The sequence below is a fragment of the Burkholderia anthina genome, assembly GCF_902498995.1.
GTDB classification, from domain to species: Bacteria; Pseudomonadota; Gammaproteobacteria; order Burkholderiales; family Burkholderiaceae; genus Burkholderia; species Burkholderia anthina.
Genome location: NZ_CABVLY010000025.1, coordinates 57672 through 114882, shown reverse-complemented (window position 1 = coordinate 114882; position 57211 = coordinate 57672). Strand labels below are relative to the sequence as shown.

The 57211-nt window shown below is 65.9% G+C and carries 53 protein-coding genes, 1 tRNA gene and 1 pseudogene (2 of these 55 only partly in view); 16 read left to right on the top strand and 39 right to left on the bottom strand.

Going from position 1 to position 57211, the window contains the following annotated elements:
• Positions 1-38 carry the 5' end (the start) of a glutamate--tRNA ligase gene (gene gltX / locus BME24068_RS27510; protein ID WP_096507297.1) on the bottom strand. 1372 nt of this gene lie to the left of the window's left edge, so 38 of the gene's 1410 nt are visible here — the first part of the coding sequence; its start codon is at positions 36-38; its stop codon lies off the left edge, out of view.
• Between the two features lie 280 nt (positions 39-318).
• On the opposite strand from gltX, the gene BME24068_RS27505 reads away from it, so the two are divergent.
• Positions 319-1236 carry a patatin-like phospholipase family protein gene (locus tag BME24068_RS27505; RefSeq protein ID WP_174927955.1) on the top strand — a complete coding sequence of 306 codons (918 nt, stop codon included), beginning with the start codon at positions 319-321 and terminating at the stop codon, positions 1234-1236.
• Positions 1237-1402: 166 nt separating this feature from the next.
• On the opposite strand, the gene BME24068_RS27500 is transcribed toward BME24068_RS27505, so the two are convergent.
• The 14 genes from BME24068_RS27500 to BME24068_RS27435 all read right to left on the bottom strand — a co-directional run bounded on the left by BME24068_RS27500 (position 1403) and on the right by BME24068_RS27435 (position 17963).
• Positions 1403-2077, bottom strand: coding sequence for a C40 family peptidase (locus BME24068_RS27500; protein ID WP_096507295.1), 675 nt, complete (start codon positions 2075-2077; stop codon positions 1403-1405).
• Positions 2078-2205: 128 nt separating this feature from the next.
• Positions 2206-3828 carry an ABC transporter ATP-binding protein gene (locus tag BME24068_RS27495; RefSeq protein WP_174927954.1) on the bottom strand — a complete coding sequence of 541 codons (1623 nt, stop codon included), beginning with the start codon at positions 3826-3828 and terminating at the stop codon, positions 2206-2208.
• Complete coding sequence (locus BME24068_RS27490; protein WP_096507293.1) at positions 3825-4922, bottom strand: ABC transporter permease; 1098 nt, start codon at positions 4920-4922, stop codon at positions 3825-3827. Before BME24068_RS27490 ends, BME24068_RS27495 begins: the two co-directional genes overlap by 4 nt.
• Before the next feature lie 75 nt (positions 4923-4997).
• Positions 4998-6041, bottom strand: coding sequence for a microcin C ABC transporter permease YejB (locus BME24068_RS27485; RefSeq protein ID WP_096507292.1), 1044 nt, complete (start codon positions 6039-6041; stop codon positions 4998-5000).
• 52 nt (positions 6042-6093) lie between these two features.
• Positions 6094-7977: an extracellular solute-binding protein gene (locus BME24068_RS27480; RefSeq protein WP_174927953.1), complete on the bottom strand. Its 1884-nt coding sequence runs from the start codon at positions 7975-7977 to the stop codon at positions 6094-6096.
• Between the two features lie 205 nt (positions 7978-8182).
• Entirely contained in the window at positions 8183-8515 is a 333-nt protein-coding gene (locus BME24068_RS27475) for a hypothetical protein (protein ID WP_096507290.1), read from the bottom strand.
• 333 nt (positions 8516-8848) lie between these two features.
• A complete protein-coding gene (cyoD, locus tag BME24068_RS27470; RefSeq protein WP_096507289.1) occupies positions 8849-9181 on the bottom strand; it encodes a cytochrome o ubiquinol oxidase subunit IV in 333 nt (110 codons plus the stop codon).
• Positions 9182-9790, bottom strand: a complete 609-nt coding sequence (cyoC, locus tag BME24068_RS27465; protein ID WP_174927952.1) for a cytochrome o ubiquinol oxidase subunit III — start codon at positions 9788-9790, stop codon at positions 9182-9184.
• The gene (gene cyoB / locus BME24068_RS27460) at positions 9790-11796 is read right to left on the bottom strand and encodes a cytochrome o ubiquinol oxidase subunit I (RefSeq protein ID WP_096507287.1); all 2007 of its coding nucleotides are present in this window, start codon (positions 11794-11796) and stop codon (positions 9790-9792) included. Before cyoB ends, cyoC begins: the two co-directional genes overlap by 1 nt.
• Positions 11797-11799: 3 nt before the next feature.
• Positions 11800-12687: a ubiquinol oxidase subunit II gene (cyoA, locus tag BME24068_RS27455; RefSeq protein WP_096507336.1), complete on the bottom strand. Its 888-nt coding sequence runs from the start codon at positions 12685-12687 to the stop codon at positions 11800-11802.
• A 269-nt stretch (positions 12688-12956) separates the two neighbouring features.
• Positions 12957-14486, bottom strand: a complete 1530-nt coding sequence (locus BME24068_RS27450; RefSeq protein WP_174927951.1) for a complex I subunit 4 family protein — start codon at positions 14484-14486, stop codon at positions 12957-12959.
• A 460-nt stretch (positions 14487-14946) separates the two neighbouring features.
• Positions 14947-16320, bottom strand: coding sequence for a glycosyltransferase family protein (locus BME24068_RS27445; protein ID WP_174927950.1), 1374 nt, complete (start codon positions 16318-16320; stop codon positions 14947-14949).
• 185 nt (positions 16321-16505) lie between these two features.
• Positions 16506-16599, bottom strand: a tRNA-Ser gene (locus BME24068_RS27440).
• A 110-nt stretch (positions 16600-16709) separates the two neighbouring features.
• Complete coding sequence (locus tag BME24068_RS27435) at positions 16710-17963, bottom strand: aspartate kinase (RefSeq protein WP_059450411.1); 1254 nt, start codon at positions 17961-17963, stop codon at positions 16710-16712.
• Between BME24068_RS27435 and BME24068_RS35570 the strand changes: the two are divergent.
• Positions 17946-18183, top strand: a pseudogene (locus BME24068_RS35570) (hypothetical protein); the annotation flags it as partial. The gene BME24068_RS27435 and the pseudogene BME24068_RS35570 sit on opposite strands and share 18 nt — an antisense overlap.
• A gap of 122 nt (positions 18184-18305) precedes the next feature.
• Here the strand turns inward: BME24068_RS35570 and tilS are convergent.
• The 4 genes from tilS to cysS form a co-directional block, all read right to left on the bottom strand.
• Positions 18306-19712 carry a tRNA lysidine(34) synthetase TilS gene (tilS, locus tag BME24068_RS27430; RefSeq protein ID WP_174927949.1) on the bottom strand — a complete coding sequence of 469 codons (1407 nt, stop codon included), beginning with the start codon at positions 19710-19712 and terminating at the stop codon, positions 18306-18308.
• A 43-nt stretch (positions 19713-19755) separates the two neighbouring features.
• Positions 19756-20727 (bottom strand): acetyl-CoA carboxylase carboxyltransferase subunit alpha, encoded by a 972-nt coding sequence (locus BME24068_RS27425; RefSeq protein WP_006478433.1) that lies wholly within the window; start codon positions 20725-20727, stop codon positions 19756-19758.
• A gap of 103 nt (positions 20728-20830) precedes the next feature.
• Positions 20831-21697, bottom strand: a complete 867-nt coding sequence (locus BME24068_RS27420) for a DNA-3-methyladenine glycosylase family protein (protein WP_096507283.1) — start codon at positions 21695-21697, stop codon at positions 20831-20833.
• A gap of 43 nt (positions 21698-21740) precedes the next feature.
• Positions 21741-23138 carry a cysteine--tRNA ligase gene (gene cysS, locus BME24068_RS27415; protein WP_174927948.1) on the bottom strand — a complete coding sequence of 466 codons (1398 nt, stop codon included), beginning with the start codon at positions 23136-23138 and terminating at the stop codon, positions 21741-21743.
• 234 nt (positions 23139-23372) lie between these two features.
• On the opposite strand from cysS, the gene BME24068_RS27410 reads away from it, so the two are divergent.
• The 4 genes from BME24068_RS27410 (at position 23373) to BME24068_RS27395 (ending at position 26114) form a co-directional block, all read left to right on the top strand.
• Positions 23373-24095 (top strand): tetratricopeptide repeat protein, encoded by a 723-nt coding sequence (locus BME24068_RS27410; protein ID WP_162826242.1) that lies wholly within the window; start codon positions 23373-23375, stop codon positions 24093-24095.
• Between the two features lie 39 nt (positions 24096-24134).
• A complete protein-coding gene (locus BME24068_RS27405; RefSeq protein ID WP_096507280.1) occupies positions 24135-24710 on the top strand; it encodes a peptidylprolyl isomerase in 576 nt (191 codons plus the stop codon).
• A gap of 88 nt (positions 24711-24798) precedes the next feature.
• Positions 24799-25290, top strand: a complete 492-nt coding sequence (locus BME24068_RS27400; protein WP_174927947.1) for a peptidylprolyl isomerase — start codon at positions 24799-24801, stop codon at positions 25288-25290.
• A 23-nt stretch (positions 25291-25313) separates the two neighbouring features.
• A complete protein-coding gene (locus BME24068_RS27395) occupies positions 25314-26114 on the top strand; it encodes a UDP-2,3-diacylglucosamine diphosphatase (RefSeq protein ID WP_174927946.1) in 801 nt (266 codons plus the stop codon).
• Between the two features lie 35 nt (positions 26115-26149).
• On the opposite strand, the gene cysE is transcribed toward BME24068_RS27395, so the two are convergent.
• Both cysE and BME24068_RS27385 read right to left on the bottom strand, forming a co-directional pair.
• Positions 26150-26923, bottom strand: coding sequence for a serine O-acetyltransferase (cysE, locus tag BME24068_RS27390; RefSeq protein ID WP_174927945.1), 774 nt, complete (start codon positions 26921-26923; stop codon positions 26150-26152).
• A 299-nt stretch (positions 26924-27222) separates the two neighbouring features.
• Positions 27223-28047, bottom strand: a complete 825-nt coding sequence (locus BME24068_RS27385; RefSeq protein ID WP_096507277.1) for an RNA methyltransferase — start codon at positions 28045-28047, stop codon at positions 27223-27225.
• Between the two features lie 280 nt (positions 28048-28327).
• Here BME24068_RS27385 and BME24068_RS27380 point away from each other — a divergent pair, with 280 nt between their 5' ends.
• The 5 genes from BME24068_RS27380 to BME24068_RS27360 all read left to right on the top strand — a co-directional run bounded on the left by BME24068_RS27380 (position 28328) and on the right by BME24068_RS27360 (position 37052).
• Entirely contained in the window at positions 28328-29131 is an 804-nt protein-coding gene (locus BME24068_RS27380; RefSeq protein ID WP_096507276.1) for an inositol monophosphatase family protein, read from the top strand.
• Positions 29132-29433: 302 nt separating this feature from the next.
• The gene (locus BME24068_RS27375) at positions 29434-31056 is read left to right on the top strand and encodes an NAD(P)/FAD-dependent oxidoreductase (RefSeq protein ID WP_174927944.1); all 1623 of its coding nucleotides are present in this window, start codon (positions 29434-29436) and stop codon (positions 31054-31056) included.
• Positions 31057-31807: 751 nt separating this feature from the next.
• Positions 31808-32692, top strand: a complete 885-nt coding sequence (gene galU, locus BME24068_RS27370; RefSeq protein ID WP_174927943.1) for a UTP--glucose-1-phosphate uridylyltransferase GalU — start codon at positions 31808-31810, stop codon at positions 32690-32692.
• Positions 32693-33142: 450 nt separating this feature from the next.
• Positions 33143-35800, top strand: coding sequence for a DNA mismatch repair protein MutS (mutS, locus tag BME24068_RS27365; RefSeq protein WP_174927942.1), 2658 nt, complete (start codon positions 33143-33145; stop codon positions 35798-35800).
• Complete coding sequence (locus BME24068_RS27360; RefSeq protein ID WP_174927941.1) at positions 35781-37052, top strand: hypothetical protein; 1272 nt, start codon at positions 35781-35783, stop codon at positions 37050-37052. The genes mutS and BME24068_RS27360 overlap by 20 nt, the downstream gene beginning before the upstream one ends.
• Here BME24068_RS27360 and BME24068_RS27355 read toward each other — a convergent pair.
• Positions 37032-37574, bottom strand: a complete 543-nt coding sequence (locus BME24068_RS27355) for an FKBP-type peptidyl-prolyl cis-trans isomerase (RefSeq protein WP_096507271.1) — start codon at positions 37572-37574, stop codon at positions 37032-37034. The two genes, BME24068_RS27360 and BME24068_RS27355, sit on opposite strands and share 21 nt — an antisense overlap.
• A gap of 32 nt (positions 37575-37606) precedes the next feature.
• Here BME24068_RS27355 and BME24068_RS27350 point away from each other — a divergent pair, with 32 nt between their 5' ends.
• Together BME24068_RS27350 and BME24068_RS35565 are read left to right on the top strand one after the other, a co-directional pair.
• Positions 37607-38824, top strand: a complete 1218-nt coding sequence (locus BME24068_RS27350) for a cupin domain-containing protein (protein ID WP_174927940.1) — start codon at positions 37607-37609, stop codon at positions 38822-38824.
• 54 nt (positions 38825-38878) lie between these two features.
• Entirely contained in the window at positions 38879-39124 is a 246-nt protein-coding gene (locus BME24068_RS35565) for a hypothetical protein (protein ID WP_011657350.1), read from the top strand.
• Between the two features lie 20 nt (positions 39125-39144).
• Here BME24068_RS35565 and BME24068_RS27345 read toward each other — a convergent pair whose 3' ends face one another.
• The 11 genes from BME24068_RS27345 to BME24068_RS27295 form a co-directional block, all read right to left on the bottom strand.
• Entirely contained in the window at positions 39145-39309 is a 165-nt protein-coding gene (locus tag BME24068_RS27345; protein WP_172441931.1) for a hypothetical protein, read from the bottom strand.
• A 125-nt stretch (positions 39310-39434) separates the two neighbouring features.
• Positions 39435-40211: an MBL fold metallo-hydrolase gene (locus BME24068_RS27340; protein ID WP_096507268.1), complete on the bottom strand. Its 777-nt coding sequence runs from the start codon at positions 40209-40211 to the stop codon at positions 39435-39437.
• 3 nt (positions 40212-40214) lie between these two features.
• Entirely contained in the window at positions 40215-41360 is a 1146-nt protein-coding gene (gene bamC / locus BME24068_RS27335) for an outer membrane protein assembly factor BamC (RefSeq protein ID WP_096507267.1), read from the bottom strand.
• Between the two features lie 111 nt (positions 41361-41471).
• On the bottom strand, positions 41472-42377 hold the full coding sequence (gene dapA / locus BME24068_RS27330; RefSeq protein WP_096507266.1) for a 4-hydroxy-tetrahydrodipicolinate synthase: 906 nt from the start codon (positions 42375-42377) through the stop codon (positions 41472-41474).
• 47 nt (positions 42378-42424) lie between these two features.
• On the bottom strand, positions 42425-43027 hold the full coding sequence (locus BME24068_RS27325) for a class I SAM-dependent methyltransferase (RefSeq protein WP_174927939.1): 603 nt from the start codon (positions 43025-43027) through the stop codon (positions 42425-42427).
• Between the two features lie 9 nt (positions 43028-43036).
• Positions 43037-44239 (bottom strand): tryptophan--tRNA ligase, encoded by a 1203-nt coding sequence (locus BME24068_RS27320; protein ID WP_174927938.1) that lies wholly within the window; start codon positions 44237-44239, stop codon positions 43037-43039.
• A gap of 8 nt (positions 44240-44247) precedes the next feature.
• Entirely contained in the window at positions 44248-44910 is a 663-nt protein-coding gene (locus BME24068_RS27315; RefSeq protein ID WP_174927937.1) for a site-2 protease family protein, read from the bottom strand.
• Between the two features lie 48 nt (positions 44911-44958).
• A complete protein-coding gene (locus BME24068_RS27310) occupies positions 44959-45591 on the bottom strand; it encodes an L-threonylcarbamoyladenylate synthase (RefSeq protein ID WP_096507262.1) in 633 nt (210 codons plus the stop codon).
• Positions 45592-45663: 72 nt separating this feature from the next.
• On the bottom strand, positions 45664-46494 hold the full coding sequence (locus tag BME24068_RS27305) for a 3',5'-nucleoside bisphosphate phosphatase (protein WP_096507261.1): 831 nt from the start codon (positions 46492-46494) through the stop codon (positions 45664-45666).
• 82 nt (positions 46495-46576) lie between these two features.
• Positions 46577-47467, bottom strand: coding sequence for an alpha/beta fold hydrolase (locus BME24068_RS27300; RefSeq protein ID WP_096507260.1), 891 nt, complete (start codon positions 47465-47467; stop codon positions 46577-46579).
• Positions 47468-47628: 161 nt separating this feature from the next.
• Positions 47629-48495 carry a ferritin-like domain-containing protein gene (locus tag BME24068_RS27295; protein WP_174927936.1) on the bottom strand — a complete coding sequence of 289 codons (867 nt, stop codon included), beginning with the start codon at positions 48493-48495 and terminating at the stop codon, positions 47629-47631.
• Positions 48496-48639: 144 nt separating this feature from the next.
• On the opposite strand from BME24068_RS27295, the gene BME24068_RS27290 reads away from it, so the two are divergent.
• From BME24068_RS27290 to BME24068_RS27280, 3 genes are all read left to right on the top strand, one after another.
• Positions 48640-49164, top strand: a complete 525-nt coding sequence (locus BME24068_RS27290) for a gamma carbonic anhydrase family protein (protein ID WP_096507258.1) — start codon at positions 48640-48642, stop codon at positions 49162-49164.
• A gap of 25 nt (positions 49165-49189) precedes the next feature.
• Positions 49190-50140, top strand: a complete 951-nt coding sequence (hslO, locus tag BME24068_RS27285; protein ID WP_096507257.1) for an Hsp33 family molecular chaperone HslO — start codon at positions 49190-49192, stop codon at positions 50138-50140.
• Between the two features lie 134 nt (positions 50141-50274).
• Complete coding sequence (locus BME24068_RS27280) at positions 50275-50628, top strand: hypothetical protein (RefSeq protein ID WP_174927935.1); 354 nt, start codon at positions 50275-50277, stop codon at positions 50626-50628.
• Between the two features lie 85 nt (positions 50629-50713).
• On the opposite strand, the gene ftsB is transcribed toward BME24068_RS27280, so the two are convergent.
• From ftsB to BME24068_RS27250, 6 genes are all read right to left on the bottom strand, one after another.
• Positions 50714-51136: a cell division protein FtsB gene (gene ftsB / locus BME24068_RS27275; RefSeq protein WP_096507255.1), complete on the bottom strand. Its 423-nt coding sequence runs from the start codon at positions 51134-51136 to the stop codon at positions 50714-50716.
• Between the two features lie 82 nt (positions 51137-51218).
• The gene (gene eno / locus BME24068_RS27270; RefSeq protein ID WP_006478406.1) at positions 51219-52502 is read right to left on the bottom strand and encodes a phosphopyruvate hydratase; all 1284 of its coding nucleotides are present in this window, start codon (positions 52500-52502) and stop codon (positions 51219-51221) included.
• 105 nt (positions 52503-52607) lie between these two features.
• Complete coding sequence (gene kdsA, locus BME24068_RS27265; RefSeq protein WP_096507254.1) at positions 52608-53462, bottom strand: 3-deoxy-8-phosphooctulonate synthase; 855 nt, start codon at positions 53460-53462, stop codon at positions 52608-52610.
• Positions 53459-55117: a CTP synthase gene (locus BME24068_RS27260; RefSeq protein ID WP_096507253.1), complete on the bottom strand. Its 1659-nt coding sequence runs from the start codon at positions 55115-55117 to the stop codon at positions 53459-53461. Before BME24068_RS27260 ends, kdsA begins: the two co-directional genes overlap by 4 nt.
• Before the next feature lie 160 nt (positions 55118-55277).
• Positions 55278-56123 carry an alpha/beta fold hydrolase gene (locus BME24068_RS27255; RefSeq protein ID WP_174927934.1) on the bottom strand — a complete coding sequence of 282 codons (846 nt, stop codon included), beginning with the start codon at positions 56121-56123 and terminating at the stop codon, positions 55278-55280.
• A 170-nt stretch (positions 56124-56293) separates the two neighbouring features.
• Positions 56294-57211: the final stretch of a DNA internalization-related competence protein ComEC/Rec2 gene (locus tag BME24068_RS27250; RefSeq protein ID WP_174927933.1), read on the bottom strand. It continues 1590 nt past the right edge of the window; only the last 918 of its 2508 coding nucleotides appear in the window; its start codon lies off the right edge, out of view — the gene reads right to left on this strand; the stop codon is at positions 56294-56296.

Below are 57211 nucleotides of genomic sequence, written 5' to 3'. Positions count from 1 at the left end.
GGACTCGGCGCGAAGCGGGTACGGACAGGACGGGTCATAAACGGTAACTCGAACGCCTGGGGCGCATGAATGATTCGACGCGGGATCGACGGCGACAGCCCGGACAGCAATGGGGCCGGCCGCGCCCGGAACGGGAAAGAAGCCGGAATTATACTCGCGCCGGTCATCGCGCCAAGCGCACCGCTTGCTTTATGATGTGCGCGCCGCGGCCGCCAGCCGGCGCCGCGCCGGCCGCCCGGATCCCGCCGCACGGCCGCTCGGAACCTATCGCCGCCGCGGGCCGCACGGCCCGCCGCCAAGCCGCCGGAGAACCATTCGATGTCGTCCCCTCGCCTGTCGCGCCGCCACTTCACGATCGCGTGCGCGTCCGCCAGCCTCGCCGCCTGCACGTCGTTCGGCGACAAGTCCCGCCCCGACAACACCGCGCAATCGCACGAGAAACCCGTGAAGATCGGCATCGCGCTCGGCGGCGGCGCCGCCCGCGGCTTCTCGCACATCGGCGTGCTGAAGGCGCTCGAGGCCCGCGGCATCCCGATCGACATCGTCGCGGGCACGAGCGCGGGCTCGGTGGTCGGCGCGTTGTACGCATCCGGAATGAGCGGGCTGCAGATCAACAAGATCGCGCTCGACATGGATCAGGCGTCGATCAGCGACTGGGCACTGCCGTTCCGCTCGCGCGGGCTGCTGCAGGGCGTCGCGCTGCAGAACTTCCTGAACAAGACGCTCAACAACCGGCCGATCGAAAAGATGACCAGGCCGCTCGGCGTCGTCGCGACCGATCTGCAGAGCGGTCAGCCGATCCTGTTCCAGCAGGGCAACACGGGGCTCGCGGTGCGCGCGTCGTGCAGCGTGCCGTCGGTGTTCGAACCCGTGAAGATCGGCAACCGCGAGTACGTCGACGGCGGTCTCGTGAGCCCCGTGCCCGCGTCGTTCGCGCGCAAGATGGGCGCGAACTTCGTGATCGCCGTCGACATCTCGGCGCGCCCGGACGGCGCGGCGACCAACAACCCGATCGAGATGCTGCTGCAGACCTTCACGATCATGGGGCAGACGATCAAGACCTACGAGCTCGACAAATACGCGGACGTCGTGATCCGCCCGAACCTCGCGGCAATGGGCGGCAGCGACTTCAACCAGCGCAACGCGGCGATTCTCGCGGGCGAGGAAGCCGTCGCGCGCATCATGCCCGAGCTGCAGCGCAAGCTCGCGGCGGCCCGCGGCGCCGCGGCCGCGTAACACGACGACGCGTGCCCCCACGCACGGCGCGCGGCAGCCGACAGCGGCTCCAGCCACCCTCGGCTGCCGATCCGCTCACCGCGCACGCTTCGCGCGCACCCAAACAAAAAACCCTGCCGCCTTTCGGTGACAGGGTTTTTGTGATCCGGCGGTTTGCCGGCGAGCGTCAGTTGTTGCCGTTCGCCGTATCGTCGCCGATCGTCGCGCGCACGCGCTGACGCAGATCGTCGGCCTTCATCGGAAACTCCGATTCGATCCGGCGCGCGCCGGTGAACCGCTTTTCCCAGTAGCCGTTGTCGAGATCGTCGACGCGAACGGTGCTGCCGGTCGACGGCGAATGCACGAACTTGTTGTCGCCGATGTAGATGCCGACGTGCGAGAACGTGCGGCGCATCGTGTTGAAGAACACGAGGTCACCCGGCTTCAGGTTGCTCATGCTGACCTTCTCGCCAACGCGGCTCATCTCTTCCGCGCGACGCGGCAGCGACATGCCGAGCGTGTCCTGGAACACGTAGCGCACGAAGCCGCTGCAATCGAGGCCGGAATCCGGGGAGTTGCCGCCCCAGCGATAGCGCACGCCGATCATGTTGAGCGCGCTGACGACGACGTCGCCTGCCTTGCCCGCCATGCCGGACAGGAACGACTTCGCGCCGCCGCTCGACGGCTGTGCACTGGTCTGCTGGAGGGAGGAATTCGACCCGATTTGAGTCGAATTCGCGACATTTTGACTAAAACTGCTGACTTCGTCGGCGAACGCGCCGGGAGCTGCTGCGAACAGGGCGCCGATGAACAGCCCGGCGATGGTGCGCGCGCATGCCTGGGTCAGGGATCGATGCTGCATTGGTCGATGGAATGTGCTTAAAAATCAGCTGATTGGCGGAAAATTTCGGTCGATACTAGCCAGCGCGTAATCGTTTGTCAAAACAAATTAATAAATACAATCGAGATAGTCAGACCATTGGACGCGTATCACGCTTTCCAGACCGCTTTCAACAGCTTTTGTGTGTAAGGATGTGACGGCTTCGTGAAGATGTCGGCGACGTCGCCGGACTCCACGACCGCCCCGCCCTGCATCACCGCGACCCGATGCGCCATCGCGCCGATCACCTCCAGGTCGTGGCTGATGAATACATAGCCGAGGTTGTATTTCTGTTGCAAATTCGCGAGCAGCTTCAGCACCTGCTGCTGGATCGACACGTCGAGCGCGGAAGTCGGCTCGTCGAGGATCAGGATGCGCGGCTCCAGCACGAGCGCACGCGCGATCGCGATCCGCTGGCGCTGCCCGCCCGAGAATTCGTGCGGATAGCGATGCAGCACCGTGCGGTCGAGGCCGACTTCACGCAGCACTGCGAGCGACTTCGCGCGGCGCGCATCGGGCGTCAATTCCGGGCGATGCAGTTCGAGCCCCTCGCCGACGATCCGCTCGATCGTGTGGCGCGGCGACAGTGAACTGAAGGGATCCTGAAAGACGACCTGCATGTTCGAGCGCAACGCGGTCTGCTCGCGGCCGCGGTAGGACGACAGCGCACGGCCCTGGAACTCGATCTCGCCGTGCGCCGTCCGCTGCAGCCCGAGCAGCGCCATCGCGAGCGTCGATTTGCCGGAGCCGGATTCGCCGACGATGCCGAGCGTCTCGCCCTGCCGCACCGACACGGATACGTCCGAGACGGCCGTCACCGGCATCGTGCCGAACCAGCCGGCAAAACCCGGCCGCTTGCGCGCGAACTGAACACTGACGTGGCGCGCATCGAGCACGACCGGCGCGATCGGCATCACCGGCGCGACCGCACGCTGCGGCCGGCTGTTCAGCAAACGCCGCGTGTACGGATGCTCCGGCTCCGCGAAGATCCGCTCGACCGGCCCGCTTTCGACCAGCTTGCCGTGCTCCATCACCGCGACCCGCTCGGCGAAGTGCCGCACGAGATTCAGGTCGTGCGTGATCAGCAGGATCGCCATCCCGCGCTTTTCCGCCTCCTCGCGCTGCAGTTCGAGCAGCAGATCGACGATCTGCGCGCGGATCGTCACGTCGAGCGCGGTGGTCGGCTCGTCGGCGAGCAGCAACCGAGGCCGGCATGCGAGCGCCATCGCGATCATCGCGCGCTGGCGTTGACCGCCCGACAACTGGTGCGGGTAGCTGTCGACACGCTTCTCCGGCTCGTCGATGCCCGTGCGCGCGAGCAGTGCAATCGCACGCTTGCGTGCCTCGGCCGCCGTCACGCCGTCGTGCAGCACGATCGTCTCGCCGATCTGCGCGCCGATCGTATACAGCGGATTGAGCGCCGTCATCGGCTCCTGGAAGATCATCGCGATATCCGAGCCGCGCAGCCCGCGCATCTGGCGCTCGCTCTTGCCGGCGAGATCATGCCCCGCGAAACGGATGGTGCCGCTCACGTCGGCATCGCGCAGCAGCCGCAGGATCGACAGCGCGGTCACGCTCTTACCCGAGCCCGACTCGCCGACCAGCGCAACGCGCTCGCCGCGGCCGATCGCGAGCGTCACGTCGTCGACGGCCACCGTGTCGCCGAAGCGTACATGCAGATGCTCGAGCGACAGCAGCGGCTCGCCCTGCTTCGATACGGCCGTATCGCTCATCGCTGGCCTCCCGCCGCGCGCACCGAGTCGGAGATCCGCGTGTCGAGCGCGTTGCGCAAGGCGTCGCCCATGAAGGTCAGCAACAGCAGCGTCGCGACCAGCACGCCGAACGTCGACAGCGAGATCCACCACGCATCGAGGTTGCCCTTGCCCTGCGCAAGCAGCTCGCCGAGGCTCGGCGTCGGCGGCGGCACGCCGAGCCCGAGGAAGTCGAGGCTCGTGAGCGCGAGGATCGCGCCGCTCATCCGGAACGGCAGGAACGTGATCACGGGCGTCAGGCTGTTCGGCAGCACGTGGCGCCAGATGATCTGCCAGTTCGTGAGCCCCATCGCGCGGGCCGCGCGCACGTAGTCCTGCATCCGGTTGCGCAGGAACTCGGCGCGCACGTAATCGGCGAGCCCGATCCAGCCGAACAGCGACAGCAGCACGATCAGCAGCAGGAAGCTCGGCTCGAAGATCGACGCGAAGATGATCAGCAGGTAAAGCTCGGGCAGCGAACTCCAGATCTCGATCAGCCGCTGCCCGACGATGTCGATGCGGCCGCCGAAGAACCCCTGCACGGCGCCCGCGGCGATCCCGAGCAGCGTGCCGATCACGGTCAGGATCAGCCCGAACTCGACCGACACGCGGAACCCGTACACGAGCCGCGCGAGCAGGTCGCGCCCCTGCGCGTCGGTACCGAGCCAGTTCGCGCGCGACGGCGGCGCCGGGTTGGGCACGGTCGAGAAGTAGTTCAGCGTGTCGTAGTAGTAGCGGTTCGGCGGGTAGACGGCGAAGTTGCCCGGCGCCTCGATCCGCTTGCGGACGTACGGATCGAGATAATCGGCCGGCGTCGGGAAGTCGCCGCCGAAGGCCGTCTCCGGATACGCATGGAACATCGGGAAATAATAGTGGCCGTCGTAGCGCACGACGAGCGGCTTGTCGTTCGACCACAGCGGTGCCGCGAGGCTTGCCGCGAACGCGATGACGAAGATCACGAAGCTCCAGTAGCCGAGACGCTGCTGGCGAAAGCGCCGCCATACGCGGCGCGCGGGAGACGGCGACACGCGCGCGCGCGCCGCGTCGATGCGGGACGACACGGCTACCCGACTCATCGCGCACCTCGCCCGGCGACGCCGGGCATGCGGGCAGGCGCGCCGGCAAGCGGCGTGCGAACGGACGGTTTCATGTCAGCGCTCCAGGTTGTCGAATTGAATGCGCGGGTCGACCCACACGTAGCAAAGATCGGAGATCAGCTTGGTTGCAAGCCCGATCAGCGTGAACAGGTACAGCGTGCCGAGCACGACCGGATAATCGCGCCGCACGACCGACTCGTACGACAGCAGCCCGAGGCCGTCGAGCGAGAACAGCGTCTCGATCAGCAGGCTGCCCGTGAAGAACGCGCCGATGAACGCGGCCGGAAAGCCGACGATCAGCGGCAGCATCGCGTTGCGGAACACGTGCTTCCACAGCACGGTGCGCTCGGCGAGCCCTTTCGCCCGCGCGGTCAGCACGTACTGCTTGCGGATCTCGTCGAGAAACGCATTCTTCGTGAGCATCGTGACGACGGCGAAGCTGCCGACGACCGACGCCGTGATCGGCAGCGCGATGTGCCACAGATAATCGAGCACCTTGCCGATCAGCGACAGCTGGTCGAAGTTGTCCGACGTGAGCCCGCGCAGCGGGAACAGCTGCCAGAACGAGCCACCGCCGAACAGCACGAGCAGCAGCACGCCGAGCACGAAACCGGGAATCGCATAGCCGACCAGCACGACGAGGCTCGTCGCGACGTCGAACGGCGAGCCGTTGCGCACGGCCTTCGCGATGCCGAGCGGCACCGAGATCAGGTAGGTGATGAAGAACGTCCACAGGCCGATGCTGATCGACACCGGCAGCTTCTGCACGATCAGCGACCACACGCTCTGGTGCCTGAAGTAGCTGTCGCCGAGATCGAAGCGCGCGAAGCGCTTCAGCATCAGCCAGTAGCGCTCGAGCGGCGGCTTGTCGAAGCCGTACAGCGCCTTCAGCTGCGCGAGCTGCTGCGCGTCGACGCCCGTATGCGCGCGCATGCCGAACGGCGTCGCGCCCTGCTCCGTCGCGCCCTTGCGCAGCTCCTGCACGGCCTGCTCGACGGGGCCGCCGGGCACGAACTGGATCACCGCGAACGTGAGCGTGAGCACGCCGACGAGCGTCGGGATCATCAGCAGCAGGCGTTTGAGGATGTAGCTCCACATAGGACGTCGACTCGCGATCGATAGGCTGGGTTGAACGAAGGGCCGGCAGGTTTCAGCGATCGGGCTTGGCCCACCAGGTCGACACGACCCAGCCCTCGGCCGAATAGTACAGCGGCAGCGTTTGCGGATAGGCGAGCGAGCGCTTGTACGCGATCCGGTGCGTGGTGCTGTACCACTGCGGAACCGCGTAATAGCCGTGCATCAGCACGCGGTCGAGCGCATGCGTCGCATCGAGCAGTTCGTCGCGGGTCTGCGCGGTGCCGAGCGCGTGCAGCAACGCGTCGACGGCCGGCGACTTCAGGCCGATGATGTTGTCGGAGCCCGGTTCGTCGGCGAACTTGCTGTCGAAGCGCGAGAACTGCTCGGCACCGGGCACCTGCACGCCCGGATAGCGGATCGTCGTCATGTCGTAGTCGAACGCGTCGAGCCGTTTTTGCAGCAGCGCATAGTCGGCCGTGCGAAAACGCGCGTCGATGCCGAGCTTCGCGAGATTGCGCTGGTAGGCCGTCACGATGCCTTCCATCGCCGCGCCCGAGTCGTCGAGGATCTCGAACGTGAACGGCTCGCCCTTCGCATTGCGCAGCGTGCCGTCGCGGTAGGTCCAGCCGGCTTGCGCGAGCAGCGCACGGGCCTTCAGCAGGTTCGCGCGCAGCGAGCCCGGCGGATGGGTGTCGGGCTGCACGACCATCGGGCCGAACACGGCCGGATCCAGCTGCGCGCGCAGCGGCGCGAGCAGCTGCAGCTCGCCCGGGCCCGGCGTGCCCGTTGCCTGCAGGTCGGTGTCGGCGAAATAACTGTCGAGGCGCGTGTATGCGCCGTAGAACAACTGGCGGTTCAGCCATTCGAAATCGAACGCGAGATCGAGCGCCTGGCGCACGCGCACGTCGCGAAACAGCGGCCGGCGCAGGTTCATGAAGAAACCCTGCATGCCCGCGCCGTTGTGCTGGCGGAATTCGCGCTTCACGAGCTCGCCGCTGTCGAAGCGCTTGCCGACGTCGCGCCGCGCCCAGTTGCGCGCGATGTATTCGACGAGCACGTCGTACTCGCCGGCCTTGAACGCCTCGAGCCGCGCGACGCCGTCGCCGTACAGCTTGTAGACGATCCGCTCGAAGTTGTTGGTGCCGACCCGCACCGGCAGGTCGGCACCCCAGTACGCGGGATTGCGCCGGTACGTGATCGTGCGGCCGTTGTCGTAGCGCTCGATCAGGTACGGCCCGCTGCCGATCGGCTGCTCGAACGCGAGCTGGTCGAACGGGATGCGCGAGCCGTCCGCGCGCAAGCCCCACTTGCGCGAGAACACCGGCACGCCGCCGGCGATCAGCGGCAACTCGCGATTCGCACTGCGGAACTCGAAGCGCACGGTCGCCGGGTCGACCACCACGGCCTTCGCGATGTCGGCGAAATACGCGCCGAATTGCGGCGCGGCGAGCTTGCTCTTCAGCGTGTCGAACGAATACTTGACGTCGTCGGCCGTGACCGGGTCGCCGTTGGAGAAGCGTGCGCGCGGGTTCAGATGGAATGTGACCGCGCGGCGGTCCGGCGCGATCTCGATGTTGTCGGCGAGCAGCCCGTAAGCGGAAGCCGGTTCGTCGAGGCTGCCCGTCGCGAGGCTCTCGAACAGCATGTCGATGCCCGGCGCGGGGTTGCCGCGCATCGTGAACGGATTGAACTTGTCGAACGACGTGAGCCGGTTCGGGTTGGCGAGCACGAGCGTGCCGCCCTTCGGCGCGTCCGGATTGACGTAGTCGAAATGCTTGAAGCCCGGCGGATATTTCGGCTCGCCGTATTGCGCGATCGCATATGCTGCGTGTGCGGCCGTCGCGGCCAGCACCGCCTGTACTGCCAATACTGCCGCCGTGCGGCCGGCAGCCTGTACGGCATGTGCGGCGCCGAAGCGGATGCGCGCGGCGACAGCCCGGGGCGAACCCTTCGTCATAGAGGCCCTGTCGGTCGATTGATGGGTGTAACGAGGGTCGATTCTACCCATTCAATTCGACGTCGAGCCAGCTTGCGGGCGTTCGCGCGTGGCGCCGGCGCATCGCGCCGCATGCATGCCGTCCGCTCAAGGCAAAAGAAAACCGCCACGCGGGCGGTTCTCCTCCCCTCCTGCGCATACGCATCGCGCATGCGCCGCATGTCGATCAGTGCCGGTGACCGTTGTTCCAGTGACCACGCCCATGATCGCCGCCCCAGCCGCGGCCATGATGGCGATACCACTCGTCGCGACCCCAGTAGCGGCGGCCGTCCCAGTAGCGGTCGCCGTGCCAGCCGATCACGATCGCCGGCGCGGGCGCATACACGGGCGCCGGCTGATAGACGACCGGCGGCGGCGGCGCGTACACGGGCGCGGGCGCGACGTAGACCGGAGCCGGCACGCCGACGTTGATCCCGACATTGACTCCCGCCATTGCTGCGCCCGACACGAGCAAGGCCGTCATACCGGTCAAGAGCGAGGCAACACGCAAAGTCTTCATGGATTCCTCTTTGAGTTGTGTCATGTGTGATTCGACTATAACGGCAAGCGCCGTCCCAGCATATTTCAAGTTTGTAAGAACTGATGCGCGGCGTCGCAACGGGAAGCGCCCGCTAACGTCTTGTAACAATTGACGGCCCGATCACGGCCCTGCGCGCCGCTCCGGCCCGCCCGCCGGGCTTCTCGCCCGGACTCGCGTCGAATCATACTGCGTCCGGACGCTCGTTCGCCGTGCCAATGCAATTGAAATGATGCGCGCGGATTTCGCAGGCGAAAAAAAAGCGGCACCCGCGTGCCGCTTCTTCATGGCCGGCGCGTTGCGCCGCGACGTCGCTCAGCGCGACATCATGTTCATGCTGACGTTGTGCATCACCCACAACGTCCCGACGATCAGGATCGCCGCGGTCAGCACCGTATAGCTGAACGCCATCACGTTCCAGCGCTGGCCCGACGAACCGTTCATGTGCAGGAAGTACACGAGGTGCACGACGATCTGCACGAACGCGAGCGCGGCAAGCGCGATCAGCGACGCGTGCGGCGACAGCACGCCTTCCATCACCAGGCCGAACGATGCGGCCGTGAGCAGCACCGACAGGATGAAGCCGGCGACATAGCCGCCGACGCTGCCGTGCCCTTCTTCGAGTTGAGACGAATGCGAATGGGCCATTTAGATCACGCTCGCAAGATAGACAAAGGAAAACACGCAGATCCACACGATGTCGAGGAAGTGCCAGAAGAGGCTCAGGCACGTCAGACGACGCAGATCGCGATCGGTCAGGTCGCCGCCGCGCAGCACGATCTGCCCGGCGAGCACGACCATCCACAGCAGGCCGGCCGTCACGTGCAGGCCGTGCGTGCCGACCAGCGTGAAGAATGCCGACAGGAACGCGCTGCGTTGCGGGCCCGCGCCTTCCGCGATCAGGTGCGAGAACTCGCGCAGTTCCATCGTGAGGAACGCCGCGCCGAGCAGGAACGTCACCGCCAGCCAGGCGAGCAGCGCGCCGCGCCGTTGCTTGTACGCGGCCAGCATCGCGAAGCCGTAGGTGATGCTCGACAGCAGCAGCGCGGCGGTTTCCAGCGCGACGCCCGGAATGTCGAACAGGTCCTTCGCGGTCGGACCGCCCGCGTACTGGTTGCCCAGCACGGCGAACGTCGCGAACAGCGCCGCGAAGATCACGCAGTCGGTCATCAGATACAGCCAGAAGCCGAACACCGAGTGCGACGGCGGATGGCCGTCGTGCTCGAGCAGGGTTGCGCTCAAGGTTTTCTGCAACATCAGTTGGCCTCCAGTTCCACGTCGTCGACACGCGTGGCCACGCGCACCGCCGGTTGCTTCTCTTCGATCTTGCGCACCTTGGTCGCCGGGATGTAGTAGCCGTCGTTGTCACGCGAGCTATAGATCACGAGCGTCGCGACGATCCCGACCAGGCCGCCGATCGCCATCCACCAGATGTGCCACACCAGCGCGAAGCCCAGCACGAGGCTGAAGATCGCGACCACGAGACCCGCACACGTATTCGACGGCATATGGATGTCGCGGATCGACGCCGGGTTAGGACGGGCATCGCCACGTGCCTTCATGTCGGCATACGCGTCCAGCGTGCGCACTTGCGGGGTCACCGCGAAGTTGTAGTCCGCCGGCGGCGACGTGGTGGCCCACTCGAGCGTGCGGCCGCCCCACGGATCGCCCGTGGTATCGCGGTATTCCGGCAGGTTGCGGTTGCGGATGCTGACGACCAGTTGCAGCAGCTGGCATGCGATGCCGATCGCGATCAGCACGGCGCCGAATGCGGCGACCAGCAGCCACGGATGCCATGCCGGGTTGTCGTAGTGGTTCAGACGACGCGTCATGCCCATGAAGCCGAGCACGTACAGCGGCACGAATGCGACATAGAAGCCGACCTGCCAGAACCAGAATGCAGCCTTGCCGAGCTTCTCGTTCAGCTTGAAGCCGAACGCTTTCGGGAACCAGTAGTTGAAGCCCGCGAGATAGCCGAACAGCACGCCGCCGATGATCACGTTATGGAAGTGCGCGATCAGGAACAGGCTGTTGTGCAGCACGAAGTCCGCACCCGGAATCGCCATCATCACGCCGGTCATCCCGCCGATCGTGAACGTGACCATGAAGCCGATCGTCCACAGCACGGGCGTCGTGAATTCGATCCGGCCGCGATACATCGTAAACAGCCAGTTGAACACCTTCACGCCGGTCGGGATCGCGATGATCATCGTCATGATGCCGAAGAACGCGTTCACGTTCGCGCCGGAGCCCATCGTGAAGAAGTGATGCAGCCACACGAGGAACGACAGCACCATGATCGCGCAGGTCGCGTACACCATCGTCTTGTAGCCGAACAGCGGCTTCTTCGAGAACGTCGCGATGACTTCCGAGAAGATGCCGAACGCCGGCAGGATCAGGATGTAGACCTCGGGATGGCCCCACGCCCAGATCAGGTTCAGGTACAGCATCGCGTTGCCGCCGGCTTCGTTCGTGAAGAAGTGCATGCCGAGGTAACGGTCGAGACCGAGCAGCGCGAGCGTCGCGGTCAGGATCGGGAACGACGCCATGATCAGCACGTTCGTGCAGAGGGCCGTCCACGTGAACACCGGCATCTTCATCAGCGTCATGCCGGGCGCGCGCATCTTGATGATGGTCACGAAGAAGTTCACGCCGGTCAGCAGCGTGCCGACACCCGATATCTGCAATGCCCACAGGTAGTAGTCGACCCCTACCCCCGGACTGAACTGCAGCTCCGACAGCGGCGGGTAGGCGAGCCAGCCCGTCTGCGCGAATTCGCCGATCACGAGCGAGATGTTGATCAGGATCGCGCTGACCGCCGTCATCCAGAAGGAGAGCGAGTTGATGAACGGGAACGCGACGTCGCGCGCGCCGATCTGCAGCGGCACGACGAGGTTCATCAGGCCGACCATGAACACCATCGCCATGAAGAAGATCATGATCACGCCGTGTGCCGTGAAGATCTGGTCATAGTGGTGCGGCGGCAGGTAGCCGGGCGCGTTGTACGCGAGCGCGAGCTGCATGCGCATCATGATCGCGTCGGCGAAGCCGCGCAGCAGCATGATCAGCGCGACGATGATGTACATCACGCCGAGTTTCTTGTGGTCGACCGTCGTCAGCCATTCCGTCCACAGCCACTTCCAGCGGCCGGTGATCGTCAGGCCGGCGAGCACGCCCAGCACGGCCAGCCCCATGAAGGCGCCGGCCACCATGATGATGGGCTGATCGAACGGGATCGCCGATAGTGTGAGTTTGCCGAACATGCGTTACCCCTTCGTGCCGCAGGCGGCGTCCTTCAGATCGAGGACGTGGCCATCGTTGTATTTCGCGATGATGTTGTGGAAGAGCCGCGGATCGACCGACGAGAAGTAGCGCACCGGCGCCTTCTCGCTCGGCTGAGCGACCGAGCCGTACACGGTCGCGTCGAGACGATCAGGCGATGCCTTGACCTTCTGCACCCAGGCATCGAACTGCTCGCGCGGCTCGGCCAGCGTGCGGAACTTCATGTCGGAGAAGCCGCGGCCGCTGAAGTTGGCCGACGTGCCCGCGTAGTCGCCGGCTTCGTCGGCGATCAGGTGCAGGCGCGTCTGCATGCCGGCCATCGCGTAGACCTGGCCGCCGAGCTGCGGAATAAAGAACGAGTTCATCACCGAATCCGACGTGATGCGGAAGTTCACCGGCGTACCGACCGGAATCGCGAGCTGGTTCACCGACGCGATGCCGAGTTCCGGATAGATGAACAGCCACTTCCAGTCGAGCGCGACGACCTCGACGTCGATCGGCTTCACCGACGATTCGAGCGGCTTGTACGGATCGAGCTCGTGCGTGGTCTTCCACGTGAGCACGCCGAGGAACAGGATGATCAGCGTCGGCACCGTCCAGATCACGATTTCGATCGCGGTCGAGTGCGACCAGTTCGGCGCATAGGCGGCGTTGCGATTCGACGCGCGATAACGCCACGCGAACCACAGCGTGAGCAGAATCACCGGCACGACGACGACCAGCATCGCCCACGTGGAGGTTGCGATCAGCGCCTTTTCGGCGGCACCGACACTTCCTTTCGGATTTAGTACATCTAAATTACAGCCTGACAGGCTCAGCGCCGCGCCGATTGACATCAGCGCCGTCCAGCCTTTTGAAGCTTTTCTTTTCATCACACAGCCCGAGGGGTCATTGAATCCGTAGCGTATGCCCGATGCGCATTCGATCCACGAAAGTGGACCGAATCATACGTCGCGCGAGCACGATGAAAAACCGGTGGATGCGGAAAATCATCATTGCAAAATCTGCCGTGAGACAGATTGTCGCGGGGCAATTTCACGCAGCCGGAAGTGGGCAGGTGCGCTCGGCACCCGCTCCGATGGATGCGCGCGCAACGACTGCATCGTCGTGCGATGCGGCCATCGTGCGCGGTGCACTGCGGTCAGTTGCGTGCCGAGGCCATGTAGGCCGGCTGCGGCGGCGTGATGCCGTCCCCTACCGGCACCTTCGAGCGGCTGGCGTCTTCGATCAGTTGCGCGACGGTCGGATCGATTGCATCGGTGAACGGCTTCGGATAGATGCCGACGCCCAGCACGATCAGCGCGAACGATGCGAACACCGCGATCTCGCGACGGCTGAGGTCGGAGAGCTTCGCGACACGTGCGTGATCGATCTTGCCGAACACGACGCGCTTGATCATCCACAGCGTGTACGACGCGCTGAGGATCAGCGTGAGCGCCGCGATGGCGCCGATCCAGAAGTTGAAACGGATCGCGCCCATGATGACCATGAACTCGCCGACGAATCCCGACGTGCCCGGCAGGCCGACGTTGGCCATCGCGAACAGCACCGCGAACATCGCGAAGCGCGGCATCACGCCGGCCACGCCGCCGTATGCGGCGATCTCGCGCTGCTTGGTGCGATCGACCAGCACGCTTACGCACAGCAGCATTGCGCCCGCGACGAAGCCGTACGAGACGAGTTGCACGATCGCGCCTGCGACGCCGATCTGGTTGAACAGGAACAGGCCGAGCGTGACGATCCCCATGTGCGCGACCGTCGAGTACGCGAGCAGCTTGGTGAGATCGGTCTGCGCGAGCGCGACCAGGCTCGCGTAGACGATCGCGAACAGCGACAGCGCGATCACGGCCGGCGCGAAGAAGTGAGCTGCATCCGGCGTGATCGGCAGCGCGAAGCGCAGGAAACCGTAACCGCCGAGCTTCAGCATCGCGAGCATCAGCGCGGCGCCCGTCGGGCCGTCCGTGTAGACGTCGCGCAGCCACGTGTGAACCGGCCACATCGGCACCTTGACCGCGAACGCGGCGAAGAAGCCGAGGAACACCAGCAACTGCGGCGAGAAACCGAGCTCCAGCGTGCGCCATGCGTTCATGTCGAACGTATGCGACTTCGCATACAGGTAGAGCATCGCCATCAGCAGCAGCAGCGAACCCGCGAACGAGATGAAGAAGAACTTCACCGCCGCGTACACACGATGCTCGCGGCCCCACGTACCGATCAGCAGGTACAGCGGAATCAGCGTCGCCTCGAAGAAAATGAAGAACAGCAGCCCGTCCTGCGCGACGAACACGCCGACCATCAACCCCGACAGGATCAGGAACGACGCGTAATACTGCGCGATGCGAACCGTGATCGATTCCCACGATGCGATCACCACGATGAGCGTCGTGAATGCGGTCAGCACGACGAGCCAGAGCGATGCGCCGTCGATGCCGACACGCCAGCCCGAGTTGAATGCCGCAAGCCAGTCGCGGGTTTCGACAAACTGCATCGCAGCCGAATGCGAATCGAAACCGGCGACGAGCGGGACGACCGCTGCCAGCCCGATCAGTGCGCCGATGAGCGCGATCAACCTCGTGCGATTGGGATGATGGTCGCTGCCGGCACGTAGCAGGCACGCGCCGACCAGGATCGGAGCCCAGATCGCCAGGCTCAGAAAGGGAAAATCATGCATGTCAACAAACCTAGAGAGGGTCGCGCACTGCATCGGGACAGGCGGGACGAAAGAATCGAAACCAAATCGTAAGATAGATTTCGCGAATCACCCTTGTTGGCGAAATGTAAAGCAACGTCAGAACGAAGTTTGACGCGGCTCAAGCGCAATCGGGTTAACGAGGATAAATCGATTGGAGAAATTTTGCATCGCAACAGACTCTAGTTCTTCGGCGCACTCACAACCAGCTGATTTTTATACGTAATTTTTTGTATTATCAGAAGCCGTGACACCCAAGAATCGGTGCGATGCCGCATTTTTGACGTCAGACCGCTGTTTTGGCGTGCCTGAACAGGATGCCCGGAACGGTGGGCGCGTCCGGCATGAATCTTACATTCGTACTTTCATTTAACTTACATTTTCCCGTCATCAAAATACCCACTGAAGGCGCGCGATACCGCGCGCGTCGCAGCCCTTCCGGCTAGAGCTGATGACTCAACCGGTCCCATATGCGCATCGCCACCGCGCGGTAGTGGTTGTGTTGCGCGGGGAAATGAACGAAGCGACTGTCGCGCGTGGCATAAACCGGCGAAGTCGCGAGCGTGATCGCGTCGACGATATAGCGCGCGTCGATCATGCCCGCCCGCAGCAACTCGACATAGATGGCCTGCTGATCGCCGCCGCTCGCGTAGACGGACGATCGATCGTCGAAGCTCTCGATACGCGCGCACATGCGCTCGACCAGTTCGCGCATCGGCGCGACATTGCGCACGCCGATCATGCACGAGTTGATCGCCCAGGCCGTATGGTCGGTGCCGATCACGAAATCGCGGCCGTCGATCACACCGTCGACCGGCTGACTCTGGTCGATCGCGAGGATGTCCGCGTCGACCCAGAACACGAACGCATGATCCGGCAGATGTTCGCGAATCAGATGCAGCTTCGCCCAGTTCGCGTCGATGCCGGCCGGCAGGAACGCCGGCGGCTCGCGATACGCATGGTACGCATAGCCGTGGCGCGTGCAGTAGCGCACGAAGTTCTCCTCGTGCAGATCGCCGTAACCGGCGATGTGCGACGTGTGCAGGCTCACGAACGCAATGCGCGCATGCGGATTCACGTGTCGCGCCGGCTCGCGCGGCCGCTGCTGCGCGGCACGCCAGTCGTCCATCGCGCGCGGCTGCTCGCCGCGCCGGGCCCGCGCCGCATCGTCGACGAGTGCGACCACGTAGCGAAAGTCGTAGTCGGGCGGCGGCGCCCACTCGCCGTCCGTCTGCCGCCATTCGGGCGCATGGTGCGCGACGAGCGGATCTGCGACGACGACGGCATCGATCGCATACGCATCGGCCCACACCGTTTGGGCCGACGCGAAATAGCCGCTCGCGAGCGGCTGATCGAACGGCAGCGGCGAAAAATGCGCGGCAAGCAGCGTCGCTTCGCATGCGTGTCGCCGCGCCGGCAGGCGCATCACCCACTCGCCCAGTTCGACCGCGAGCTTGCGCAAGCGCTCGCGCACGTCGGGCACGTTGCGAAAGATCATGCCGCTTGCCGCGGGTAGCGGCGATTGCGGCGTCTGCGTCGTGACGATCGCGTCGTAACCGTTCGCGACATCCGGCAGCGCATGCTGGCCGAATACGACCGAGAACGGATCGAGCACGAGCAGCAACGCCCCCTGCTCCATCGCGACGAGTTGCGCGACGATCGCGTGGTACTTGTGCAGCACCTGCTGGCGCTCGCCGTACACATGCATGCCGTCGACGATCGCATGCCGGTAGCCGTGGCATCCTGCGTAACGCTCGTGGTTGGCAACGAGCCCGTCGACGGGTCGATGAGAAAGAAAAGTCAGTACGGAATGCATGCGTGCCAGGACTCCAGCTTGGGGCGCGACGGGCGATACGCCTATTTAGCGCATGTGCGTCGCTCAAGTCGAGCATTGCTTGGCTGTCCGGACCCAGTGCGTGCCGATCGGCGAGTCCAAAAAACGAAGGGGGAAAAGAAAAAGCCCCGCAAGTCCGAGAACTTGCGGGGCTTTGTCACCGCTTTTGGCGGAGACGGAGGGATTCGAACCCTCGATCCAGGTTTTGGCCCAGATGCTCCCTTAGCAGGGGAGTGCCTTCGACCTCTCGGCCACGTCTCCCAAACTTTCGCTCGCACCAGGGAGGCAGTGCGACGAGAACGAGATAATATAGGGTTTCGAACCGGTCGTCAATTTCCGTGATGCACTTTCTTCAATGCATCACAAAAAATTCACGCTGCCTGATCGAGCTCGAATGCCTTGTGCAGTGCGCGGACGGCCAGCTCCATGTATTTCTCGTCAATCAGCACCGAAATCTTGATTTCGGACGTCGAGATCATCTGGATGTTGATGCCCTCTTCCGACAGCGTGCGGAACATCTTGCTCGCGACGCCCACGTGCGAACGCATGCCGACGCCGACGACCGACACCTTCGACACCTTCGGGTCGCCCTGCACGCGCTCGGCGCTCACATGGCCCTGCACCTGGTTGGTCAGGATGTCCATCGCCTTCTGGTAGTCGCCGCGACCGACCGTGAACGTGAAGTCCGTCTTCCCTTCGACGCTCTGGTTCTGGATGATCATGTCGACATCGACGTTCGCGTCGGCGACCGGGCCGAGGATCTGATACGCGATGCCGGGCTTGTCGGGCACGCCCATCACAGCAATGCGTGCTTCGTCGCGCTGGAACGCGATGCCGGAAATGACTGCCTTTTCCATGGTCTCGTCTTCTTCAAAAGTAATCAGGGTGCCCGAGCGCATTTCTTCGTCGAGCGCAATCAGCGGATCGGTCAGGCTCGACAGCACACGCGTCTTCACCTGGTATTTGCCGGCGAATTCGACCGAGCGGATCTGCAGGACCTTCGAGCCGAGGCTGGCCATTTCCAGCATTTCCTCGAACGTCACGCGATCGAGGCGTCGCGCCTCTTCGACCACGCGCGGATCGGTCGTGTAGACGCCGTCGACGTCCGTGTAGATCAGGCACTCTTCGGCACCCAGCGCGGCCGCCACCGCCACCGCCGACGTATCCGAGCCGCCACGGCCCAGCGTCGTGATGTGGCCGTCCGGATCGACACCCTGGAAGCCCGTGATGATCACGACCTTGCCTGCGTTCAGATCGGCCTTCACGCGTTCGTCGTCGATCGAGTGGATACGCGCCTTCGTGAAAGCGCTGTCCGTCTTGATCGGCACTTGCCAGCCTGCATAGCTCACGGCTTCGACGCCGATTTCCTGCAGCGCGATCGACAGCAGGCCGACGCTGACCTGCTCGCCGGTCGATGCGATCATGTCGAGCTCACGCGGGCTCGGCTGGCTCGAAATCTCTTTCGCGAGACCGAGCAGACGGTTGGTTTCGCCGGACATCGCGGACGGCACGACCACCATCTGGTGCCCGGCCTGATGCCATTTTGCGACGCGTTTCGCGACGTTCTTGATGCGCTCGACCGAGCCCATCGAAGTGCCGCCGTATTTGTGTACGATGAGTGCCATTGTCGTTCTGAACTGGAGGAGAAACCGCACGGGCGCGCTGGACAGGCCGCGTTGCCGTTCGGTCACGCGGCTTGTGGCTGTGGACGGACGACGAGGGGGACGGCTGGGACGCAACACGCAAGCGTGACGGATTTTGCCCGGAAGGCCGATCAGGCCGCGCAAACCGGGTACGTCACGCGGAAAACCTGCACAAATCGCTCAAAAATCGAGCCGAGCAAACGACCGAGCGTACCCGATAGACGCCCGCTTGACAAGCCGCTCGCCGCGCCGGCGGGCGTTCCGGCGCTGTTTACCAAATGGTGAAAACCGGCGAGCGAGCGCGCCGCCGGAAACCTGCCGCGGCTACGCGATCAGCAGGTCGGGACGCCACTCGATCCGGCGCCACGCCCCGCCGCCGGACAACCCGTCGCCGTGATTGACGCCGAGCCGCGGCACGTAGACGAGCCGGTCGCCCGCGAACAGCAGCGGCACGTCGCGCTGCCATGCCGGCACGCCGCGCTCCTGGAACAGGTTCTTCAACGTGCGGCCCGGGCCGCCGGGCGACGTACGCATCCGCTCGCCGCCCGCGCGGGCACGCGCGGCGAGCGCCGCGGCGCGCAGCAGCGCCTCCGGCACCGCGCCGTCGCTGCCGGCTTCGGCCGGCGCGAACACGAACGTGCCGCGCCACGCCGGCAGGCGCCAGATTTCCTGTCCGTCCCAGCCGAGCACCGATTCCGGATGCGGCGTCCCGGTGCCGTCATCGGCCGGCTCGGCACTGTCGCCCGCCTCCCAGTACACGACATCGCGATACAGCCGCAGGCACTGGCCCGCATGATCGACACGCAACGCATGCGCATCGTGCGCGGCCCGCAACTGCCGCATCATGTTCGCGAGCCGGCCGGCGGACGCACCCGGCAAGCCGAGCCGGCGCATCCAGAAACGCAGCAGGTTCGCGCCGCGCGTGTCGTCGAACGCGACCAGCGCATCGCGCGACAGCGCGCGTCCGTCGTCGCGCGCGGCGGTCGCGAAATCCAGTTCGGCCAGATCGTCGAGCAGCCGCTGCGCGGCGGCCGCATGCTGGGCCGCGCGGCCCAGCGCATCGCGAAAGCCCGGAAAATGCACGGCAAGCGCCGGCAGCACGTCAATACGCAGCGCATTGCGCGCATAACGCGTGTCGCCGTTCGATTCGTCGTCGATCCATGTGAGCTCGCGCTGCGCCGCATAACGCTCCAGTTGCGCGCGCAACAATCGCAGCAGCGGGCGCACGCGCTCGACGCGAGTACCTTCCGGGCGGTAGCGCGGCGCCATCGCGGCCAGACCGGCGATCCCCGCGCCGCGCAGCAACTGCAGCAGCACCGTCTCGGCCTGGTCGTCCGCATGCTGCGCGACCCATAGCGCGACCGTGCCGTGACGTTCGCACATCGCGTCGAGCACCGCGTAACGACGCTCGCGCGCCGTCGCCTCGATACCGAGGCCGCTGTCGCGCGGCACGTCGACGCGCTCCGCGTCGGACGCGACGCCGAGCCGGTCGGCCGTCGCTTGCGCGTGCGCGACCCATGCGTCGGCGTTCTCGCTCAGGCCGTGATGCACATGCAGCGCCACGCAACGCGCAGCGCCCGCGACGCGCACGGCCGCGTCGAGCAGCACCGTCGAGTCGAGGCCGCCGCTGTACGCGATCGCGATACGTGCATCGGGCGGGACGTCGGAAAGCGCAACGCCGACCGCATCGAGTACGACGCGGTCGGCGGAGAATTCGGTCGGGGGGATCACGAGAGAAGCGCGCGCCGCACGGCGCGCGATGCGAGCACGCCGGTCATGCGCCGGGCGTGGTTTCCTTGAACTTGCCGTAGGCCATCAGGCGCTCGAAGCGACGCTCGCGCAACGCATCGATGCTCATGCCCTGGAACTGACGCAGCGAATCGGCAAGCGCGCGACGCAGCAGCGCGGCCATGCCCTTCGGATCGCGATGCGCGCCGCCGAGCGGCTCGTTGATGATCTTGTCGATCAGGCCGAGCGCCTTCAGTCGATGCGCGGTCAGGCCCAGCGCTTCCGCGGCTTCGGGCGCCTTCGCGGCGCTCTTCCACAGAATCGACGCGCAGCCTTCCGGCGAGATCACCGAATAGGTCGAGAACTGCAGCATCATCACGGTGTCGGCCACGGCGATCGCGAGCGCGCCGCCCGAACCGCCCTCGCCGATCACGGTCGTGATGATCGGCGTCTTCAGTTCGGCCATCACGTACAGGTTGCGGCCGATCGCTTCCGACTGGCCGCGCTCTTCCGCGCCGATGCCCGGGTACGCGCCCGGCGTGTCGACGAACGTGAAGATCGGCAGCCCGAACTTCTCGGCGAGACGCATCAGGCGTTCGGCCTTGCGATAGCCTTCCGGACGCGGCATCCCGAAGTTGCGCGCAGCGCGCTCCTTCGTGTCGCGGCCCTTCTGATGGCCGATCACCATGCACGGGTGGCCGCCGAAACGCGCGAGACCGCCGACGATCGACAGGTCGTCCGCGAACGCGCGGTCGCCATGCAGCTCGTGAAAATCGGTAAACAGTTCCGCAACGTAATCGAGCGTGTACGGACGCTGCGGATGCCGCGCGATCTGCGAAACCTGCCACGGCGACAGATTCGCGTAGAGGTCTTTCGTCAGTTGCTGGCTTTTCTTCGACAGCCGCTCGATTTCTTCCGAAATATCGACAGCCGAGTCGTCCTGCACGAATCGCAGCTCTTCGATCTTGGCCTCGAGTTCGGCGATCGGCTGTTCGAAATCCAGAAACGTGGTCTTCATGTGTTCGAATCCTTGGGTCTTGCGGCAGCGCGTATTCTACCCGCGCAGACGATACGCAAGACCGGTTCTCAACTATTGATGTTTAAAACCCGATAGCCGTCAATCAGGCGTCGGCGTCAGGCGCGTCGAGGCTGCGCCACATGTACCAGGTCGCGACGGTGCGCCACGGCTCCCAGTTGGCGGCCACTTCCCGCGCCTCGCTGCGCGTGACGGGTTCTCCGCTGAAGTAATTGACGCTGATCGCGCGGATCAGGCCCGGATCGTCGAGCGGCAGCACGTCCGGCCGCGACAGGTTGAAGATCAGGAACATCTCGGCCGTCCAGCGGCTGATGCCGCGGATCTGCGTGAGTTCCGCGATCACGTCCTCGTCGTCCATCGACGTCCATTTGTCGACGTGCAGCGCGCCGGACACGAAGTGTTGCGCGAGATCGAGAATGTATTCCGTCTTGCGCTTGGACAACCCGCACGCAATCAGCTTGTCCGCGCCGAGCCGGATGACCGGCTGCGGTGCGAGTTTCGGACACGCATCCTCGATGCGCGCCCACAGCGCCTGTGCGGACGGCACCGAGATCTGCTGGCCGACGACCGAACGCGCGAGCGTGACGAACGGATCGCCGCGCTTCACGAGATGCGCGGGACCGAACTTCGGAATCAGCTTCTTCATGATCCGGTCGCGCTTGACGAGATCGGCGCACGCCTTGTCCCAGTATGCGGGACGCACGACGCCATCGACGCCGTCGGCTGCCGCCTCGGACGCACGCGTCTTGCGGGCCGCGTCGGCGGCCGCCATCGCCGCTTCCGGCTGCACCGCATCCGCGCCTTTCGCGCGGGCGGGCTTCGCATGACCGTTGAGCGCGCCGTTCGGCACGGCGCGCGTCGCGTCCGCCTTCGCCGCTGGCGCGCGCTTGGCTGCCGGACGCGCGGCGACCGGAGTCGCGCGCCTGACCGGCGCTTTTCTGGCCGTTGCCATCTTGCCTCCTACCTGACGGATCGGTCAGTGGAACGCACCGCGCTCATACGCGACGCCATTCGGTCGATCCGCCCGGTTTGTCTTCAAGAGCGATCCCGGCCTCGAGCAGTTCCGCCCGAATCCGGTCCGCTTCGGCATAGTCCTTCGCTTGTTTCGCCGCGACGCGCGCGGCGATCTTCGCTTCGATCTCGTCGGCTGCGAGCCCGCCCGCCTGCGCGGCGCCGGCGCCCTGCTGCAGGAACGCGCGCGGTTCGCGGCCAAGCAGGCCCAGCAGGCCCGCGAGTTGTTTCAGTTGCCGCGCGAGCGACGCATCGCGCGTGCGGTTGACTTCGCCCGCCAGCTCGAACAGCGTCGCCACTGCGACCGGCGTGTTGATGTCGTCGTTCATCGCGGCCGAGAAACGCTGCGCATGCGGCTCGTTCCAGTCGAGCGCGAGCGCGTCGGGCTCGACGTCCTTCAGCGCCGTGTACAGGCGCGTGAGCGACGCGCGCGCATCGTCGAGATGCACGTCGCTGTAGTTGAGCGGCGACCGGTAGTGCGTGCGTACGATGAAAAAGCGCATGACCTCGGCGTCGTACCGCTCGAGCACTTCGCGGATCGTGAAGAAGTTGCCGAGCGATTTCGACATCTTCTCGTTGTCGACCTGCACGAAGCCGTTGTGCATCCAGTAATTGACGAACGTCGTGCCGGTCGCGCCTTCGCTCTGCGCAATCTCGTTCTCGTGGTGCGGAAATTGCAGATCCTGCCCGCCACCGTGAATGTCGAAATGCTCGCCGAGCAGCGTGCAGCCCATCGCCGAGCACTCGATGTGCCAGCCCGGCCTGCCCATCCCGTACTTCGACGCCCACGACGCGCCTTCCGGATCCCCGGCCTTCGCACGCTTCCACAGCACGAAATCGAGCGGATCTTCCTTCGCGTCGTTCGCGGCGACGCGTTCGCCCGCGCGCAGATCGTCGAGCGACTTGCCCGACAACTTCCCGTAGTTCGCGAACTTGCGCACCGAATAATTGACGTCGCCGTCGCCCGCCTGATACGCGTAGCCGTTCGTCTCGAGCTGCTCGATCATCCCGAGCATCTGCGGAATGAACTGCGTCGCGCGCGGCTCGATGTCGGGCCGCTGGATGCCGAGCGCGGCTTCATCCTCGTGCATCGCGCCGATGAACCGGTCGGTCAGCGACGTGATCGTCTCGCCGTTCTCGACCGCGCGGCGGATGATCTTGTCGTCGATGTCGGTGATGTTGCGCACGTACGTGACCCGATAGCCGATCGCACGCAACCAGCGCTGGACGAGATCGAACACGACCAGCATGCGCGCGTGGCCCACGTGACAATAGTCGTAGACGGTGATCCCGCATACGTACATCCGCACTTCGCCGGAATGGCGCGGCACGAAAACTTGCTTGTCACGCGCGAGCGTGTTGTAGATGCGCAGTGATTCCATAGAGATGAACCGTGAGCCGAAGGAAACCGCCCTGGCGAAGCTCGCCCAGCATGCGAAACGGACGGACCACCTGCTGCGGCACGACGCCGCGCGTCCTCGATATCACATGGGGCGGTCAGGCTGCAAGCACAGCGGTGACGGCCACGAGAGGCAAAGAAAGACTGTCTGCGGCTCGCCGGAACGCGCAGACGTTTTGTTAGAATGGCTCGGAGTATAACATTCCGATTTACGCCTATGAAACCTCATCGCGGCCGCGCGCCGAGCGCTGCGACCCTCGTTGCGACCGCCGTCATGGGCGTCGCGCTGGCGCTTTTCGCAGCCCCTGCGGCGCATGCGCAAAAGGCTCCAGCCGTCGCCGACGGCACCCCTGAAATCGACGCATCGATCGCCGGCAAGCAGTGGAAACAGGCGCTCGCGCAACTCGACGCCCGTATCGCGGCGAACCCGCACGACGTGCAGGCGCAGTTCAAGCGCGGCACCGTGCTCGCGCGCCTGAACCGCGATGACGACGCGATCCAGCAATTCGTCGCGATCACGCAGGCGTACCCCGAACTGCCCGAACCCTACAACAACCTCGCGGCGCTCTACGCGAAGCACGGGCGCTACGACGAAGCGCGCAGCGCGCTCGTCACCGCGACGCAATCGAACCCGAGCTACACGCTCGCGTACGAGAACCTCGGCGACCTGTACCTGCGCCTCGCGGCCGAATCGTACAAGCGCGCGCAAGCGCTCGGCCATACGAGCGGCGCGACGGCCCAGCGCCTCGCCGATCTGCAGAAGATCGTATCGCCGCCGAAGTCCGCCGCGAACGCGCGCGCCGTCACGCCGGCAACGCGCGAGTACACCGACCGCGCGGCCGCGAACGTGAGCACCACCACGCTGCCGATGTCGCCGACGTTCCAGTTCAACGGGCCGTCGGGGGCGCTGGCGGCGCCGTACGTCGCGCCGTCGCAGTAAGCGGCGCAACCTTTCTTCCCTCCCAACCTGAGGATCGCAATGAAACGTCTGTTGCTGGCGCTTGGCGGCGCCGCCCTTCTCGCGACCGCGCCCGCGTTCGCGCAATCGGCTACCGCGCACCCCGTCGTGCAGCTGAAGACCTCGCAGGGCGACATCCGCGTCGAGCTCTACCCGGAGAAGGCGCCGAAGACGGTCGCCAACTTCCTCGATTACGTGAAGGCCGGCCAGTACAACGGCACGATCTTCCATCGCGTGATCAAGGGCTTCATGATCCAGGGCGGCGGCTACAAGACCAACTTCGACGAGAAGCCGACCCGCGCGCCGATCCCGCTGGAAAGCCGCAATGGTCTGAAGAACCTGACCGGCACGATCGCGATGGCACGCACGAGCGATCCGAATTCGGCCACCGCGCAGTTCTTCATCAACACGGTCGACAACAGCGGCCTCGACTACCCGAACCCGGACGGCAACGGCTATGCGGTGTTCGGCAAGGTCGTGTCGGGCCTCGACGTCGTGAAGAAGATCGAAGGCGTCGCGACGACCTCGCGCGGCCCGATGCAGGACGTGCCGGCCCAGCCGGTCGTGATCGAATCGGCCAGCGTCGTCTCGAAATAAGCACCTGCCGGCACGTCCGGCGCCACACGCGGCCCCGTCGCACGACCGGCCGCGTGCCATTTAAACCGCCTTACCGAAGGAATCCATCATGGTTGAACTGCACACGAACCACGGCGTGATCAAGCTCGAGCTCGACGCCGCGAAGGCACCGAAGACGGTCGAGAACTTCCTGAACTACGTGAAGAAAGGCCACTACGACGGCACGGTGTTCCACCGCGTGATCAACGGCTTCATGATCCAGGGCGGCGGCTTCGAGCCGGGCCTGAAGCAGAAGCCGACCGATGCGCCGATCGACAACGAAGCGAACAACGGCCTGAAGAACGACAACTACACGGTTGCAATGGCGCGCACGAACGATCCGCATTCGGCCACCGCGCAATTCTTCATCAACGTGAACGACAACGACTTCCTGAACCACTCGTCGCCGACGCCGCAGGGCTGGGGCTACGCCGTGTTCGGCAAGGTCGTCGAAGGTCAGGACGTGGTCGACAAGATCAAGAGCGTCAAGACGGGCAACGCGGGCTTCCATCAGGACGTGCCGGCCGACGACGTCGTGATCGAAAAGGCCGTCGTGGTCTGACGCGCGGTAACGGAGGCACTTCGATGTTGCAGGAAAGTCCGCCGCGAAGCGTCTCCGCGGGCGTGCCTGGCGAGCACGAATACGCGCAAGCCGCACGCCCGTTCCTGTTTCTCTCCGATCTGCACCTGAGCGAAGCGATTCCGAAGACGGTCGCCGCGTTCGAGCATTTCGTGAAATACACAGCCGACAGCGCCGATTCGGTGTTCATCCTCGGCGACCTGTTCGAATACTGGATCGGCGACGACATACTCGACGACGATCCGTTCGCGGCACGCATGGCCGCGCTGATGCATACGTTCTCGGAGCGCGGGATCGCACTCTACGTGATGCACGGCAACCGCGATTTCCTGCTCGGCCGGCGCTTCATGAAGGCAGCCGGCGCGATGCTGCTGCCCGATCCGGCGCTGATCACGGCATTCGGCCAGCGCATCGTGCTCGCCCATGGCGATGCGCAATGCACGGCCGATCGCGGCTATCAGGTGTTCCGGCGGTTCGCCCGCAATCGCGTCGCGCAGTGGCTGTTTCTCGCATGGCCGTTCCGCTGGCGCCGCGCACTCGCGCAGCGGATGCGCTCGAACAGCGAAGCGGGCCGGATGCGCCCCGCTTCGCCGATCTACGACGTCACGCGTGAAGGCGTGGCCGCCCTGTTCCGGAAAAGCCGGGCGAGCGTGATCATCCACGGCCATACGCACCGCCCTGCGCGGCACGTCGAACCGGGCGGAATTCGCTGGGTGCTGCCCGACTGGGATCTCGACCACGGCATGCCGCGCGGCGGCTATCTGCGCGTCGACGCGGAAGGCATCCACGCGATGCCGCTCGACTGACGCAAACCGCGCCGCCGGCCGCCGCCGGCATGCGCTTACGACTGGCGCTCGATCGTCTTGCCTTCCAGCACCGCCGACAACCGGCGCAGGTCCAGACGCGCCGCGTCCGCACCCTGCAGCGTTTCCAGATGCGTGCCGAGTTGCTCGAGCGCCGCGACGATTTCGTCGACGCGCCGGCTTTCCTTCGCCGCATGATCGATCAGGCCGTGAATCGCGAGCGACATCGGATCGTCGGCGTTCGGCGTGATCCCGTATGCGCAGAACGCAGCACGCTCCGGCTGCGGCTTCGGCTGAGCCGGCATCACGATGCGCGCCGGATTGCCGACCGCCGTGCCGCCCGCCGGCACCGGCTTCACGACGACTGCGTTCGAACCGATCTTCGCGCCCGCGCCGACCGTGAAACCGCCGAGCACCTTCGCGCCCGCGCCGACGATCACGCCGGCCTCGAGCGTCGGATGGCGCTTCGCGCCGCGCGTGAGCGACGTGCCGCCGAGCGTCACGCCCTGGTAGATCGTGCAGTCGTCGCCGATGATCGCCGTCTCGCCGATCACGACACCCATCCCGTGATCGATGAACACGCGCCGGCCGATCGTTGCGCCCGGATGGATCTCGATACCGGTCAGGAAACGTCCGGCCTGCGACGCGAAGCGCCCGAGCCAGTAGCGCTTCGCGCGCCAGCACGCGTGCGCGAAACGATGCAGGACGAGCGCGTGCAGCCCCGGATAACAGGTCAGCACTTCCCAGGCACTGCGAGCGGCGGGATCCCGCTCGCGAATCGTCGCAACGTCTTCGCGCAGTCTAGTGAACATGATCTGATCGGGGAAAAGGCCGGCGTGCCCCGCCGGCGATGGCCGGCCGTTATCGCGCCGGGGAATTTGCTTATGACGTCCGGCGATTGTAGGGCCAGTCGCGCGCGGCCGCACAGCACCGCGCGTTCACCCCGCCGCCGGCGCGGGTATTGGCGCCGGACGCTTGCGGTGACGGCCTTCCCGGATCGAGCGGCGAACCGGCGCGCGCCGGACCGGCACCGCCGGACGACCGATACGGCACGATCGCTGCGGGCCGGAACGCCGGGTTCGCAGCGTCCGGCATTCAGCGCGCCGACCGCTCAAGCATCGCCGTCGGGCGTGCCGGACTTCAGCAGGATGTGCTTCGCGATGCCGCGCAGGATGTTGACCTCCTCGCGCTCGAGGCCCGTGCGCGAGAACAGCCGCCGCAGCCGCGGCATCAGTTTCTTCGGGTTGCGCGGGTCGAGGAAATCGAGCGCGATCAGCGCGTTCTCGAGATGCGCGTACATCCGCTCGATCTCGTCGCTCTGCGCGAGTGTGCCGACCTCGGCCTGCGCCGGGTGCGACGACTCGCCGTGCTGCCCCAGGAGCGCGACGCGCAGCTCGTACGCGAGCACCTGGATGGCCTGCGCGAGATTCAGCGAACTGTAGGCCGGGTTCGCCGGGATATGCGCGAGTACGCTGCACTGCTCGACGTGCTCGTTCGCGAGACCCGTGCGCTCGTTGCCGAACACGAGCGCGATGTCGCCGGTGCCGACCTGCATGCACGCCTGCTCCGCGGCCGCGCGCGGCGCAAGGCGCGGCGGCCCGTATTCGCGCGTGCGGGCGGTCAGCGCAATCGACCAGTGGACGCCGGACAGCGCGTCGCCGAGCGTGGGCACGACATGCGCGGACGCGAGGACGTCGTCCGCGCCGCTCGCCATCGCGATCGCCTCGGGGTCGCTTTGTACGTGCGGCACGCGCGGCGCGACCAGCACGAGCCGCGAGAAACCCATCGTCTTCAGCGCGCGGGCGGCCGCCCCGACATTGCCGGGATGGCTCGGCTCGACGAGCACGAAGCGGGTGGACGTGAAGCCGCCCGACGGCGGCGGGGAGGTGGCCGCGCCCGATTCGGACGGCGCGGCGGTGTTCTGCGGAGTTTCCACTACGATACGGCTCGGTTCATCAGAATGGCAGTATGGTATCGCCATCGCCCCGGCAAACCCACTCGTCCGGACGGACAGTGGGGTTTCCCCGCATTCCGGTCACCTGAAACTCTCGAAAATCGGGTAAAATCATGCGTTTACGCGTCGCACCTCGTGCGGCGCGGGTCGTACCCCGCTCTTTGTCAATTTGCGTCTCATCTCGCCAGGCACGTTTGCGCCGTTCCGGGCGGGTTGTCCCACTTCGTGGCGGCTCGTGCCGCCGGCTACAGGATTCAGGCTCATGCATCCCATGCTCAACATTGCTGTCAAGGCTGCGCGCCGCGCCGGACAGATCATCAATCGCGCCTCCCTCGATCTCGACCTGATCGAGATCCGCAAGAAGCAGCAGAACGACTTCGTCACCGAAGTGGACAAGGCCGCCGAAGAGGCGATCATCGAGACGCTGAAGACCGCCTACCCCGACCACGCGATCCTCGCGGAAGAATCGGGCGAATCGGAGAACGAATCCGAATTCAAGTGGATCATCGATCCGCTCGACGGCACGACCAACTTCATCCACGGCTTCCCGTACTATTGCGTATCGATCGCGCTCGAGCACAAGGGCGTCGTCACGCAGGCCGTCGTCTACGATCCGAACAAGAACGACCTGTTTACGGCCACCCGCGGCCGCGGCGCCTACCTGAACGACCGCCGCATCCGCGTCGGCCGCCGCGACCGCCTGTCGGACGCGCTGGTCGGCACGGGCTTCCCGTTCCGCGAGAAAGACGGCCTCGACGCCTATGCGCGCCTGTTCACCGAAATGACGCAAGCATGCACGGGCCTGCGCCGCCCGGGCGCCGCGGCGCTCGACCTCGCGAACGTCGCGGCCGGCCGTCTCGACGCATTCTTCGAGCAAGGCATCAACGTGTGGGACATGGCAGCGGGCAGCCTGCTGATCACCGAGGCCGGCGGCCTCGTCGGCAACTACACGGGCGACGCCGATTTCCTGCATCGCCATGAGATCGTCGCGGCGAACCCGAAGATCTACGCGCAGATGATCCCGATCCTGAACCGCTACAGCCGCCTGCACCCGGCAGCGGAGTAAGCCTTGAGCCGCACCCGTACGGTGCGGCTTTTGCGCGAACCACTCGCCGGTACCGTCATGATGGAGTGTCTGCCGCCGTTCGATTGCGCCGAGGGATAACGCATGTTCCCCGCGCAAGAACCGCTTCAGGCGCCTATCCTGACATTGCGCGCGTCGTCTGTGCTGCAACCCGCCGAGCGTTTCCCGGCACCAACCGGGTCGTCTGCGGAATGCGCGCGCGGCGCACCACGCCGCCATCGGCATGCCGGCCCCCACCCGTCTCAACACCGCCACGACGTCGTGGCAACCGTATCCGAATACTCATGTTACGGCTAAGCGAACTTAAACTCCCTCTCGACCACCCCGAAAGCGCCCTCGAAGCCGCGATTCGCGCGCGCCTTGCAGAACTCGGCGTGGCGGCGGACGGGCTCCTCCGTTACACGGTGTTTCGCCGCGCGCACGATGCGCGCAAGCGCTCCGACATCAAGCTCACGTATATCGTCGATGTCGAAGTCAAGGACGAAGCGGCCGTGCTCCCGCGACTCGCCGGCACGCCGCATTGCGGCGTGACGCCCGACATGGCGTACCACTTCGTCGCGCAAGCCCCCGAGCACGGCGACTTCCTGCGCCCGGTCGTCATCGGCATGGGGCCGTGCGGCCTCTTTGCAGGGTTGATCCTCGCGCAGATGGGCTTTCGCCCGATCATCCTCGAACGCGGCAAGGCCGTGCGCGAACGCACCAAGGACACCTTCGGCCTGTGGCGCAAGAGCGTGCTCAACCCCGAGTCCAACGTGCAGTTCGGCGAAGGCGGCGCCGGCACGTTCTCCGACGGCAAGCTGTACAGCCAGATCAAGGATCCGAACCACTACGGCCGCAAGGTGCTCGACGAATTCGTCAAGGCCGGCGCGCCGGAGGACATCCTGTATCTGAGCCGGCCGCACATCGGCACGTTCCGCCTCGTCAGCATGGTGGAAAAAATGCGCGCCACCATCCACAAACTGGGCGGTGAAGTGCGCTTCGAAACCCGGGTCGAGGACATCGAAATCGATCAGGGCAAGGTACGCGCGCTCAAGCTGTCGAACGGCGAAACGCTGCGGTGTGACCATGTGGTACTGGCCGTCGGCCACAGCGCGCGCGACACGTTCCAGATGCTGCACGATCGCGGCGTCTACGTCGAAGCGAAGCCGTTTTCGCTCGGCTTCCGGATCGAACATCCGCAAGGACTGATCGATCGCAGCCGCTTCGGCAAGTTTGCGGGCCACAAGCAACTCGGTGCGGCCGACTACAAGGTCGTCCACCACTGCAGCAACGGACGGGCCGTCTACAGCTTCTGCATGTGCCCCGGCGGCACGGTGGTCGCGGCGACCTCCGAGCCGGGCCGCGTGGTCACCAACGGGATGAGCCAGTATTCCCGCGCCGAGCGCAACGCGAACGCGGGTATCGTCGTCGGCATCACGCCGGAAGACTATCCGGGCGGCCCGTTGGCGGGCATCGCGTTCCAGCGCAAATGGGAAGAACGCGCGTTCGAACTCGGCGGCGGCGACTACAGCGCACCGGGGCAACTGGTCGGCGATTTCATCGCGGGCCGGCCGTCGACGTCGCTGGGCTCCGTGGTGCCGTCGTACAAACCCGGCGTGCACCCGACCGATCTCAGCACCGCACTTCCCGACTACGTGATCGAAGCCATTCGTGAAGCGCTCCCGCAGATCGACAAGAAGATCGCCGGCTTCGCGATGCACGATGCCGTGCTCACCGGCGTGGAGACGCGCACGTCGTCACCGATCCGGATTCGCCGCAAGGACGACTACCAGAGCGTGAACACCGCAGGGCTCTATCCGGCCGGCGAAGGCGCGGGCTATGCGGGCGGCATCTATTCGGCGGCCATCGACGGCATCGAAGTCGCGCAGGCCGTGGCGCTCGACCTGATGGCGACGCACACGTCCTGAGTTGCCGGAAAGTTGCCGGAAAGGCTCGGCACACGAAGATTCGTGTGCCGAGCCGAACCTGACAACGCAACATGGGGCGCTCGCGCGGCGCCACCCTGTCCAGACGAGCCGCGCGTAGCGGCCACCTCGTTAAAGCCGTCGGAAGGCAGCGAGCTGAAACGCAAAGCCGACCGCGCCGTTGCTGATCTTCCCACGCCGGGCCGCACTCGCCTCCATGGCCATTCCTCCGGCTGCAAACACCCTCCTCCCGGTTTGCGCACCAGACGACCGCCCGGTCATCGCCGCGCACGATGCCCCCTCCGCAGTTGAACCTCGAGCGCGTTCGCGCCTGCCTGCCACGACCTCGATAACGCGCGCACGCGGCGATCGGGCACGGCGATGTGGTGGCGCTCCGGGCGCGACCGCCTTGCAGGTATTCGTTGCCGCGTCGGTCATGCGGCGCCCGCGCTCCAGCAAGAAAATCCGGGCGGTACCTGCGTCTTTTCATGACGACCGGATGTTATTGAATGGTCATCGCAGAACAGGTGGATTCCGATACCCGTTTGATCCAGCCAAGTTACCTCCCGGCTTTTCAATAGCGCGACGCTTCAGTAGACTCCCGTTTCCGTTGGCGCGGCATTCGCGTGCCGGTTGAAAATCCCGATCCATAATAAAACCCGACAGGCCATTCATTCGGGTGGACGAAAGACGGTCGGACGCACTGCTTCGGTAATTCGTCCGGAGCCGCGACGACTCCTATCAGGAAAATGCAATGCTAAGAGTAACGAAAGCAGTTTTCCCCGTAGCCGGTTTAGGCACACGCTTTCTGCCGGCAACCAAGGCCAGCCCCAAAGAAATGCTGCCCGTCGTCGATAAACCGCTGATTCAGTACGCCGTCGAGGAAGCGATCGCCGCCGGGATCACCGAAATGATCTTTGTCACGGGCCGAAGCAAGCGTGCCATCGAAGATCATTTCGATAAATCGTACGAGGTCGAAGCAGAACTCGAAGCCCGCGGCAAAGAAAAACTGCTGAATCTCGTGCGCAGCATCAAGCCGCGCAACGTGGACTGCTTTTACGTACGACAGCCCGAAGCACTCGGGCTCGGACATGCCGTGCTCTGCGCTGAAAAGCTCGTCGGCGATCATCCATTCGCGGTCATTCTGGCCGACGACCTGCTCGACGGTGAACCGCCCGTCATGAAACAAATGGTCGATGTGTTCGATCATTACCATAGCTCGGTTATCGGCGTCGAAGAAATCCCGCCGTCCGATACGAAATCGTATGGGGTGGTCGACGGTAAAGAATGGGAGGAGTCGATCATCAAGATGTCCGGAATCGTCGAAAAACCGGCACCCGATGTCGCACCGTCCAATCTCGGCGTCGTCGGCCGCTATATTCTCAAACCGCGGATTTTCAAACATCTGCGCGGACTGAAACCCGGCGCGGGTGGCGAGCTTCAATTGACGGACGGGATTCAGGCGTTGCTCGCAGAAGAGCAGGTTCTCGCCTATCGGTACGCCGGCACCCGATACGATTGCGGCAGCAAGCTCGGCTACCTGAAAGCGACGGTCGATTTCGCGCTCCGCCATCCCGAGGTCGGGAGTGATTTCACCGCGTATCTGGCTGCACGGGCGCACGCGACGCCGGCGGAATGACCTGAAGACTGATTCGATGCCGCCGGCGTTCAGGATGCGTCCCGCGTTCTCGATTGCCGGGAGATCGGAATCACCGCGCCGCCGTCGGTTTCGATCGGTGTGCGGCTCGCTACGCCACCTGCCGCTGCGCTTCGGTCTGCCCGCGTGCCCGTCTCTTCAATGCATGATGCAATGAAGCAGGCCTTCGACGACGATCCCGGCATCGGCGTGCTGAATGCGGGACCGCTCGTCCGTTGCGTCGCCCGGCACGCTCAGCGCCCGTTGCATCTGTCCCCGCACCTCGGATTCCTGGGGCGCCGCCGTCCGCAGGCCCCTGCAGCGAGCGGTTGAAAAAGATAAAGACGACCTTCGAATCGCGGACCGAAACTGTCCGATTGGCGAACATCGGCCGTAACGACCGGAGCCACTGGTAAACTCGGGCAACTCAAGCAACAACTTTACGCCGGATCTATGACCACGCTGTCGCCCGAGGCCTTTGCAGGCCACACCCCGATGATGCAGCAGTACCTGCGCATCAAGGCCGATCATCCCGACACGCTCGTCTTCTACCGGATGGGCGACTTCTACGAGCTGTTCTTCGACGACGCGGAGAAAGCCGCGCGCCTGCTCGACCTGACCCTCACGCAGCGCGGCGCATCGGCCGGCACGCCGATCAAGATGGCCGGCGTCCCGCATCACGCGGTCGAACAGTATCTGGCGAAGCTCGTGAAGATGGGCGAATCGGTCGCGATCTGCGAGCAGATCGGCGACCCGGCCACGTCGAAAGGGCCGGTCGAGCGCAAGGTCGTGCGCGTCGTCACGCCCGGCACGCTGACCGATGCCGCGCTGTTGTCCGACAAGAACGACGTCTACCTGCTCGCGATGTGCTCCGGTCACAACAAGCGCGGCATCGCGGTCAATATCGGCCTCGCCTGGCTGAACCTCGCGAGCGGCGCACTGCGGCTCGCCGAAATCGAACCGGACCAGCTCGGCGCCGCACTCGAACGCATCCGGCCGGCCGAGATCCTGACGGCGGACGGCGCGACCGACGCCGTACCGGCAAGCGCCGGTGCGATCAAGCGCGTACCCGCGTGGCACTTCGACATCGCCTCGGGCACGCAGCGTCTGTGCGACCAGCTCGACGTCGCCGGCCTCGACGGTTTCGGCGCGCATTCGCTGACGAGCGCATGCGGCGCGGCGGGCGCGCTGTTGCTGTACGCGGCCGCGACGCAAGGTCAGCAGCTGCGTCACGTGCGCAGCCTGAAGGTCGAGAACGAAACGGAATACATCGGCCTCGATCCGGCAACGCGCCGCAACCTCGAACTGACCGAAACGCTGCGCGGCACCGAATCGCCGACGCTGTATTCGCTGCTCGACACCTGCTGCACGACGATGGGCAGCCGCCTGCTGCGTCACTGGCTGCATCATCCGCCGCGTGCGTCGGTCGCCGCGCAGTCGCGCCAGCAGGCGATCGGCGCGCTGCTCGAGGCACCCGCGAACGCGAGCCTGGATGCACTGCGCAGCGCGCTGCGCCAGATCGCGGACGTCGAGCGGATCACCGGGCGCCTGGCCCTGCTGTCCGCGCGGCCGCGCGACCTGTCGAGCCTGCGCGACACGTTCGCGGCCCTGCCGGCATTGCGCGAGCGCATCAGCGCGATCGTCGCGAACGCGGATGCGCTCACGCGCGTCGACGCGGCGCTCGCGCCGCCCGCCGAATGCCTCGACCTGCTGACGAGCGCGATCGCGCCCGAGCCGGCCGCAATGGTGCGTGACGGCGGCGTGATCGCACGCGGCTACGATGCGGAACTCGACGAGCTGCGCGACATTTCAGAGAACTGCGGACAGTTCCTGATCGATCTCGAGGCACGCGAGCGCACGCGCACCGGCATCGCGAACCTGCGGGTCGAATACAACAAGGTGCACGGCTTCTACATCGAGGTCACGCGCGGCCAGACCGACAAGGTGCCCGACGACTATCGCCGTCGCCAGACGCTGAAGAACGCCGAGCGCTACATCACGCCCGAACTGAAGACCTTCGAGGACAAGGCGCTGTCCGCCCAGGAACGTGCGCTGGCACGCGAACGCGCGCTGTACGACGGCGTGCTGCAGGCGTTGCTGCCGTTCATTCCCGAGTGCCAGCGCGTCGCGTCGGCACTCGCGGAGCTCGACGTGCTCGCCGCGTTCGCCGAGCGCGCCCGCACGCTCGACTGGGTCGCGCCCACCTTCACCGACGAAATCGGCATCGAGATCGAACAGGGGCGTCACCCGGTCGTGGAAGCGCAGGTCGAGCAGTTCATCGCGAACGACTGCCGGTTCGGCACCGAACGCAAGCTGCTGCTGATCACCGGCCCGAACATGGGCGGCAAGTCGACGTTCATGCGGCAAACCGCGCTGATCGCGCTGATGGCGTACGTCGGCAGCTACGTGCCCGCGAAATCGGCATGCTTCGGCCCGATCGACCGCATCTTCACGCGAATCGGCGCGGCCGACGACCTCGCCGGCGGCCGCTCGACGTTCATGGTCGAGATGACCGAAGCGGCGGCGATCCTCAACGACGCGACGCCGCAAAGCCTCGTGCTGATGGACGAAATCGGCCGCGGCACGTCGACGTTCGACGGCCTCGCACTCGCCTGGGCCATCGCGCGCCATCTGCTCGCGCAAAACGGCTGCTACACACTGTTCGCGACGCACTACTTCGAGCTGACGCAACTGCCGGCCGAATTCCCGCAAGCGGCCAACGTCCACCTGTCTGCCGTCGAGCACGGTCATGGCATCGTGTTCCTGCACGCAGTCAACGAAGGGCCGGCGAACCAGAGCTACGGGCTGCAGGTTGCGCAGCTCGCGGGCGTTCCGGCACCCGTGATTCGCGCCGCGCGCAAGCATCTCGCGTATCTCGAACAGCAGTCGGCCACGCAGCACACGCCGCAGCTCGACCTGTTCAGCGCGCCGCCGGCGGCAGCCGACGAATTCGAATGCGCGGATGCGCCGGCGCCGTCCGACATCCCGCATCCGGCACTCGAAAGGCTGCGCGACATCGATCCCGACGATCTCAAGCCGCGCGACGCCCTCGACCTGCTGTACGAACTGCGCACGCTGGTCCGTTCGCACGATGCCGACGGGCACGCCTAAACGCCTCCCGTCGGGCCGGCCGGCCCGCGTCGCCGCCGCGCTCGCCGCGGCCGCGCTCCTGCTGGCGCAGGCCGGCGCGCAGGCCGCGCCACCCAAGCGCGCGGCCCCGCCCTATTCGTTCGCGGTCATCTCGGGTGTCATCAGCGTGCCCGCCGACGAGCCGGCGGCGCAACGACTGCTCGAATCGATCGCGCGCGAGCGCAACCTGGCCTTCGTCGTCTATGCAGGCGACATCAAGGGCGCGAAGGAAGCGTGCCGCGACTCGCTCTATATGCAGCGCGGCGCGATCCTGGACGCGTCGCGCGTACCGCTCGTGTTCATCCCCGGCCACGACGACTGGGTGACGTGCAACACCGCGGCAGGCGGCAGCTACGATCCCGTCGAGCGACTGGACTTCCTCCGTCAGACACTGCTCGCCGATGCAGCGCTGCCCGACACCGGCGCACTGCCGATCACGCGCGAAAGCGAGGTTGCCCGATTCCGGCCGTATCGCGAGAACGCGCGCTGGATGCACGACGACGTCGTCTACGTCGCGCTGAACGCACCGGCGCCGAACAACCACTTCCTGACCGCCGGCGGCCGCAACGGCGAATTCGAAGACCGCATCATCGCGAACGATTTCTGGATCGACCATGCGGCCGAATATGCGAAGCGGCGCGAAGCGCGTGCGATGGTGGTGATTTTCGAAGGCGATCCGCAGTTCGATCGCTACGATCGCGCGGAACGGTTTGCATGGCTGCGTTTCAACCGGCCGCGCGCGCGCGACGGCTTCCGTGAACTGAAACGAACGCTGGTGAAGGCGGCAGCGGCATTCCGCGGCCCGATACTGGTGATGCACGCAAGCAGCGAGCCGCTCGCGAACGGATTCCTGATCGATCGCCCGCTGCATGCGGACGACGGTGCGCTGGTGGGCAATGTGACGCGCGTCGCGATCGGACCGCGCCATCCAGCGAATCAATGGGTGAAGGTGAGCGTCTCGCCGGCCCGGCAGACCATCTTCAACGTGAGCCTGCAGGACGTGCCGAAGAACCTGCCGATCCCGCCCGCGCTGCCGCTCGTGCCGCGCGACGATGTCCCGCTGCCCCAGATGCCGGAAATTCCGGCGTTGCCGGCCCTGCCCGACTCGTCGTCGGTCGCGCCGCCGCTGCAAGGCGACGGCACGATGCCGGGTGGTGCATCGTGGCCCGCGCCGCCCCCTGCTTCAGGGCCGGCGCCGGGCCTGCCGGACAGTTCAGTGCAGGGTACGCCCTGACGGCGCGTCGCCGTCCTCGTCTTCATCCTCGTCGACGATTTCCAGCCCTTCCGCGCCGTGCGCGTGCTCATGCTCGATCTCGTCTTCGGTCGCTTCGCGCACGTCCTTCACGGTGAGCGCAAAGCGCAGCGCCATGCCCGCGAGCGGGTGGTTGCCGTCGAGCACGACTTTGTCTTCGGCGATGTCGGTGACCGTGTAGATCAGCGAATCGACTTCCTCGTCGCCGTCTTCCGGCGTGCCTTCGAACTGCATGCCCACTTCGAGCGGCTCGGGAAAACGATCGCGCGGCTCGATCTTCACGAGTTCGGGATCGTAGTCGCCGAATGCGTCCTGCGGTTCGAGCTGAACCTGCGCCTGGTAACCCGGCTCCTGGCCGTCGAGCTGTTCCTCGATCTTGGGGAACGTGCCATCATAGCCGCCGTGCAGATAGATCATCGGCTCGTCGCTTTCCTCGATCAGATTGCCTTGTGCATCCGACAGCTTGTAAGTGACCGATACGACGGTGTTTTTTGCGATTTTCATCCAATTCTCCCAAATACAAGTCTCATTATACGATGCGCAACCGGTCTCAAGCCGAACCGCAGGATGCCGCCGCCGCGCTCGGCGCGCCGTCCCCCGATCTTCCCACGCCGCTGCTCGGTGGGCTTACGCCGGCGCAATTCATGCGCCGCTACTGGCAGAAAAAGCCGCTGCTGATCCGCCAGGCGATTCCCGGCGTGAAGGCGCCGGTCACGCGCGACGCGCTGTTCGAGCTGGCTGCCGACTATGACGCGGAATCGCGACTGATCACGCATTTTCGTAACAAGTGGCAACTGGCGCACGGTCCGTTCGAACCGGGTTCGCTGCCGGCCGTTTCGCGCAAGTCCTGGTCCTTGCTCGTGCAAGGGCTGGACCTGCACGTCGACGCGGCACGCGCGCTGCTCGACCGCTTCCGCTTCGTCCCCGACGCACGCCTCGACGACCTGATGATCTCGTATGCGACGGACGGCGGCGGCGTCGGCCCGCACTTCGATTCGTACGACGTGTTCCTGCTGCAGGTCGAAGGCCGGCGCCGCTGGCGCATCGGCGCCCAGAAGGATCTGTCGCTGCAGCCGGACGTGCCGCTGAAGATCCTCGAGCATTTCGAGCCGAGCGACGAATGGGTGCTGGAACCCGGCGACATGCTGTACCTGCCACCGCACATCGCGCACGACGGCGTGGCCGAAGGCGAATGCATGACCTGCTCGATCGGCTTTCGGGCGCCGTCCGCCGGGGAGTTGGGCGCGCAGTTCCTGTACTACCTCGCGGAGCGCGGCGGCCTGCGCGACGAGCACGGCGACACCCTCTACCGCGATCCGAAGCAGCCCGCGGTCGGCTCGCCAGCCGAACTCCCGCCTGCGATGGTCGAACGCGTCGCCGAGATCGTCGATGCGATCCGCTGGCGCAAGCGCGACGTCGCGCAATTCCTCGGCTGCTACCTGAGCGAGCCGAAATCGAACGTCGTATTCGAGCCGCCGGCACGCCCGCTGTCCGAGGCCGCTTTCGTTGCCCAGGCGTCACGCCGTGGCGTGTATCTCGACAGACGCGCCGCATTGATGTATAACGCGCGCTCGTACTTCGTTAATGGCGAGGAAGAACCGCTCGAGCAGGCCGGTGAATGGCTGCCCGAACTGGCCAATCTGCGCCGGATGGAGGCGAAACGGTTTGTAACACTATCCCGGGTTCCCTCAATGACAGCCTTGCTGCACGAGTGGTATTGTGCGGGCTGGATACGGGTCGGAAACCGGGTTTAGTGGGCCGCCCCGTATGCCCGTACAGATCAAATTCTGTATGGGAAAGACAACGTATTGACCCCGCATTTGTCGACGGTCGATAGGAAAGTGCATATAATTTCCGCCCAAGCCGTAGGGAAGATTCACGCTCTAGAAGTGCGTCTCCACCAGCGGCCCAGGTCGGTGTTGGAGCACATTACCGGTATTGTTTCGCGCTGTTGCTTACCTTTAACCATAAAAGGACGTGATCATGAAGAAATCCCTCCTCGTAGCTTCCCTGTTGGCTGCTGTTGCACTGGCTGCTTGCAACAAGAGCGCTGATCAAGCTGCTTCGTCGGCTGCTAGCGACGCATCGGCTGCTGCTTCGTCGGCTGCTTCGGCAGTTGCTGGTGCTGCGAGCGACGCTGCTGCTGCTGCTTCGTCGGCAGTGGCTGCTGCGAGCGACGCAACGGCTGCTGCAGCGTCGGACGCTTCGGCTGCCGCGGCTGCTCCGGCTTCGGGCGCAAGCCAGTAAGCCTCAGCGTCAGCTGAAAAAAAACCGGCCCGAGGGGCCGGTTTTTTTACGTCTGCCGATTCCGCGCATCGCGCCGGACAACCGTCCGATCGGCCCAGGCGCCGCCGCCCGCCCCGCTCAGTCGAGCGTCAGCCAGTCGAAGCCCGCATCCTGCGTGGCCACGACCACTTCCTCCCCGTCCGTTCCCAGCACGCCGGCCAACGCCTGGCGGGCCAGCTCCGGCCGATTGTTCTGCTGGCTCAGGTGCGCCGCAACCAGATGCCGCAAACGGCTGCGTTCGAGCGATGCAAGGATACCGGCCGCCGCATCGTTGCTCAGGTGGCCGTGATTGCCACCGATCCGCGCCTTCAGCGACTGCGGGTAGCGGCTTCCCGCGAGCATCGCGGTATCGTGGTTGGATTCGAGCACCAGCGCGTCGCAGCCGCTCAGGACGGTCGTGATGTGCGACGTGGCCATCCCGACGTCGGTCAGCACGCCGAGCCGGCTGCAGCCGTCCATGAAGACGAACTGGAGCGGTTCCCGCGCGTCGTGGGGCACCGTATAGGGCATGACGGCCAGATCGCGTATCGAAGCCGTCTCGTCGCCCCACAGCACGTGGAGATCGACATCGGCCTCGTCCGCGCCCACCGCGCGTGCCGTGCCCCAGCTCATGTAGAGCGGCAGCGACCCGCGCCGCGCGAGCGTCAGCGCACTGCCGACGTGGTCGCTGTGTTCGTGGGTGATGAGGATCGCATCGAGATCGTCGATGCCGAGATTCAGGCGGCCGAGCCGGCGCTCGACCTCCTTTGCTGAAAAGCCGCAGTCGAGGAGCACGCGGGTGGTCGTCGTACCGCTCGAGGCCTCGACGACCAGCGCGTTGCCTTCGCTGCCGCTACCGAGGCTGGCGAAGCGCACGCGTTAGTTCAACTGCGCGTGGAGCAGCGAAATGATCCGCTGCGCATCCGACGAGTTGTCGACCTGGCCGTTTGCGTCGACCACCGCGACCTGCGTGCCGCCATTGCCCTGCGCGCGCACGTTGACCAGGTATTCCTTGCCGGGCTTGGCTGCCGTCGGGCCGCCGTAGAACAGCTTGCCGAACAGCCCGTCGCGCTTGAGCTCTTCCACCGTATTCGCGTAGCGGACGGTGTACAGGCCCTTTTCGCGGTCGCGATTGTCGACCGCGAAGTTGGTGCGGTCGAGTGCGAGGCCGACACGCAGCCACGCACGGTCGAACGATTCGGCCAGTTGCAGCGTCGCCGCGCCGTTGCTCGCGTCGCTGACCTGCGCCTGTGCCGCCGCCGGATGCGCGTCGGCCAGCAGTTGCTTCGCCTGCGCATCGGTCAGGCCGAACTTCTGCATCAGCTTCGACAGGAACACGGCCTCGAGCACCGGATTGCGCGGACGCTCTTCCCAGCGCGACGACGTGCCGCCCTGCGGGCCGACCATCATTTCCTCCATCGCGCTGTGCGTGATCGAGATGTCGGTGTTGCCGTTCGGCGTGCGGGTCACGAGCGTACGGAAACGGTCGCGCGTGCCGGACGAGTAGGCGAAGTCGATGACCTTGCCGATCGTGCGGCGGAACCAGTCGTCAGGAATGTTCCCGCGGTTCTCGGCCCAGTCGGTCGCCATGATGCCGGTCGACGGCGCGTCGGTCTTCAGCGAGAAGCCGTTTTCCTGCCAGAATTCCTTCAGGATCGGCCACAGCTGCTCGGGCGTGCGCCCGTCCACGACGAGCCAGCGGTGGTCGCCATCGCGCTCGATGTGCATGCCGAGCGGATCCTGCGCGCTCGGGACGCCGTCGGTGGCGTTGCCGGCGGTCGTCGTCGCCCGCGGCGGCAGCGTGCCGAGGCCGGCGTTGGTCGGCGGCGCGACGAACTGCTGCGTCGTCGGCACGGGCTTCAGGTCGCTCGGCACCGCGAGCGGCGGCGCCGAACCCGTGTTCTTGTAGTTGACCCGGTCAGGGGCCAGATAATCGTTCAGCGTATCGCAGCCGGCGAGCGCGCCCAGCGCCAGCGCCACCACCGAAACCTGGATGGCGCGAGAGGAAAAGGCGAAACGTTTCATGAAATCCTTCGTCTTGCTAGAACGCTCGTCAGGAGCGGCGCCGGACGGAGCCGGCCGGTGCGGGTTGATGAGGGGTCGAGCCGGCGGCCGCAGGGCGCGGCCGCCTCTGCATCAGGCGAGAACGCCGGCCTCGACGAGGGCCGAACGCACGACATCGTGGCAGCGCTCGTCGAGCGGCGTGAGCGGCAGGCGAATGCCGCCCTGCATCTTGCCCATCGCCTGCAGCGCCCACTTCACCGGAATCGGGTTCGCCTCGATGAACAGGTTCTTGTGCAGCGACAGCAGCTTCATGTGCAGCTCGCGCGCCGTTGCGACGTCGCCGGCCAGCGCCGCGCGGCACAGGTCGCTCATCGCGCGCGGCGCGACGTTTGCCGTCACCGAAATATTGCCGTGGCCGCCGAGCAGCATCAGCGCGATCGCGGTCGGATCGTCGCCGCTGTAGATCGCGAAATGCTTCGGCGCGGCCTTGATCAGGTGTGCGGCGCGATCGATGTTGCCCGTCGCTTCCTTCACACCGATGATGCCCGGCACCTGCGCGAGGCGCAGCGTCGTCTCGTGCGCCATATCGGCAACCGTACGGCCCGGCACGTTGTACAGGATCACCGGCAGGTCGACCGCTTCCGCGATCGTCTTGAAGTGCCGGTACATCCCTTCCTGCGTGGGCTTGTTGTAGTAAGGCACGACCTGCAGCGTCGCGTCGGCGCCGACGGCCTTCGCGTGCTTTGTCAGCTCGATTGCCTCCGCCGTCGAGTTGCCGCCCGCGCCGGCGATGATCGGAATGCGCTTCGCCGCATGCTCGACCGCCGTGCGGATCATCAGGATGTGCTCCTCGACGCTGAGCGTTGCCGACTCGCCGCTCGTGCCGACCACGACGAGCGCATCGGTGCCTTCCGCGATATGCCAGTCGATCAGTTTGCGGAACGCCGGCAGATCGAGACTGCCGTCTTCGAGCATCGGGGTGACGATCGCGGGGATGCTGCCGCGGATTTGAATGCCGTCTTGGGTGCCGTTAGCCATGAAACGCGATTGATTGATGTACCGGTAAACGTTGAGATTGTAGCGGATTAGCCGGGCAGTTCGTAACGTGGAATTCCCGCCCCCGCCGTCGGGGTCGCGCCCTCGCGTACTGCGCAGATGCGCTGAACGAATGCCTCGCGCGGCGCGGCGACGAAGCCGTCCTCGTACGCGACCACCCGCAGGCGGCCGCGCACCGCGTCCAGCAACTCGCCAGGAGCGAGCAGGAACGCGGGATTGGACGGTTTGCCGACCGTTTCGTTTCCTTGCGCGAAGGTTTCGTAGATCAGCACGCCGCCCGGCGCCAGTGCATCAAGCAGATGGGGCCAGAGCGGACGATGCAGATAATGGGTGACGATCACGGCCGAGAACGACTGCTTGGCCGGCAGCGGCCATGGCGCGCCCTCGAGATCGGCGTCGCACACGTCGACGCCGGGAATCGCGCGCAATGCGGCGAGCGCGGCCGGGTCGCGGTCGACTGCGACGACCGGATGCCCGCGCGACGCGAACCAGCGTGCGTGGCGGCCGCCGCCTGCCGCGACGTCGAGCACCGCGCCGCCTGCCGGGACGAGCCCGGACCACCGGGCGACCCAGCGCGACGGCTCGGTCTGGGCGACGTGGCCGCCCGCGGCGGCAATGACGGGTTCGCGCATGCCGTCAGCTCAGGTGTACGACAAACCCATCGCGTCGCGCACGTCGCGCATCGTCTCGACCGCGTGCTTGCGCGCCTTGTCGCAGCCGTCCGCGACGATCGCGCGCAGCAGCGACGGATCGTCCATGTACTTCTGCGCGCGTTCGAGCATCGGCTGCTGTTCGCGCAGGATCCCTTCGACGACCGGCTGCTTGCAGTCGAGGCAGCCGATGGCCGCCGAGCGGCAGCCCTTCTGTACCCAGTCGTGCGTCGCTTCGTCGGTATAGACCTGATGGAGCTGCCACACCGGGCACTTGTCGGGGTCGCCCGGATCGGTGCGGCGCACGCGCGCCGGATCGGTCGGCATCGTGCGGACCTTCTTCGTGATCGTCTCCGCGTCTTCGCGCAGGCCGATTGTGTTGCCGTACGACTTCGACATCTTCTGGCCGTCGAGGCCCGGCATCCGCGACGCTTCGGTCAGCAGTGCCTGCGGCTCGACCAGGATGATCTTGCGCGCGCCCTCGAGGTAGCCGAACAGGCGCTCGCGGTCGCTCATCGACAGGCTCTGCGATTCCTGCAGCATCGCGCGCGCCTGTTCAAGCGCCTCGTCGTCGCCCTCCTGCTGGTATGCATTGCGCAGCTCGTGATAAAGCTTCGCGCGCTTGCCGCCGAGCTTCTTCGCGGCTTCGAGCGCCTTCTCCTCGAAGCCCGGCTCGCGGCCGTACAGGTAGTTGAAGCGGCGCGCGATCTCGCGCGTCATCTCGACGTGCGGCACCTGGTCTTCACCGACCGGCACGAGCGAGCCGCGATACAGCAGGATGTCGGCCGCCATCAGCACCGGGTAGCCGAGGAAGCCGTAGGTCGACAGATCCTTGTCCTTCAGCTTCTCCATCTGCTCCTTGTAGGTCGGCACGCGTTCGAGCCAGCCGAGCGGCGTGCTCATGCCCAGCAGCAGCGCGAGCTCCGCATGCTCGGGCACCTTGCTCTGGATGAACAGCGTCGCCTGCGCCGGATCGATGCCGGACGCGAGCCAGTCGATCAGCACGTCCCATACGTTCTTCTCGATGACCTCGGGCGTTTCGTAGTGCGTCGTCAGCGCATGCCAGTCGACCACGCAGAAGAAACACGGGTACTCGGACTGCAGCTTCACCCAGTTTTTCAGCACGCCGTGGTAGTGGCCGAGGTGCAGCGACCCGGTGGGTCGCATGCCGGAGAAAATACGATCTGGGAACATGATTGTCGTTAGAAAAGCGAGGCGAAGGGAGACAGGATGGCACTCAGGATGCCCGCAGCGGCGTTCACGAGCGGACGCAGCCAGAAGTTCGTCAGCACGCCCGTCGCGACCAGCGCGAGGACGATGATGAAACCGTACGGCTCGATGCGCGACAGCGCGATCGATTGCTTCGGCGGCAGCAGCGCCGCCAGAATGCGGCCGCCGTCGAGCGGCGGCAGCGGGAACAGGTTCAGCACGCCGAGCACGAGGTTGGCGCTGACGCCGGCATAGGCCATCCGCGTGAAGAACGGTTCGTCGATGCCGGTCGCGGCAAGCACGACGCTCAGCACGCCCCAGATCAGCGCCTGCACGAAATTGCACGCGGGGCCCGCGAGCGACACCCACAGGCTGCCCCAGCGCGGATCGCGCAGGTTGCCGAACGACACCGGCACCGGCTTCGCATAGCCGAACAGGAAGGCGCCGCCGGTCAGGAAATACATCGCGAGCGGGATCGCGATCGTGCCGACCGGATCGATGTGGCGCATCGGGTTGAACGACACGCGCCCCATCATGTAGGCGGTGTTGTCGCCGAGCAGGCGCGCGGCGTAGCCGTGCGCGGCCTCGTGCAGCGTGATCGCGAAGATCACGGGCAGCGCGTAGACGGCGATGGTCTGTATCAGGGAAGCATCCATATCGCGTTATTGTAACAAGCGCACTCGCGCAAAAAATGAACGGCGCGCTTACGCGGCCGAGAGGCCGAACGGTTCGAGTGCGCCGCGCCCCGCGCGCACGAGTTGCGGCTCGTCGCCCGTCAGGTCGATCACCGTCGATGGCTCGCGCGGGCATGCGCCGCCGTCGATCACGAGATCGACCTGCTTCTCGAGCCGCGCGCGAATGTCGTCAGGGTCGTTGAGCGGCTCGTCGTCGGGCGGCAGGATCAGCGTCGTACCGAGCAGCGGCTGGCCGAGCGATTCGAGCAGCGCGAGCGTGATCGCGTGATCCGGCACGCGCAGCCCGATCGTCTTGCGCGACGGGTGCGACAGCCGGCGCGGCACTTCCTTCGTCGCCTGCAGGATGAATACGTACGGGCCCGGCGTCACCGACTTGATCTGCCGGTACTGGCGGTTGTCCACCATCGCGAAATTGGCCAGCTCCGACAGGTCGCGCACGAGCAGCGACAGGTGCTGCTTCTCGTCGAGGCCGCGGATGCGGCGCACCCGTTCGACCGCATCCTTGTCGTCGAGATGGCACGCGAGCGCATAGCTCGAATCGGTCGGCATCGCGATGACGCCGCCCTTGTTGACGATCTCCGCGGCCTGATTGATCAGGCGCGGCTGCGGATTATCCGGATGAATCCTGAAGAACTGGGACATGGGGGATACGTAAAGAGGGAAGAGTCGGATGCGCGCGCGACGGCAACACGAACGGCGGACGGCCGATTCGGATCAGAGCCAGCGCTCCCAGACCGGTTTCAGGTCGGGCGGCAACGGCGGCAGGCTGCCGAGCTCGATACGGCCCTCGCCCGGCGCATGAAAATCCGAGCCGCGCGACACTTCGAAGCCGAAGCGGCGCGCGACGTCCGCGTATTCGCGGTACTGGTCGGGCGTGTGGCTGCCCGTGATGACCTCGATCGCGCGGCCGCCGAGATCGATGAATTCGCCGAAGAATGCGTCGAATTCGACTGGCGTATAGCGATAGCGGCCCGGATGCGCGACCACGGCCTCGCCGCCCGCGGCGCGGATCCAGGCAACCGCGTCGGGCAGCGTCGCCCAGCGGTGCGGGACGAAACCGGGCTTGCCGTCGCCGAGCAGGCGGTCGAATACGTCGGAGGTCGATGCGGCGTGGCCGTTCTCGACGAGAAAGCGCGCGAAGTGGGTGCGCGAGATCAGGTCGGGATTCGATACGTACTTCAGCGCGCCTTCGTACGCGCCCGGAATGCCGAGCGTCTCGAGCTGCGCGGCGATCGCCTGCGCACGCCCGGCGCGGCCGTGGCGCGTGCGATAAAGGCCGTCGACGAGCGTCGGGTTCGAAGGATCGATGTTCAGCCCGACGATGTGCACGGTGCGCGATGCCCACGTGACCGAAATCTCGACGCCGCTCAGGTAACGCATCCCGAGCGCTTCCGCCTCGCTTCGCGCCACCGCCTGGCCGCCGATTTCGTCGTGGTCGGTCAGCGCCCACAGGGTCACGCCGCCGGCATGGGCGCGGCGCGCGACGTCGGCAGGCGACAGCAACCCGTCGGAAACATTCGAATGGCAGTGGAGATCAGCGTTCATTGTCGGTATGGCAGGTGAAGCTTCATTCTACTGCAACGCGGCAATTCCGCCGCCTGCCTGCCCCGCCGCTGCCGCCGCCGGCCTATGCGCAGAACGCCTCGATCAGCGCCGCGATCTGCTCGGGCTGGTCGTGATGGACCATGTGACCGGCATCTTCGACGAGCTTTTCACGCCAGTCCGGGAACGCGCCGAAGCGCGCCTTGAACTCCGGCAGCGGGATGTCGCCGGCAAGGTACGCGAGCGTCGGCGAATTGACCGCCTCGACGTGCAGCACCTTCGCGCGCACCTTCGTCCAGACGGCCATCACCTCGTCGAGCCGGTACAGCATCGGGCCCGCCATCTTGTGCGCCGGGTCCGCCAGCAGGTGATACAGGCCGTCGTCGCCACGCTTCGACCAGTGAGCGGCGAGAAACGCGGCGCGACGCGGATCGAGCCGCGGATTGGTCTTGGTCAGCCGGGCCGCCACCTCGTCGAGCGATGCGTACGGGCGCAGCACCGGCGGCTCGCGCAGCTCGTCGAGCCAGCCGCGCAGCCGGCGCGGCGCCTGCTCGGCGCGCGCCGGCGCAAGCCCGAACCCTTCGAGATCGACCACGCGCCGCACCCGCTCCGGCCGTGCGCCCGCGTACAGGCACACGACGTTCGCCCCCATGCTGTGCCCGACCAGGTTGACTTCGCCGGTCGGCGCATAGTGGTCCAGCAGCGCGTCGAGATCGCCCAGGTACTCGTGGAACCAGTAATGGCCGCCACCCTGCCGCGCGACCGGCCAGTCGGACAGGCCGAAGCCGCGCGCATCCGGCGCGATCACCTGCCAGTCGCCGGCGAGCGCGTCGACGACGAACTGAAACGATGCCGCGACGTCCATCCAGCCGTGCAGCATGAAGAGCGTCGGCGCGTCAGGCCGGCCCCAGCGTCGCACATGCAGCCGGACGCCGCGGACCGTGACGAAATCGGAAACAGAACTCGAGGCATTCATTGCAGTCGCCAGAAAAAAGAATGGTCGTTCGATTATAGCGGCGACGCTTTCGTTCCGGCACTCGACAGTGGAGGCGGGTCTCTAGCGGCAACGCGCCCGAGACGCGATGAAACGCGGTGCCCGAACGCCGATGACAGCCGTCGGGCGGGCCGCCAGCCACGCTAGTCCGCGGTCTTTCCGGCTCCCGCGTCCGCGCCATCCTGCGCGGCCAGTTCGTCCAGCTCCGCCTGTTCGAATCCCGCCGTACGGCGCGCGTCGAAATTGAACGGACCACGCAGCCGCGGCGCGTGGTATTGCGCGGCGAGCTCGCGGTAGGCCGGCACCGGATCGCGCCCCGCCTCGTCGCACAGGTGCCGGAACCAGCGGTTCCCGATCGCGACATGGCCGATTTCGTCGCGCAGGATCACATCGAGAATCGCCGCCGATGCATCGTCGCCCGCCTGCACGAGCCGCGCGCGAATGGGCGGCGACGCGTCGAGCCCGCGCGCCTCGAGCGTGCGCGGCACGAGCGCCATGCGCGCGAGCACGTCGGCCTTGGTCCGTTCGCACATGTCCCACAGTCCGTTGTGGGCGGGAAAGTCGCCGTACCCGTGTCCGAACGCGACGAGCCGGTCGGACAGCAGCGTGAAGTGATAGGCCTCCTCGGCCGCGACCTTCAGCCAGTCCGCATAAAAAGCGTCCGGCAGCCCGCGAAAGCGCCACACGGCGTCGAGCGCGAGGTTGATTGCGTTGAATTCGATATGGGCGAGCGCGTGCAGCAACACCGCGCGCCCGGCGGGCGAGCGCATGCTGCGCCGCTCGAGCTGGCGCGGCTCGACGAGCGGCGGGCGCGCCGGGCGGCCGGGCAGCCCGGCCGGCTCGCTCAGGTCGAGCCGCGGCGAGATCGCGGCCCGTCCGGCCAGCAATGCGTCGTACAGCGCGCGGACCTGCACGGCCTTCGCGGCCGGCTCGGACATCTGCAGCGCGTCGAGCGCGGCGCGGCGCACGCAGGCCGGCGCGGCAGAGAAAGAAGAAGACGCCATGTTCATCAAACCGGAACACCGCCCGCGCGCATCGCGGGAGCGCACGCACGCGACGGTTTACAATATGCGTTTGTGCCGCGACGCAATGCGCCGGGCACGCCAGACGCGCCATTCTACCGGCGCCCATCATCGAAGAGACCAGGAGACTCCGTGACGATCTACAAACTGGGCGATACGGCCCCGACGATCCACGAAAGCGTATTCGTCGCCGATACGGCGGCCATCATCGGCAAGGTCGTGCTCGAGGAAAATGCAAGCGTTTGGTTCGGCGCGACGATCCGCGGCGACAACGAAACGATCACCGTCGGTGTCGGCAGCAACGTCCAGGAAGGCGCGGTATTGCATACGGACCCTGGCTTTCCTCTGACGATTGCCGAAAACGTGACGATCGGGCATCAGGCGATGCTGCACGGGTGCACGATCGGCGAGGGTTCGCTGATCGGCATTCAGGCGGTGGTCTTGAATGGAGCGGTCATCGGCCGCAACTGTCTGGTAGGTGCCGGCGCGGTCGTGACGGAAGGCAAGACGTTCCCGGACAACTCGCTGATTCTCGGCGCACCGGCGAAAGTCGTGCGCGAGCTGTCGGCAGACGACATCGCGCGGCTGCGCGCAAATGCGAAGACGTACGTCGAGCGGCGTGCGCATTTCAAGGAGCAACTCGTGCGGATCGGGTGATTCGCGCGGATTTCAAGGAAGAAGAGTGAGCGACCAGTTACAGAAATTCATGTTCAATTCGGCACCGGTGCGCGGCGAGATCGTTTCGCTGCGCAACACGTGGCAAGAGGTGCTCACGCGCCGCGACTACCCTGCCCCGGTGCGCACCGTGCTCGGCGAGATGATGGCCGCGTGCGCGCTGCTGTCCGCGAACCTGAAATTTCACGGCACCCTGATCATGCAGATCTTCGGCGACGGGCCGGTCCAGATGCTGGTCGTCCAGTGCAGTTCGGATCTGTCGATGCGGGCCACGGCCAAGTTCGCCGGTGACTCGGCCCAGACGATCGGCGACGACACGAGCTTCGCGTCGCTCGTCAACGCGAGCGGCCACGGCCGTTGCGTGATCACGCTCGATCCGGCCGACAAGCTGCCGGGCCAGCAACCCTACCAGGGCATCGTGCCGCTGAACGGCGTCGACGGCCCGCACGAATCGGTTTCGCAGGTGCTCGAGCATTACATGCACCACTCGGAGCAGCTCGACACGCGGCTGTGGCTCGCGGCCGATCGCGACCGCGCGGTCGGCATGCTGCTGCAGAAGCTGCCGGGCGACGGCGGCATCGTGCCGCGCAACGCCGAGACGGACGCCGACACGTGGGAGCGCGTCTGCACGCTCGGCAGCACGCTGTCCGCGAAGGAACTGCTCGAGGTCGAACCGGAAGTCGTGTTCCGGCGGCTGTTCTGGCAGGAAAACGTGCAGCACTTCGAGCCGACCGGCGCACGCTTCCAGTGCTCGTGCTCGCGCGAGAAGGTCGGCGCGATGCTGCGCATGCTCGGCCGCGACGAAGTCGACAGCGTGATCGTCGAGCGCGGCCACGTCGAAATCCACTGCGAGTTCTGCAACCAGCGCTACGAGTTCGATCCGGTCGACGTCGCGCAGTTGTTCGCCGCACCGGAGCTCGCGACCGGCATCACGCCCGCGACCGAGCAGCGTCACTGACGCGCGCGCCCGTGCCTGCGATGCGGGTGCGGGCGCATAATGACGCACGAGCGTCGCACGCACGGCTCAGGCGCCGCAGGCCCGCCCTTCGGCGCAAGCCGCTTCCCGCCGTCGGCGCGCTGCTGGAGAAATGCATGGATTACCCGTTCCGCTCCGTCGTCCTGACCGGTGTCGTCGCCGGCACGCTCGCGCTCGCCGGCTGCGCGGTCCAGCCCACATCCACGATCCTGAGCCGCCTGCCCGAACCGGGCGCATCGGGCGGCCAGCCGCCCGCATTGTCGAGCGCCGAGCGCAAACGCTACGACGAGATCGACAAGCAGGTGCTGCGCGAACAGAACAACGCAATGGCGGCCGAGGCGGCCGCACGCGCGTGGGCGTATTACTCGCCGCCGCCCGTGACGATCTATGGCGGCTATTACGGCGGATGGGGAAACCGGTGGGGAACCGGCATCGGCTACGGTTACGGCTATCCGGGCGGGTGGTGGTAATGCTTCGCCCGGTCGATTGACGACTACCAGGAAATAAAAAAGCGCGGTATTTCCCGCGCTTTTTCAATGGTTCGGACTGCTGCGCTCAGTGATGAGCGGCCTTGCCCTTCTCGCCGTGATGCCGCGGCGATCTCGCCATCGGCTGAGGGTTCGGCACGACGCGCACGGGCGCCGCAGAGACGTCCGCGCGTATCGACGTGCTTGCAGGCGCGTTGTTCAGCGGGCCGGCCGGCGCGTTCGGCGACACGAACTGCACGAATACTTCGCCGTCCTTCACCATGCCCATCTCGTAGCGCGCACGCTCCTCGATGGCCGCGGTGCCGCTTTGCAGATCCTGCACTTCGCCGGCGATCCGCTCGTTGCGTAATTTCTCGTCCGCATTCTTCTGGAGCTGGTCGTCAAGCTGCTGACGCAATTCGTGCACCCGCAGCCAGCCGCCGTGTCCCCACCATAGGGGGTACTGAATGAGCGCCAGCAAGGCAATCAGGACGACAGTGACAAGCCGCATGTAAGAAACGCAGATATAAGAAGCGCCGCTCCGCGCGACATGCACAGAGCGGCGTCGAGATGACGAACCCGATAGTAGCGCGTTAGCGCAGGTTATAGAAAGCCGATTTGCCCGGGTAGCTCGCGATATCGCCGAGATCTTCCTCGATGCGCAGCAACTGGTTGTACTTCGAGATGCGGTCGCTGCGCGACAGCGAACCCGTCTTGATCTGACCGGCGTTCAGGCCGACCGCGATGTCCGCGATCGTCGAATCTTCCGTTTCGCCCGAGCGGTGCGAGATCACGGCCGTGTAGCCCGCGCGCTTCGCCATCTCGATGGCCGCGAACGTTTCGGTCAGCGTGCCGATCTGGTTGATCTTGATCAGGATCGAGTTGGCGATGCCCTTCTCGATGCCTTCCTTCAGGATGCGCGTGTTCGTGACGAAGAGATCGTCGCCGACCAGCTGCACCTTCTTGCCGAGGCGGTCGGTCAGCAGCTTCCAGCCGTCCCAGTCGCTTTCGTGCATGCCGTCTTCGATCGACACGATCGGGAACTTGTCGGCGAGCGTCGCGAGGTAGTCGGTGAATTCGGCCGACGACAGCTGCAGGCCTTCGCCCGCGAGCTGGTACTTGCCGTCGTGGTAGAACTCGGACGCCGCGCAGTCGAGCGCGAGCAGCACGTCTTCGCCCGCACGGTAGCCGGCCTTCTCGATCGCCTGCAAGATCGTCGACAGGCACTCGTCGTTACTGCCGAAGTTCGGTGCGAAGCCGCCTTCGTCGCCGACTGCGGTGCTCATGCCGCGGTCGCTCAGGATCTTCTTCAGCGCGTGGAACACTTCCGCGCCGCAACGCAGGGCTTCACGGAACGTCGGCTGGCTGACCGGAACGATCATGAATTCCTGAATGTCGAGGCTGTTGTTCGCGTGCGCGCCGCCGTTGACGATGTTCATCATCGGCACCGGCAGTTGCATCGCACCCGAACCGCCGAAATAGCGGTACAGCGGCAGGCCGGCCTCTTCGGCAGCGGCCTTCGCGACGGCCATCGACACGGCCAGCATCGCGTTCGCGCCGAGGCGCGACTTGTTGTCGGTGCCGTCCAGCTCGAGCAGCGTCTTGTCGAGGAACGCCTGTTCCGACGCGTCGAGGCCCATGATGGCTTCGGAGATTTCGGTGTTGATATGCTCGACTGCCTTCAGCACGCCCTTGCCGTTGTAGCGGCCGGCTTCGCCGTCGCGCAGTTCGATGGCTTCACGCGAGCCCGTGGACGCACCCGACGGAACCGCCGCGCGGCCCATCGTGCCCGATTCGAGCAGCACGTCGCATTCGACGGTGGGGTTGCCGCGCGAATCCAGAATCTCGCGGCCGATGATATCTACGATTGCACTCATGGGTTTCCTCTGAGAATGACGATGGATTCTTCAAACTGCGGCGGCACGCACGCCGGAAGCGCTTTCGCTACAGACGCGCAAAGCCGCCGCAGGTTCATTCGATCTTTAGTTGAAATCGTTTTCCAGGAACGGATTGCGCTTCACCGCCTGGTCGAGCGTGACGAGGGTCTCCAGCAACGCGCTCATCCGGTTCAGCGGCACCGCGTTCGGGCCGTCCGACTTCGCTTCGGCCGGATTCGGGTGCGTCTCCATGAACAGGCCCGCGACGCCCGTCGCGACCGCCGCACGCGCGAGCACCGGCACGAATTCGCGCTGGCCGCCCGAGCTCGTGCCCTGCCCGCCCGGCAACTGCACCGAGTGGGTCGCGTCGAACACGACCGGCGCGCTCGTCTCGCGCATGATCGCGAGCGAACGCATGTCGGACACGAGGTTGTTGTAGCCGAACGAAACGCCGCGCTCGCACGCCATGAAACGGTCTTCCGACAGACCGGCTTCACGTGCTGCGTCGCGCGCCTTGTCGATCACGTTCTTCATGTCGTGCGGCGCGAGGAACTGGCCCTTCTTGATGTTGACGGGCTTGCCCGAGCGCGCGCACGCATGGATGAAGTCGGTCTGGCGGCACAGGAACGCGGGCGTCTGCAGCACGTCGACGACCGACGCGACCTGCTCGATCTCGTCGATCGAGTGCACGTCGGTCAGCACCGGCAGGCCGAGCTGGCGCTTCACCTCGCCGAGGATCCGCAGCCCCTCGTCCATTCCGAGGCCGCGAAACGACTTGCCCGAGCTGCGATTCGCCTTGTCGTAGGACGACTTGTAGATGAACGGAACGTTCAGCTTCTCGCAGATTTCCTTCAGGCGGCCGGCCGTGTCGATCGTCATTTGCTCCGATTCGACGACGCAGGTACCCGCGATCAGGAAGAAAGGCTGGTCGAGACCGACCTCGAAATCGCACAGCTTCATGCTTTCACTCCGCGCGCTTGCTTGTTGGCGAGCGCAGCTTCGACGAACGACTTGAACAGAGGATGGCCATCACGCGGCGTGGACGTGAATTCCGGGTGGAACTGAACGCCCACGAACCACGGGTGCATCGAACGCGGCAGTTCCATCATTTCCGGCAGATCCTCGCTCGGGGTACGGGCGCTGATGATAAGGCCGCCGGCTTCGAGCTGGGGCACGAAGCGGTTATTGACTTCATAACGGTGGCGATGGCGTTCGTTCACGTCCTTGCCATAGATCTCCTCGGCCATCGTGCCGGGCTTGATCGGGCAACGTTGCGAGCCGAGGCGCATCGTGCCGCCGAGATCGGACTCTTCGGTGCGCATCTCGACCTTGCCTTCGCGGTCGTACCACTCGGTGATCAGCGCGACCACGCGTTCCGGCGTGTCCGGATCGAATTCCGTGCTGTTCGCCTGCTTCAGGCCGACGACGTCGCGCGCGAACTCGATCACCGCGAGCTGCATGCCGAGGCAGATGCCGAGGTACGGCACCTTCGCTTCACGCGCATAGCGGATCGCCGCGATCTTGCCTTCCGTGCCGCGACGGCCGAAACCGCCCGGCACCAGCACGGCGTCGAGATGCTTCAGGCTGTCGACGCCGTTCGTCTCGACCTCTTCCGAGTCGATGTACTCGATGTTGACCTTGGTCGCCGTGTGCAGCGACGCGTGGCGCAGCGCTTCGATCAGCGACTTGTACGATTCGGTCAGATCGACGTACTTGCCGACCATGCCGATCGTCACTTCGTGCTTCGGGTTCTCGAGCTTCTCGACGAGTTCCGCCCACATGCTCAGGTCGGCGTCCTTCGGCGACAGCTTCAGCTCGTCGCAGATGATCCGGTCGAGGCCCTGGTCGTGCAGCATCTGCGGAATCTTGTAGATGCTGTCGGCGTCCCACACCGAGATCACGGCGTCTTCGGGCACGTTCGAGAACATCGAGATCTTCTTCGATTCGTCGTCGGGAATGCGGCGGTCCGCACGGCACAGCAGCACGTGCGGCAGGATGCCGATCTCGCGCAGCTTCTGCACGCTGTGCTGGGTCGGCTTCGTCTTCAGCTCGCCGGCCGTCGCGACGTACGGCACGAGCGTCAGGTGCACGAAGCACGCGCTGTTGCGGCCGAGGCGCAGGCTCATCTGGCGCGCGGCTTCGAGGAACGGCAGCGACTCGATGTCGCCGACCGTGCCGCCGATCTCGACGATCGCGACGTCCGGTTCGCCGCAGGTGGCCGATGCCGCCCCGCGCTCGATGAACGCCTGGATTTCGTTCGTGATGTGCGGAATTACCTGCACGGTCTTGCCGAGATAGTCGCCGCGGCGTTCCTTGCGGATCACCGATTCGTAGATCTGGCCGGTCGTGAAGTTGTTGGCCTTGCGCATCTTCGTGCTGATGAAGCGCTCGTAGTGGCCGAGGTCGAGGTCAGTCTCCGCCCCGTCTTCCGTCACGAACACTTCGCCGTGCTGAAACGGGCTCATCGTGCCGGGGTCGACGTTGATGTAGGGATCGAGTTTGAGGAGGGTGACTTTCAGACCGCGCGATTCGAGGATCGCGGCGAGAGAGGCGGCGGCAATACCCTTGCCGAGGGAAGAAACTACGCCGCCGGTGACGAAAACATATTTGGTCATCGCTGGATGCTCGCGGGAAAAACGGATTATACCGTAAAGCCCGCCCTTCTCTCAGCAATTGACGCGATGATCCCGCCCCTTCGCGCGGCGCCGCGCCGGCCCTGCGCGCCCGGGCGAACCGGCCGGCCGGTCGGTGCAACCGCACCCGCGGGACGATGCGTCAGGCGCGTTTCGCGAGCGCCACGCCGTCGCGCGGCAGGCCGCCCTCTTCCGCTTTCAGCGAATTCAGCATCCGCTGCAACGCGCGGGCCGTCTCGATCGGCCGCTCCATCGGGAACAGGTGGCTGCCGTCGAGCCATTCGATGCGCCCGCGCGCCGCGCGCCGCGTCGCATCGAGCCCGACCTGGCGCACTTCGCGCGAGCGCGTGCCGGCGAGAAAGCCGAGCGGCACCGGCGAGCCGTGCGCGAGCCGCGGGCCGAGCGTGTGCGGCAACGTCCGGTAGATCAGGTATTCGATCTGCCGGTCGAAGGCAAGCGCGCGTTCGCCGTCGGCGCCCGCCTGCGGAATGCCGTGATCGATGTAGTCGGACAGCATCCGTTCGTCCCAGCGCGCGAACGCCGGCTTGTCGTGAAAGTGCCGCCACACCTCATCGCGGCTGACCCAGCGCGTGCGCCGGTTGCGGGTCGCCGCGGCCGGCGACAGCCGCTCGTCGAGCCCCGCCCACTGGCTCGCGCGCAGCGCGCCGGCGCGCCAGCCCGCGATGATCGGGGAATCGATCATCACCACGCCGCGCACCCATTGCGGCTTTTTCAGCGCGGCCATCAGCGACAGGTAACCGCCGAGCGAATGGCCGACGAGCCACACCGGACGCTCGTAGCGGCCGCCGATGTCGTCGAGCAGTTGCTCGACGAGATGCGGCCAGTCGCGCGTCACCGGGTAGCGGCGATCGTGACCGATGCGCTCGATGTAGCGCAGCTCATAGTCGTCGGCCAGTTCGGCGAAGATCGTCCGGTACGTCGATGCCGGAAAACCGTTCGCATGCGAGAAATGGAGGATGTCCTTCAAAAGCCGATGTCTCCTTTGTCGACGGGAGCGGGCAATTCAACACCGACTCCCGTCCCATGCTTCGCGGTCGACCGGGGCCGGGGTTTCGGCACGTGCCCCGGCGCCGTGCGTCGCATCCGGCCGCAGCCGTGCTTCGCCGCGCGGCGCCACGTTCTTCCCTGCACGCGCCGTCACCGATCCATCCAGTACCGCCGCTGCGCATCGCGATAACGCTCGAACACGAAGCTGCCGCCATCGGGCGCGATGTCGAACCGTACGGCCCCGTCGCGATCGGTACGCGGCAGCGGGATCCCGCGCGCTTCGTAGCGCGCCAAGACCGTCCGGTGCGGATGCCCGAAGCGATTGCGATAGCCTACAGGAAATACCGCGACGCGCGGCCCGACCGAATCGAGGAAAGGCTCGACCGACGACGTGCGGCTGCCGTGGTGCGCAACGACGAGGATCTGCGCAGCCAGCGCGTCGTGCGCGTCGGCCACGAGCCGGCGTTCGGCGCGCGCCTCGATGTCGCCCGTCAGCAGCGCGGACGTGCCGCCCGCGTCGACGCGCAACACGCACGACTGTCCGTTCGACGAGCCCGATCGCGCCTCGCCCGGCGGCCAGAGCATCGTGAAGACGACGCCGTCCCATATCCAGCGCTGCCCGGCCGCGCAACGCAGACGATCGGTCACGCCGGCCGCTTCCGCGTCGCGCCACAGCCGGTGCGGCGACGCAATGCCGGCGAGCACCTGGCGGACTTCGGTTGCCGCATAAACGGCGGCCGCGCCGCCCGTGTGATCGGCGTCCGCATGGCTGAGCACGAGCGAATCGATCGTCCGGATTGCGCGCGCCCGCAACGCCGGCGCGACGATCCGCGCGCCGGCATGGGTCGACTCCGCCCCCGGCCCCGCATCGAACAGCAAGACCCGGCGCGCGGTCTCGACCAGCACCGCCGCGCCCTGCCCGACATCGAGCACGGTCAGCCGGAAGCCGCCCGGCGACGGCGCATCGGGCGCCGGCGCGACAAGCGGCAGCCACGTGAGCGGCGCCGCCCAGCGCAGCGGCCAACCGCGCGGCATCAGCGCCCAGGCCACGCCCACGCATGCGAGCGC

Excerpts from the sequence above, each read along its gene's own strand:
- dapA (WP_096507266.1), bottom strand. The coding sequence starts at position 42,377 with ATGGCTAACGGCACCCAAGACGGCATTCAAATCCGCGGCAGCATCCCC.
- BME24068_RS27305 (WP_096507261.1), bottom strand. The coding sequence starts at position 46,494 with ATGAACGCTGATCTCCACTGCCATTCGAATGTTTCCGACGGGTTGCTG.
- bamC (WP_096507267.1), bottom strand. The coding sequence starts at position 41,360 with ATGAAACGTTTCGCCTTTTCCTCTCGCGCCATCCAGGTTTCGGTGGTG.
- BME24068_RS27405 (WP_096507280.1), top strand. The coding sequence starts at position 24,135 with ATGAAACGTCTGTTGCTGGCGCTTGGCGGCGCCGCCCTTCTCGCGACC.
- BME24068_RS27315 (WP_174927937.1), bottom strand. The coding sequence starts at position 44,910 with ATGGATGCTTCCCTGATACAGACCATCGCCGTCTACGCGCTGCCCGTG.
- BME24068_RS27400 (WP_174927947.1), top strand. The coding sequence starts at position 24,799 with ATGGTTGAACTGCACACGAACCACGGCGTGATCAAGCTCGAGCTCGAC.
- BME24068_RS27495 (WP_174927954.1), bottom strand. The coding sequence starts at position 3,828 with ATGAGCGATACGGCCGTATCGAAGCAGGGCGAGCCGCTGCTGTCGCTC.
- BME24068_RS27295 (WP_174927936.1), bottom strand. The coding sequence starts at position 48,495 with ATGAACATGGCGTCTTCTTCTTTCTCTGCCGCGCCGGCCTGCGTGCGC.
- BME24068_RS27505 (WP_174927955.1), top strand. The coding sequence starts at position 319 with ATGTCGTCCCCTCGCCTGTCGCGCCGCCACTTCACGATCGCGTGCGCG.
- BME24068_RS27350 (WP_174927940.1), top strand. The coding sequence starts at position 37,607 with ATGCGCAACCGGTCTCAAGCCGAACCGCAGGATGCCGCCGCCGCGCTC.
- BME24068_RS27490 (WP_096507293.1), bottom strand. The coding sequence starts at position 4,922 with ATGAGTCGGGTAGCCGTGTCGTCCCGCATCGACGCGGCGCGCGCGCGC.
- kdsA (WP_096507254.1), bottom strand. The coding sequence starts at position 53,462 with ATGAAGCTGTGCGATTTCGAGGTCGGTCTCGACCAGCCTTTCTTCCTG.
- BME24068_RS27485 (WP_096507292.1), bottom strand. The coding sequence starts at position 6,041 with ATGTGGAGCTACATCCTCAAACGCCTGCTGCTGATGATCCCGACGCTC.
- cyoC (WP_174927952.1), bottom strand. The coding sequence starts at position 9,790 with ATGTTGCAGAAAACCTTGAGCGCAACCCTGCTCGAGCACGACGGCCAT.
- cysE (WP_174927945.1), bottom strand. The coding sequence starts at position 26,923 with ATGTTCACTAGACTGCGCGAAGACGTTGCGACGATTCGCGAGCGGGAT.
- BME24068_RS27355 (WP_096507271.1), bottom strand. The coding sequence starts at position 37,574 with ATGAAAATCGCAAAAAACACCGTCGTATCGGTCACTTACAAGCTGTCG.
- BME24068_RS27445 (WP_174927950.1), bottom strand. The coding sequence starts at position 16,320 with ATGCATTCCGTACTGACTTTTCTTTCTCATCGACCCGTCGACGGGCTC.
- cyoD (WP_096507289.1), bottom strand. The coding sequence starts at position 9,181 with ATGGCCCATTCGCATTCGTCTCAACTCGAAGAAGGGCACGGCAGCGTC.
- cyoA (WP_096507336.1), bottom strand. The coding sequence starts at position 12,687 with ATGAAAAGAAAAGCTTCAAAAGGCTGGACGGCGCTGATGTCAATCGGC.
- BME24068_RS27375 (WP_174927944.1), top strand. The coding sequence starts at position 29,434 with ATGTTACGGCTAAGCGAACTTAAACTCCCTCTCGACCACCCCGAAAGC.
- BME24068_RS27500 (WP_096507295.1), bottom strand. The coding sequence starts at position 2,077 with ATGCAGCATCGATCCCTGACCCAGGCATGCGCGCGCACCATCGCCGGG.
- BME24068_RS27450 (WP_174927951.1), bottom strand. The coding sequence starts at position 14,486 with ATGCATGATTTTCCCTTTCTGAGCCTGGCGATCTGGGCTCCGATCCTG.
- BME24068_RS27410 (WP_162826242.1), top strand. The coding sequence starts at position 23,373 with ATGAAACCTCATCGCGGCCGCGCGCCGAGCGCTGCGACCCTCGTTGCG.
- BME24068_RS27480 (WP_174927953.1), bottom strand. The coding sequence starts at position 7,977 with ATGACGAAGGGTTCGCCCCGGGCTGTCGCCGCGCGCATCCGCTTCGGC.
- BME24068_RS27435 (WP_059450411.1), bottom strand. The coding sequence starts at position 17,963 with ATGGCACTCATCGTACACAAATACGGCGGCACTTCGATGGGCTCGGTC.
- ftsB (WP_096507255.1), bottom strand. The coding sequence starts at position 51,136 with ATGCGGCTTGTCACTGTCGTCCTGATTGCCTTGCTGGCGCTCATTCAG.
- galU (WP_174927943.1), top strand. The coding sequence starts at position 31,808 with ATGCTAAGAGTAACGAAAGCAGTTTTCCCCGTAGCCGGTTTAGGCACA.
- BME24068_RS27280 (WP_174927935.1), top strand. The coding sequence starts at position 50,275 with ATGGATTACCCGTTCCGCTCCGTCGTCCTGACCGGTGTCGTCGCCGGC.
- BME24068_RS27395 (WP_174927946.1), top strand. The coding sequence starts at position 25,314 with ATGTTGCAGGAAAGTCCGCCGCGAAGCGTCTCCGCGGGCGTGCCTGGC.
- BME24068_RS27310 (WP_096507262.1), bottom strand. The coding sequence starts at position 45,591 with ATGTCCCAGTTCTTCAGGATTCATCCGGATAATCCGCAGCCGCGCCTG.
- BME24068_RS27380 (WP_096507276.1), top strand. The coding sequence starts at position 28,328 with ATGCATCCCATGCTCAACATTGCTGTCAAGGCTGCGCGCCGCGCCGGA.
- BME24068_RS27360 (WP_174927941.1), top strand. The coding sequence starts at position 35,781 with ATGCCGACGGGCACGCCTAAACGCCTCCCGTCGGGCCGGCCGGCCCGC.
- cyoB (WP_096507287.1), bottom strand. The coding sequence starts at position 11,796 with ATGTTCGGCAAACTCACACTATCGGCGATCCCGTTCGATCAGCCCATC.
- mutS (WP_174927942.1), top strand. The coding sequence starts at position 33,143 with ATGACCACGCTGTCGCCCGAGGCCTTTGCAGGCCACACCCCGATGATG.
- BME24068_RS27425 (WP_006478433.1), bottom strand. The coding sequence starts at position 20,727 with ATGAAGACCACGTTTCTGGATTTCGAACAGCCGATCGCCGAACTCGAG.
- eno (WP_006478406.1), bottom strand. The coding sequence starts at position 52,502 with ATGAGTGCAATCGTAGATATCATCGGCCGCGAGATTCTGGATTCGCGC.
- cysS (WP_174927948.1), bottom strand. The coding sequence starts at position 23,138 with ATGGAATCACTGCGCATCTACAACACGCTCGCGCGTGACAAGCAAGTT.
- BME24068_RS27320 (WP_174927938.1), bottom strand. The coding sequence starts at position 44,239 with ATGTTCCCAGATCGTATTTTCTCCGGCATGCGACCCACCGGGTCGCTG.
- BME24068_RS27260 (WP_096507253.1), bottom strand. The coding sequence starts at position 55,117 with ATGACCAAATATGTTTTCGTCACCGGCGGCGTAGTTTCTTCCCTCGGC.
- BME24068_RS27325 (WP_174927939.1), bottom strand. The coding sequence starts at position 43,027 with ATGCGCGAACCCGTCATTGCCGCCGCGGGCGGCCACGTCGCCCAGACC.
- BME24068_RS27475 (WP_096507290.1), bottom strand. The coding sequence starts at position 8,515 with ATGAAGACTTTGCGTGTTGCCTCGCTCTTGACCGGTATGACGGCCTTG.
- BME24068_RS27300 (WP_096507260.1), bottom strand. The coding sequence starts at position 47,467 with ATGAATGCCTCGAGTTCTGTTTCCGATTTCGTCACGGTCCGCGGCGTC.
- BME24068_RS27420 (WP_096507283.1), bottom strand. The coding sequence starts at position 21,697 with ATGGCAACGGCCAGAAAAGCGCCGGTCAGGCGCGCGACTCCGGTCGCC.